The following is a 57,671-nucleotide window of genomic DNA, read 5'->3' as shown; positions in this document are numbered from 1 at the left end:
CTTGGGCTCTGACAACAGAACCGTATGTACCATCACCTGGGGCTGCAAACGCCGCAGAAGCAAAAGAAGTCGTTGCTAATAGAGTCAGTGCTACTTTTGTTAAAGTATTCATAAAACATCTCCTTTGTAGCGAGTTCCAACAGATTTATGACCTGCTTGAACTTTATATTGGACTAACCTGATTAAGTCAGCCCATTGATAAAAGAGTTGCATCTACTCAAAAAATCGATGCAACGGTCACGGATTCACGACAACTTAAGAGTTTTGGCTTTTCAGTTCATTAAGTTGTAGTTGTAGGTTTTCAGCTGCTGTGTTCAATAGTTTAGCTTGCGTATTAACGGTTTTCGCTGTGCTCAGATTCACACCAAGATTTGGCGTTGCACCTAACTGTTGAATTTCACTTTCTAGCTGTTGTACATCCGCTTGTGCTTTTACTTTAGAACCGTATGAAGCGTCTCCAGGTGCTGCCATCGCAACAGAAGAAATAGAGACCGCTGCAAACAATGCTAATGCGCTTTTAGTTACCAAATTCATATTTACCTCCTAAGGTATTCCGTATTTAAGAGGCGATAGTTTTTAAAAAGAACATCAAATAAATTTAAAAGATCGCCTGTTCATGTCATGTTTTAAATAATAACACTCATTTAAAAAAATAAAATAGAATCGCTTACAGTGTCTCTTTCTATTCATTTTTGAATAAAAAAACGCACCTTTAATTTAATTAAACACATATTATGCATAAAAGAAGAATCACCAGATAAACAACCAAATCAGGGCAAAATACTCCCCTTGTCCCCTTTAAAAAATCAAACAATATGAACGAGATGTTTATATTTGTTACTTCCCTGTGATATTAAGGAAATAACTCGAACGCAATCTTTCATAAACGATCTATACTCAGTCGCTAGATGTCTCAAAAATACATGGAGCCTGCATGAGGTTATTCACTATTACATTATTCGCGTTATTGATTAGTGCCTGTTCTAGCGATAATTGGCGCACTGCCAGCCGTGAACCAGCGGGTCTTGCCGCCGATCCCCAGAAAAACAGAGAAGCGATCATAGAGTTTTACGCCGCTGATGCATTCAGTTGGCGAGGTTGGTTTGCCGTTCATACCTGGATCGCGGTAAAAGAAGAAAATGCCCAAGAATATACCGTCTATGAGGTCGTAGGATGGCGGGTAAAGCGAGGGCTACCTGCCTTAGAGACGCACCAGACCACCACTCCTGACCGTTATTGGTTTGGCGCCAAGCCTGAGAAAATCTTATCTATTCAAGGAGAAAAAGCCCAACGCCTTATCCCGAAAATAACCGCTGCCGTCAAACGCTATCCTTGGGCCAATGAATACGTCGTCTTCCCTGGTCCAAACAGTAATACATTTCCTGCTTGGATAGGTTTACAGGTGCCCGAGCTTGAACTAGACATGCCATTTCGTGCCATTGGTAGTGGCTACGCCGATAAAGCAGAATAAATAGCCACCAGATCCCTAAAAAAATTAAGTCAGTATTTAGAAAGCCCCCATATTGACCCTTCCTATCCCTTTAGGCTACGTTTTCTGTTTGGAAAACGTAGAGCGCTGTTTTTTCGTGGAAGCGAACCCTCTCTCGCCAAACCTTTTAATTTAATTCATACAAATCTATTCTCGCCATTGTTACGAGCACGTCTTTATAAGGCACTAATATGGACATCACGTTTGAAGCACAAAAAACCCTGCAACGTTTATTGGCTGAACTCGATTTCAGCCAACTCACGCCGCAAAAAAAATCCATCCTTATTCAGCGTTTAACAAACGGGTTTCATCCCCTGTTCAACCAGCTTTTTCCACTCTATGGGCAGCGCTTTGACCTGCATTACCACTTAAAGGTATTACTGCAATCCGTTATCGATTTTCATAAAAAAAAGTGCCCTGCTCAAATCAAAAACAAATCCGCATTCTGGTTCGAGTCCAATCAAAATATTGGCATTGCCGTCTATGTGGATTTACTGGCGGATGATCTGAGTTCTCTGATCGAAAAGATCCCTTACTTTGAAGCTTTGGGGGTAAATTATCTGCATCTCATGCCGCTTTATTTATCACCAGAAGGAAACAGTGACGGTGGTTATGCCATTTCGGATTACCGTACGGTGTCCCCTAAGCTTGGCACGAACAAAGATTTAAAAGACCTAGCGTCAGCACTGCATAAAAAAGGCATTCGTATGGTGCTGGACTTTGTATTTAATCACACGTCAGACGAGCATAGCTGGGCACAAGCAGCAAAAGCAGGCGATCAAGAATACCAAGGCTATTACTATTTTATGGACGAACAAGACGCCATAGAATACAACCAAACCGTACGCGAAATATTCCCACAAATTCGACGCGGGAGTTTCACCTATTTACCAGAATTAGATCGCCACGTTTGGACAACCTTTAATTCATTTCAATGGGATCTTAACTATTCCAATCCTGCCGTTTTTGTCGCGGTCGTAGAAGAAATGCTGCACTTGATTCTTAACGGCTGCGATGTATTACGACTCGACGCTTTAGCCTTTGTCTGGAAAGAAAAAGGCACCGTATGTGAAAATCTCCCCAAAGCACATAACCTGATCAAAGCCTTTAAAGCCTGCTTAGACATTGCAGCACCGCATGTTGTGTTTAAATCGGAAGCCATCGTTCACCCTGATGAAGTAAACAAATACATTGCGACCGACGAGTGTACGCTGTCTTACAACCCACTTATGATGGCCTTGTTATGGGAAAGTTTAGCGACACGCCAAACGAATTTGTTATATCAATCCCTTGAGCGCAGTTTTCAGATTCCAGAGCACACCAGCTGGGTCAATTATATTCGTTGCCATGACGACATTGGCTGGTTATGGGATGACACCATTTCAGACCGTCTTGGCATTGATGGCATCGGTCATCGTCACTTTTTAAATCAATTCTATACAGGACAATTTGCCGGCTCTTTTGCTGCTGGAGTACCGTTTCAAGAAAATCCAGTCAATGGCGACTGTCGCGTGTGTGGCACATTGGCGTCTTTAGCAGGCGTTGAAAAAGCCATTGCGGCTGACGATCCACTGCTGCTTGATCACGCCATCAAGCGTATACGAGTGCTCAATGGCATCAACTTTGCCATGCCAGGCATTCCCTTGTTGTATCAAGGGGACGACCTTGGCGTGCTTAATAACAACGATTATCTGAACGACCCGACAAAAGCAGACGATAGCCGCTGGGTGCATCGTAAAAAACTCACCAGAGCCGATTTTGTATTAGCTGAAGACCTCACCACACCACAAGGAAAAGTCGCTCAGTTGATTCGCGAAATGATTCAGATTCGTAAGGCCAATGACATTTTTGCCGCGAAGGCATTCGAACTGATTTCCCTAGGCAGCGAACATCTCTTCGCCTTCAAACGACAAAGCGGTGATAAGGTTCTGTTGGTCATCGCCAATATTAGCGAACATCACGTACCGATTGCCTCCACACTCGGTGAACTTATCGGCAACCAAACCGCAATGAACTTGCTAGACAATGAACGGATTGATTTATCGTCTTTCAGTCTGATTGAACCATTGGATTTGCTGTGGTTAACCAAGGCTTAGTTTCTTCTCATCATTAACATTGAGATGAAAATCGCCACAAAAAAGCGTATCGACGTTATTTTATAGTCGATCCGCTTTTTTGTATTCTTGATTAATGCTTCGTCGAGCCAGGGTTTGGTATAAAGTTAATCACCATTTCATCCGCTTGTGGGGCGCTGCTATGGGGCGTATTTACACGAGTAGGAATCTCTGTTGGCTGTGCCTGTATTGAGGTGGATTGCTCATCCGTGTACCCACAAGCAATGCACTCACGATATTGCTTTTCTGCGTCATCATCGCGCCAAGCACGAATCTTATCCATTTCATTACAACGAGGACACACTGCCCCTGCGATAAAGCGTTTTACTGTCATAGCCCTAATACCTTTAAAAGTAACGTCTGCAAACGACGTTATAAAAAACAGCGTCTTGTGCTGACCATCGTCAAGCAAGGCGCTGTTTCCTTGCAGAACGAAAGTTTATGCCGCGATGCCGCTGTGTCTCAATAAGGCATCGGTACTTGGCTCACGACCACGGAATTCAGCAAATAACTCTGCAGCAGGGCGAGAACCACCATTAGCCAATATGGTATCACGGAAGCGTGCGCCAGTGTCTTGATTAAAGATGCCATCCTCTTCGAATTTCGAAAAGGCATCGGCCGATAAGACTTCTGCCCATTTATAGCTGTAGTAACCTGCAGCGTAACCACCAGCAAAAATATGCGAAAAACCATTTTGGAAGCGGTTAAAGTCCGGCGGCGTCGTTACTGCCACTTTGCTGCGCACATCGTCAATAACGGACTGAACCGAAATGCCTTTTTGATATTCCCTATGCAAGCGGAAGTCGAATAACGAGAACTCTAGCTGGCGCACCATCTGCATACCCGATTGGAAATTTTTCGCGGCCAACATTTTATCTAACAAGTCCTGCGGTAACGGCTCACCCGTTTCAAAATGACCCGCAATGTGCGCGAGCGCTTCGGGTTCATAACACCAGTTTTCCATAAATTGACTGGGCAACTCGACAGCATCCCACACCACACCGTTAATACCAGAAACAGATGACACATCTACTTGAGTCAACATATGGTGCAAGCCGTGACCAAACTCATGGAACAAAGTCGTGACTTCATCATGAGTTAATAGCGCAGGTTTATCGCCAATCGGTGGCGTAAAGTTACACACTAAATAGGCTACAGGAAGTTGCAAACGATTATCACTCAAACGACGACGCGTACGACAAGCATCCATCCAAGCGCCACCGCGTTTTGCTTCGCGAGCATAAGGATCTAAATAAAAGCGTGCAATGTCTTCACCATCCTTACTGATAGTAAATAGCTGTAAGTCTTTGTTATAACTATCAAATTCTTTTTTTTCACGAATATCGACGCCAAATAAGGTTTGTGCCACGTGAAACAATCCTGACAATACCTTATTTATTGGGAAGTAAGGACGCAGTGCCTCTTGAGATATACTGTACTGGTGCTGACGCAATTTTTCCCCATAGTACATCATGTCCCAAGCGTTCAACTCTTCTACGCCATTTTGATCTTTAGCAAAGGCTTTTAATTGCGCAAGATCTTGTTCTGCCGAGCTTTTTGATTTTTTGGCTAGATCTTCTAAGAAGTCGATAACCTGTTGCCCGTTATCAGCCATCTTGGTCGCAACTGACAATTCAGCGTAGTTATCAAACCCAAGAATGTGGGCCATCTCATGGCGCAACGCCAAAATCTCGTCAATTAAAGGAGCGTTATCGAACTTAATGTCGCCTCCTTGATCTGATGCTCGAGTCGCAAAAGCGCGATACATTTCCTCGCGCAAAGCGGCATTATCAGCGTAACTCATCACAGGCATGTAAGATGGGAAATCCAAAGTGAATAACCATCCGTCTTTTTCTTTGGCTTCAGCCATTTGTTTCGCTTGCGCTAGTGCCGACTCTGGTAGCCCCGCTAGCTCACTTTCATCCGTGATCAGTTTGCTCCACGCCTGCGTCGCATCTAAAACGTTTTCGCCAAACTGGCTGCTCAGCTCAGACAAGCGTTGACTGATCTCGCCATAACGTTTTTTGGCCTCACCCTCGAGAGCCACGCCAGACAACTCAAAGTCTCGGATGGTTTGCTTGAGCGCTTCACTCTGCGCTTGTGTTAACTCTTTTGCCGCATCACTTTCTGATAAGCGTTTATAGGCTTGGTAAAGATCCTTGTTTTGCCCTAAATCCGTATAAAACTGAGTCAACTTAGGCAAACAGGCATTATAGGCCTGACGTAACTCGGGCGTATTTTTCACTGAGTTTAAGTGGCTAATCGGAGACCAAAAATTATTTAAGTCGTCGTGAAGCTGGTCTAATGGCAGAACTAAGCTTTCCCAAGTTGGTTGGGCATTTTGACTGACGCAAGCTTCAATCGCAGCTGTGGTGTCTTTTAGTCTTTGCTCTAATTCCGACTCAATCGACGAAACATCAATCGTGGAAAAGATCGGTAAGCGGGTCGCATCCCATACGGACTGTGGCATATCGTGTTATCCTTCTACGCAAAATAGACAGGCAATCTGCCATATTACGGCACCTTGTCTGACTTCATGTAAGTGGATTAAGCAGAACTAAGACTGCCTAATGAAAAAGCTCATGTATGCCTATAAGATATGTGGTGTTTGTGTTTTTTCAATGCTGGAATCGCTATCATAGCGATAGTTCTTGTTTACTACACACTAATACCGAAATGATGAGAAGAGAGTCTGTATGGTGATGAAATCTTTCCGTGGTCACACACCACAACTAGGGGAACGCGTTTGGGTCGACGAGAGCGCTGTTATCATTGGCGATGTGGAAATTGGCGACGACAGCTCCGTTTGGCCTTTGGTGGCTATTCGTGGTGACATGCATCGTATTCGCATCGGTGCCAGAACCAGCATTCAAGACAACTCCTGTCTGCACATTACCCATGCCAGCTCCTATAAACCAGAAGGCCATCCTTTAACCATTGGCGATGATGTTACTGTGGGTCATATGTCGATGCTCCACGGCTGCGAAATCGGCAACAAGGTTTTAGTGGGAATGGGCACCACCATTTTGGATGGTGCGGTGATCGAAGAGGAAGTGATCATTGGTGCTGGCTCTTTGGTCCCCCCTGGTAAACGTTTGGTATCTGGCTTTTTGTATATGGGTTCGCCAGTCAAACAAGCTCGCCCATTAACAGCAAAAGAAATTGAATATTTCCAATACGCTGGCCTGAACTATGTCAAACTCAAAGATGAGTACTTAGCCGAGACCTCACCATTAGCATCAGGTCCTCAAGAATGAAACGGTCTAATCTCATCTGGCTAGGTTCTCTGTGTCTCGGTATCTTCATTATTTGGGGAATCAGCGCACATTATCAGTTTTATTCAGAAGAGCCACATTTATCCAAACCACAGCAAGCGGCCCTTGATATTACTTTGCTATCTAACCCACAAGCCTTGCCTTCTTTAGAGGGTAAGTCTGGTGCGAATATTGGCAGCTGGTTTGGCTTGCTACTGCAACCGACGATTTGTGATGCCATTTGCCAAGGTGAGTCCATGGCCTTCGAACAAAGTGGTCAGGTGGTAATTCGCCCTTCGTCTCCTTTGTATAAACAAATAGCCCTTATTATGGAAAAAGAAGGTTATCACGAGAGCCAAGGACTACTCTTATTGGTGAACCCCAAAGGTCAATTTGCTGGTAGCATTGCACCACCTTACAGCCAACAAAAAATTGAAGAAGCGTTTAAAGCCCTTAATAAATAAGGGCTTTTTCATTTAAAAAAAATATTCCTAAATTTTGTAAGAAAAACTCTGCTATTGACGTCTAAACTATGAAAAAACGACAAGCAGAGGCTTACATGACAAACGCTAGCACCTCACCTGGCCCATCTCCGTCGCCCAATATGGGCGTGTTTTTTGACGTCGAATTCACCCAAGAACTGCGTCAGCAAATGTTGAAATTCGCCCTTCTGCAAGTGCGCGACGAGCAACTTGCTGAAGACGCTGTACAAGAAGCCATGATCTCCGCCTATCAAAATATTGATCGCTTCGCACGCCAAGCGGCACTGAAGACCTGGGTTTTCTCTATCCTGAAAAACAAGGTGATCGACTTACTGCGCAAAGAAAAACGCCATACTGCCGCCAGCCAATTAGAAGAGGGCCCGAATATCAATGGCGAAGCGTTGATCGATGCACTATTTACTGAAAATGGCCATTGGCAGAAAAGTGAACGACCACGAAAATGGGATGACCCAGACCACGGCGTGGAAAACGAACATTTCTGGCGCGTGTTTGATGCCTGCCTAAACGCTTTGCCAGAAAAATATGGTCGATTGTTTATGATGCGTGAGTTTCTGGAAATGGAAACCAGCGAGATCTGCTATAACGAAGAACTCACCATCACTAACCTCAACGTCACCCTTTACCGCGCACGTTTGCGTTTACGTGAATGCTTAGAAGACAACTGGTACGCAGCGGAGCCAACATCATGAATTGCAAACAAGCCACACAACTACTTTCTGAAAAACTTGATCGTCCACTGAACGCCAAAGAAAAAGTATCCTTAGGTGTGCATACCACCATCTGTGTGTCATGCCGACGCTTCTCTCATCAAGTAGAAGAATTGCGAACAATTTCAAAGCGTTATGTTGAAGAATCAAAAAGCGAATAATTTTTTAAAATTTTTTCCTGTTTTTGTGTAAGAAATCCCTTCCTCACTTCGACAAAGGAATGTCACTACAAGGAAAGGCCATTGGCCCACCTTGTTTATACAATCCAATAACGAAAAAAGAGGATACACCCATGAAAAACACAAAAGCGACTCTAGCACTAGCCCTTGGTACTGCCGTTGCCCTATCTGCTGTTGCGATGCCAGCGCAAGCGGCTAGCAAAGAAAAATGCTTTGGTGTTGCTATGGCAGGCCAAAATGATTGTAAAGCAGGCCCAGGCACAACCTGCGCAGGAACATCAAAAGTGGACGATCAAGGCAATGCCTTCAAACTCGTTCCAGCTGGCACTTGCATGGACATGAAATCGTCTACCTCTCCCACTGGCCACGGCCAGTTAAAAGCCTTCTAAGCAGACATTTGGAGCCTTCTCATGTCTTGTTTAGCAAACAAAGCCGAAGGTGCGCTTAGCGCATCTTCGGGCTTTTTATCCCACACTGGTATCAGCCTAAAACCCGTGTATTATCAGACCATCTTGACCGATTTTCCTGAGATAGGTTTCTTTGAAATTCACGCTGAGAACTATCTGAGTAAAGGCGGCCCTGCGCCCTATTTTTTAGCGCAAATTCGTGAACATTACCCGATTACCGTACATGGTGTGGGATTATCCATTGGTGGAGAATCCCCTTTGGATGTAGACCATTTAGAACGCGTCGCAACACTGGTTGAGACGGTGCAACCAGAGGTGTTCTCCGAACATCTTGCGTGGTCGTCCCATTATTCGCACTATTTGAATGACTTACTTCCTGTACCGTACGATCAAACTGCACTGGATCGCGTTTGCCGGCACATAGATCAAGTTCAAGAGCGCTTACAGCGCCCTATGCTGTTGGAGAATCCTTCCACCTACTTTGAATTCGCTCGCAGTAATATGAGTGAAGTCGAGTTTTTGAGCACCATCGCTAAACGTACAGGCTGCGGCCTCTTGCTAGATGTGAATAACGTGGAAGTGTCTTGTTTTAATCGTAGAGGAAATCCTTACGAGTATTTGAACGCATTTCCGATGGACGCTGTGGGGCAAATTCACTTAGCGGGCCACACCATGGATACGAATCAAGAACTTCCGCTGAAAATCGACAGTCACGATGACACGGTGAGCCAAAATGTTTGGGGGCTTTATCAGCACACCCTGAGACTGGCAGGCGATGTTCCAACCTTGATTGAGCGCGACGGCAACTTGCCGTCCATTACCGAATTGTTGAAAGAAGCTCAGTTTGCAGATGAGATTCGACAAGCGGTGATTCAGGAGAGACATCATGAACTCGCACTTTAAATCCGCCCTTTTCTCCCAAGACGCACGCTTCTATAACGAGATTAAAGCAGGCTCTTTAGCAGAAAAAGAAACTCGTCTAAACGTCTATCGCAATAATGTATTTGTCTCTTTGATTGAAGCATTGAGCGACATTTTTCCGGTTACCCATTCTGTAGTAGGGGATGATTTTTTTCGTGCTATGGCTCGGGCTTACATTGTTGAGCATCCACCAAGTTCACCTATTTTGCGCGAGTACGGACAACACTTTTCAGACTTTATTCGTGGTTTTGAAGCCACTAACAGTCTGCCTTTTTTAGCCGACCTTGCGGCATTGGAGCGCAATTTGCTTACTCTGACTCATGAGAGAGAACACGACACACTGACCCGAGAAGACGTTGTTACAGTGTTTGCCAAAGTTGAAGAACCGAGCGCTTTGTATCTGAGCCTACCGCCTAATACGCAACTATTAGCCTCACCCTTTGCCATTGGCTCCTTGTATCAGGCCCATCAGAGCGATGGAAAATTACGCTTAGACGAGGTGGATATTTATGGAAGTGAGTATTTACTTTTATACAAGTCTTTTCTTTATGCACAACTGCATGTTATCCGCTTTAGCGAAGCCTGTTTTTTAAAGAACCTCTTACAACACAAATCACTGGAAGACGCCATTCCAGATGAAGCCGATTTTGATCTAGGCAGCATGCTGGCCAAATTGATGGAATGGCAGCTGATTAGCCGTATTTCGAACCAACCACCAGCCATTCACCAACAAGAAGAATAAGGAAAACACTATGGTGCGTTTCATACTATCTAGAAGTGAGAGTCTGTTTCATCTGATTCCGAAGTCCGTGATTTTGTTCATAGCCCGCTTTGGTATCGCTGCGGTATTTTGGAAATCCGGTCAGACTAAAATCGAAGGGTTCTCTCTAGACATTATAAGCGGACATATGCATCTAGGCTGGCCGCACCTGTCAGACACCGCGATTTATTTATTCGAGAACGATTACAAGCTGCCACTCCTCACCCCTGTGGTTGCCGCTGTGATGGCGGCCTTGGCGGAGCATATTTTATCGACCTTGATTTTATTTGGCTTATTTACGCGTTTAGCGGCATTTGGCTTAGCCTTTATGACCCTGGTGATTGAGATTTTCGTCTACCCGGATGCTTACCCAACCCATGCCACTTGGCTAGCTCTTACCCTACTGCTAATGCTAAAAGGGGCAGGCAAACTCTCTTTGGATCATTGGATTAACAAAGCTTAATGCTTTGACATCGGAAGGGTAAACATGGAATGAAGGTCGATTCTTGCGTTTGGCGATGAACAAACCGACTGAGATACTTTACATTTTCCAGCCTCATTTGAGCCGGCCTATTAGAAAATACGTCGCAATGTGGTTTTATAAAAATCAAAGGCGTCAACAGCACCTTTTAACACGTGATGGGATTGCTCATCAGTCAGTTCCAGAGCATCCAACTGCGCAACAAATTGACGCCAATGGAGCGCTCGTCCTTCCATGGGCGACGCTAAATGCCGTGCACCATGATCTTTATCATAGTAGAGTTTTTGCGTTTCTTTATACAAAAAAGCGGCTCCGATGTTCGAACCTTCGCTGCAATATAACCAACCAATGGCCTCGTATACATCATCCACTCTCGCCACCATACTGGCATCAACCTGCGGCGTTAACCCAAGATCCGCCAAATCCGCTTCAACTGCAGCCAAACGCGATAATGTACTAAGCCCTGGTAGCATGGCTTGCAATGGTTCATGGTGATACAAAGGGGCAACACTAAGATGAAAAAGATACTGCAGCGTTAGAAACTTCGCATAATTTTCTTGGCTGGCGAAGGGTTTAGAGGACATCACCATCTGGTCTACCCCATCGTGATCCTCCCGAGTAGACAGTTTTAAAAATTTAGCGAGGGAGTGTTGATCTTTTTCATCCAAGGTAACGGCCATTTTTTGTCTCATTCAGTATTTAATGTCATTAATGGTAGAAACAATACGAAATAACCGCCAAGCTAAACAGTCGCCTTTTTTACGGATTCGGGGCGAGACCATATCCATATATTGGCGCACAACATACACCCGATACACAACGCAATCAGTAAAGGATGCAAGGCACTTAGTAACAATAAAATAGCGCAGACCAGCATACTGATGGTGGCAGCGATTTTACTTTTTCGAGAGACGACACGTCCATGATGCCAGTTATATAACAGAGGGCCCGTAAAACGGTTTTCATGTAAAAATCGATAAATACGCGGCGATGCTTTAGAAGAAGACCAAGCACACAACAAAATAAACTCAGTGGCAGGAATCCCAGGCACCAAAATACCGACAAACGCCATAATCAAGCTCAAGACGGCGATGATCTGAAAAGCCAATCTTTTTGTACGCCCCATCTGCGGAGGTGTTACTGGGTCGACACAGACAGTGTCTTTTAGATCTTTCATTTTTTAACGCCATTTTTTTATCGATGAAAAAAGTATACCACTCGCTAACGCCGCCTAAACGGTAAACTATAAGTAATCAAAAACAACATGGCAGCGCACACCACCACACTGGGTCCGGTTGGGGTATCCCAATGATAAGACGCCCACAAGCCACCACATACGGACAAACAACCAATAAAACTAGCCATTACCGCCATTTGAATCGGCGTAGCAGACACCTTGCGAGCGGTCGCAGCGGGAATGATCATCAAAGAGGTAATCAGCAACACCCCAACGATTTTCATCGCCACCGCAATAACCAGCGCCACCAGCAACATCAAAAGCAGCCGGATCGATTCCACTGGATAGCCTTCCACTTTTGCTAACTCTTCGTTCACCGTCATGGCTAATAATGGCTTCCAAAAAGCCACCAGTAAAGCAATAACGAGCAAACCGCCACCATATACCCAATACAAATCGGTTTGACTAATCGCCAGCAAATCGCCAAATAAATACGCCATTAAATCGATGCGGATATTATCGAGAAAACTCACGGCCACCAAACCAAGAGAAAGAGAAGAGTGGGCGAGAATGCCCAACAAGGTATCCGTAGCGATAATATGCTTCTTTTGCAACGTCACCAAAACAGCGGCCAAGCCCACACACAAAACGATAATGGCAAGGTTCAAATTAACATTCAGCAAAAAGCCCAATGCCACCCCGAGCAAGGCCGAATGGGCAAGCGTGTCGCCAAAATACGCCATACGTCGCCATACAACAAAGGAGCCTAATGGCCCTGCTACCGCCGCGACGCCCAGCCCCCCGATTAAGGCTCTGATTAAAAAATCCATCATATTACAGAATACTCCAAACTGGCACGTAGAAAACGACACATAGATATAACGACATTAATGGTGGGAGCAATGGGTGTGATCGTGATGATCACCATCCTGCGGGGTATCAGCGTCGAGCACGTCGCCATGCTTATCATGAACATGATCGTGTTGATGGGCGTAAATGGCGATGGACTCATCTGCGCCAGGAATGCCAAATAAAGCCTGGTAAGCAGGGTGTCCAGTCACCTGCTGGGGGGTACCCGAGCAGCACACATGCTGATTAATGCACACTACCGTATCGGTTTTGGCCATGACTAAATGCAAATCGTGAGACACCATCAGCACCGCGCAATGCAACTCATTGCGAATATTTTCTATCAGATTATAGAGCGCCACCTGGCCATTCACGTCCACACCTTGTACTGGCTCATCCAGAACCAATAAATTCGGACGATTCAACAAAGCACGAGCTAACAATACCCGTTGCGTTTCTCCTCCTGACAACACATGCACTTGTGAATTCAACAGATGCCCAACGCCGACCTTTTCCAGTGTCGGTAAAATATCACGTTTATTGACGTTACGAACCAGCGCCAAAAAATGCTTCACCGTCAGCGGCAAGGTGGGATCAATGTGCAATTTCTGCGGCATATAACCAATGCGTAATGCTTTATTGCGTATTACTTTACCGGAGGTCGGTTCTTGCAGCCCCAACAAAGTACGAATCAAGGTACTTTTTCCACTACCATTTGGGCCGATCAGGGTGACAATCTCCCCCTCGTCTATGGTCATATCAATACTGGACAATAAAATACGACGGTCGAACGTAATGCCGATGTTTTCGAACGTGACTAAACGGGTGCTCACGACTTATCCTTAGCGGCTTTTTTGGCAGCTTCACCCGCACTTTTACAGGTGGCGCACAACCCCGTTAACTCGATGGTTTCCGCACGCAATTCAAAGCCTTGTTTTTTCGCTTTATCGATCAAAGAGGCATGAATGTCTTGATAATCGAACTCCATCACATTGTGGCATTCGTCGCAAATCAAAAAATACCCTTTATGGGCTCTGTCCGCATGGGCACACCCCAAATAGGCATTCATGGACTCCACCTTGTGGATTAAGCCAGCACCGAGTAAAAAGTCCAGTGCACGATAAACCGTCGGAGGAGCCGAATTAAATCCTTCTTCCGCCAATTTTGCCAATAATTGATACGCCCCTAGTGGACGGTGGCTTTCCCAGATCAATTCCAATGCCCGACGACGTACCTTGGTTAAACGCTGCCCTTGTTCCAGACACAATGCTTCCGCCGTCTGCAGCGCCGATTCAACACAATGGTCATGATCGTGATGCTCTTCATCCTTAGGATGATTGTGTTTTTCACTCATTAAAAAGGCCTTCCTGCATAGCTTGCGTACGTCCAAATCATGGAAATACTGATAATAATTAGAGCAATCGCTGCAAAATACCCAAAGCCAACGGATAGCCGTCTCTGCCAGACGCCTTGTGTACCTGTGATTGCAAAACTGCTGTCGCGTATCATAACACTAATGATCGCCAACCCTGCCACCGTGATGGCTGTCCCCAGAGACATCGCTGCTGTCGCCACGAGTCCCCAATGAAAAATACCGGCACTCATGGAAAACACCAAAACCAGCACGGCGCCAGTACAGGGACGGATCCCCACGGCTCCCACCATAGCCCAAATACTACGACGGTCCGCTTTTTGGTCATCCAACACAACCTGCTCGACAGACTTGACTTCACCCTGATGATGTTGGCAAACCGAGTGGTCACAATCTTTATGCTCACCACCATGATCATGGGTATGAGTGTGATAAGCCTCTATGTGCTTGTGATCATGGGAATGATCGTGCCCACAGCTGGACTTACCCCGTAATAAACGCACCAACATCCAGACACCAATTAAGCCCACGGCAGCAAAACTGGCGATCTCGAAAAATTGGCTGATGCGCATAGCCTTACCAACTAGGGAAAATATCTGCCCCAACACCACAATCAAGGCCACCGCCATCAAGCCTTGTACGGCCGCACACAAAAAAGACAGGCTAATGGCTCGGCGCAGTGGCGCGCGACTGGCTAACATATAAGAGGAAATGACGGCTTTACCATGGCCCGGCCCCGCCGCATGAAAAATCCCATAAATAAAGCTTCCTGAGACTAAAGACCACAGCAGCGCTGGGCTATCGTGACGACTTAGCTTTTGCACCGCCATCACCAACTGACGGTGTAAATCCACCTGCTCGTAGACCACCCAGTTAAGAAAGCGTGTATAACCAAAATCGCTCCAATCCCAAGCAGCATAGGCATCAATCGGCATCGACAGACATACACAGGACATCAATAAAAAAACGGCGTTCTTAGCCATCAACTTCTCACTTAGTCACCACAATCCCGTTATACTATAACAGGACGGAGACAAGAAGAAGTCGACGCACCAATACGCCGTTTCAAAAAATGACTTTTCGCTGTAAAACAGGCCATAGGAGGCACAATAATACTGACGATTAAGCCGGATGCAAAAAGCCCATCACACCACTCATTAAAATTTGCGATGCCATTGCCGCCAGAATCAAGCCCGTAATTTTAGACAAGACATTTAATCCTGTTCGCCCAAGCATCTTTTCGATTAACGAGCCAGAATACAAAATCACCGCCAAAGATAAGAGGGCGAGCAGCAACCCCATGATCCCCATGACTAATTGCCAACCATGGAGTTCAGCACCGTATACCAAAATAGTACCAATGGTCGCCGGACCAATAATAATAGGCACCGCCAAAGGAACGACTGATACATCGTCACGCTCTTCACTCGGCATGCCCACGGCGTGGTTACGTGTGCCATCTTTGACCAAGCTTAAGGCGGACAAAAACAGCAACACACCGGAGCCAATGCGGAATGCATCCAAAGTAATGCCTAGTACATTAAATAACGCCCCACCAAAAAATAGCAGCACAATAGCAATGACTAATGAGGCAATCAGTGCCTTATTAGCCACTTGTCGTCGTGAAGCCGCAGACTCACCTCGCGTTAACGCGAGAAACATAGACAGCACAAAAAAGGGAGCAAACAGGAAAAAGAATTTAATCCAAGTCGTAATTAATAAGCTCATTGAGAGAACTCTCTAAAAACACAGAGTAATAGCTCTATGTCAATTTATCCAAAGTTTCACATCAGCATAGTTGAAACTCACCGCATTCATCCAACTTTTGATTGAAGAATATTTGCTCGCATTGGGTTATAGCAAGCGCGGCGATTCTAGCAGAGAAAGACGCTTCTCAACGAGAGGTAAAGCGGTGAGAAAGGAAAAAAAGCAGCACCCTATTGCCAAAAAGTGCTGCTTTTTTATGTACTAGGAGGTTTTCTTATCTCGATGCACCATACCTAGTACCCAAACAAAGAAAATCGGCACAAATAACACACCCAGCAACGTCGCAGAAATCATCCCACCAACAACGCTCACCCCAAGGGAGTGCTGACTTGCCGCACCTGCTCCCGTGGCAATCGTTAACGGCACAACCCCTAATATAAATGCCATTGATGTCATGATAATTGGCCGGAAACGAAGTCGAGCAGCCTGAATAGCGGCGTCTTTCAGCGTATGCCCCTGTTGGTACAAGTCTTTAGCGAACTCCACGATCAAGATCGCATTTTTCGCAGAAAGCCCGATAATGGTGATTAACCCTACTTTGAAGTAAACATCATTGGACATACCCATAATGTAGACCGCCGCGACAGCTCCTAATGCGCCAATAGGAATAATCAAAATCACCGAAAACGGAATAGACCAGCTTTCATATAAAGCCACTAACAGAAGAAACACCACTAACACTGAAATCGTTAATAGCATCGGTGCTTGGGCACCCGCCGCTTTCTCTTGATAAGACAGCCCTGTCCACTCATAACCAATCCCCTTTGGTAAAGTCCTAATAATACGCTCAATTTCAGCCATCGCTTCACCAGAACTGTAACCGGGCATCGGGCTACCGGATATTTTATACGCAGGATAGCCGTTGTAACGAGACAACTGCACAGGGCCAATTTCCCATGCTGTTTTGGCGAACGCACTCATTGGCACCAGATTACCTTCGTCATTCAGCACATGCAGCTGCAATACCCTCTCAGGCGTCATTCGGTCTTTTACATCCGCCTGCACCACAACTCGTTGTAGGCGACCTGCGTTGGTAAAATCATTAACTGATGCCGAACCGTAAGCTGTTGAAACCGCGTTATTAATTGAGTCAAAACCGACCCCCAAAGCCGTGGCTTTTTTGCGGTCAATATCGATTCTTAATTGCGGCGCGTCTTCCAAACCTTCCATCATAGCATAAGCAATAATGGGAGATTTGTTGGCCTCAGCGAGCAAAATATTACGTGCATTCGTCAGGGCCTTGCGTCCCAAGTTACTCCGATCCTGAAGGCGTAATGAAAAACCACCAGAGTTTCCCATCCCTTCAATTGGCGGCGGCGGAACAGCGAAAGATTTCCCATCAGTCAAGGTCGAAGCAAATTGGTTATACGCCATGGCTTCTTGATTCGCAGACTCTTTTCGGTCTTTCCAGTCCACTAACGTCGGAAATACCAAGCCCGCATTTTGCCCCATACCGGAAAAACTAAAGCCCATTATCGATGTCACATTCTCAACCGGGGCACGTTGCCCTAAATAATGCTCTATTTTCTTCATAGTCGCATCGGTTCTTGAGAACGTCGCACCTGCGGGCAACTGAACATCAACAATCATATAACCTTGATCTTCATTTGGTACAAATGACTCTGGCAAACGCACATACGCAAAAGCTAAACCAATAATCAAAGCCAAATAAATCAACATAAAGCGTCCAGATCGATTGACCGTTTTGTTATTTAACTTGATATAACGATCTGAAAGTCCTGCAAAGCGCTTGTTAAACCAACCGAAAAAGCCACCTTTATTATGATGCGCGTCTTGATCGATGGGTTTTAACAAGGTGGAACACAGCGCCGGAGTGAAGGTCAACGCCAAGAAACCAGATAGCATAATAGATACGGCGAGCGACATAGAAAACTGCTGATAAATCACCCCAACAGAGCCACTCATAAAGGCCAACGGCACAAACACCGCAGACAAGACCAAGGTAATGCCCACAATCGCACCAGACACTTGCCCCATGGCTTTGATGGTTGCCTCTTTCGGCGATAAACCCTCTTCCATCATGATACGTTCCACGTTTTCTACGACCACTATGGCATCATCCACCAAGATACCAATGGCGAGCACCATACCGAACATGGTCATCATATTGATGGAGAATCCCATTAGATACATCACGGCAAAAGTTCCCATGATACAAACAGGCACCACTATAGTCGGGATTAAGGTGTAACGAATATTTTGCAAGAACAGCAGCATAACCAAGAAAACCAACACAATGGCTTCTAACAAGGTGTGTATGACTTTTTCTATGGCAGCACTCACAAACTTCGAGGTGTCATAAGGGAAAGAAACTTGCATGTCATCTGGAAAATTTTTCTCCAACTCTGCCATGCGGGCTTTTACCGCTTTAACGGTCTCGATGGCGTTGGCGCCGGGAGCTAATTGTATTGCCGCAGCGGCAGCTTTGTGGCCGTTTAGACGCGTTTCGAAGTTATAGTTTTCTTGCCCTATCTCAATACGAGCAACGTCCTTTAGATGCACGGCCGAGCCGTCCGTTTTACTACGCAAGACGATATTGCCGAATTCCTGTGGGTCCGTCATCATACCTTTCACAACGAGAGTAGCGGTCAGCTCTTGCTTGTTGTCTGCGGGTCGACTGCCAAAACTGCCAGCCGGAACTTGAACGTTTTGCTGACGAATAGCCTGATTCACATCATTCACGGACAAGTCGTAACTCAACAGTTTTTCCGGTGACAACCAGACTCGCATTGCCGCTTCCGTACCGAAATACTGCAACTTACCCACACCTTTCACACGACGAATATTGTTATTAATATTGCGTGCGGCGTAGTCCATTAAAGTAACCACTTTCTTATTGGTGTCATCCCCTTTAAATGTCAGCGCATAAAACATTAAGAAGCCGGAATTAGCCTGATCCACCTGAACACCCTGCGTGATGACACTACTAGGCAAACGCGCTTCCGCCTTTTTTAGTCGGTTCTGAACATCGACCTGAGCCAAGTCAGGATCCGTACCAGGCGCAAACGACGCGGTGATTTGGGCAATACCATTTGAGTTACTGGAAGAATCAAAATACAACAGACCTTTGGCACCGTTTAACTCTTCTTCGATCACACTGGTAACAGAGTCCCTCAGCACTTGTGCCGAAGCACCGGGATACGTTGCCGTGATCGTAATTTGGGGTGGTGCCACAACTGGATACTGGGCAATAGGTAAACTTGGTAAAGTCAATAAACCTGCCAGCAAAATAAAGATTGCAACCACCCAAGCGAAATTGGGTCGTGCAATAAAAAACTTAGACATGAATCAGCCTCTAGGAAGACATCCTAATAATGAAATGGAATGAATTAAATCAACTAGGCATTGGAGGCCAGCTTCTTCTCTGGCACAACTTTCTCTCCAACGCTAAAGGTCATAGCATTATCAATGATGACTTTATCGCCGGGCTGAAGGCCTTTTGTTATACGCCAAAACACACCATTCATTGCACCCGTATCCACCATACGTGATTCAACTTTGCCGCCATCATCCACCACATAAACAAATGCATGACCGTCTTCATTGCGCATGACAGCACGCTGTGGAATTAAAATGGCGTCCAAGGTACGCGATTGCGTCGCTGTCACCTGAACATACATACCCGGTAATAAGATCTTTTGTGGATTAGCAAACAAGCCTCTTAGTACGACATTACCTGTTTTTTCGTCTACCTTACTGGCTGAGAAGAGAAGTTTTCCGGGGAAATCTTTGTCATAACCATCCAACGCTACGGTCAATTTGGTTTCACTATTGGCAGGATCATGCTCCATTGCCGCACGATATTTCAGCGTGTCCGTTACTGGCTGATTAAAATCGACATATACTGGATCGAGCTGTTGAATGGTCGCCATCAAGGTTGCGCCATTTTGACCAACCAGCATACCTTCACTCACATCTGCACGACCAATACGTCCTGAAATGGGGGCTCGCACTGTTGCATAGCCTAGATTCAACTTGGCACTTTCCACATCCGCCTGTGCCGATTGGACGGAAGCTTGAGCTCTTTTGTAAGCCGCCAATGCCGCATCGTATTTTTGCTTGCTAACTGCTTGTGACTTTAATAGCGATGTATAACGATCCACTAAATTTTTCGCATCAAAACGTGTAGCTTCTGCCATTGCCAATTCACCTTTGGCATGTTCCAAGGCAATTTTTAGCGATGCTGGATCGATTTCGAACAATACATCTCCAGCTTTAACATCCGCGCCTTCGGTAAAGGTTTTGCGTAATACAATTCCCTCAACTCGAGCGCGAACTTCAGCAGAACGAATTGGCTCAACACGTCCAGGCAAGCTCACCGTATCTTCAAATTTGTGTAGCGTAATCGTCACTATATTGGCGGCTCTCACACTGGCTGCTTGGCTGGTTTGCGCTTTCGCTTTACCGGAATCGCAACCTGATAGTGTCAAAAGCGCTGCCGCAACCGACAGGAACACTATTCCATTTTTTAGGATTCTATCCATTTTAACCATACCTCAAATCATACGTTATGATGCAATAATGATCAGTATAGTATTTTATAAATTCAAATGAATCAACTATGATTCATTTGAATGCATAATGATTTTGTTTCATATCTAAAATATTACGAGTAAAATACCGACAACGAAGTCTATTTATTAAACAACCAACACGTCAGATCTATTTGGAAAAAACAATGGCAGAGAATGATACAAACAACACCTTGCTGAATGCCCTTGCACTCGCTCTTGTGGAACATCCAAGAGCATCTTTGCAGGAGTTGGCTGGCGCAGTTGGGGTGAGCAAAGCCACGTTATATCGTTTCTGCCCAACAAGAGAAAACCTGATTGAACGCCTGATTCAACGCAGTGCAGATGCCTATCAAGAAGCCATTAATGACGCAAATTTAGATACCATTCCGCCACGAGAAGGTATCCGTAAATTGTTAGAAAACTACTATAAAAACAAAGAACTCACTCTTTTCATTATGCAGTTTTGGCAGCCGAGCCTGATTGAAGATACGAACTGTTTAGAGTCTCAAAAAATTCTGGATAAGTTCTTTTTACGAGGTCAACAAGAAGGGTGTTTTCGGATTGATATCAGTTCCGTTGCCATGACAGAATGCTGCCATGGCTTATTTTCATCTTTGATTGATGCGGAGCTACGTGGTCGAGTCCCCAGAATGCGGGTAATCGACATTATTGAAAGCATCTTGCTCGAAGGCGTTTGTAGTTTAGCGTCCAAGCCTACGCAATAAAACTAGCGCTGACTCAAGGCAAGTTTCACACCAAAGCCCAACAGCAATACCCCCGTTAGACTATCCAAGGCTTGCGCCACTTTTGGTCGCGCCAGCCACACTCGCGCTCGATGAACCATAAGCGCGAGAAACGTTTGCCAAACCATCGCTATGATAAAGTGAAGGGAGGCCATAAAAAGCGATTGAACCAAGGCTGAATGAGCCGGGTCAATAAATTGCGGCAAAAATGCCATGTAAAAAATAATCGGTTTCGGATTCAATACATTCGACAGAATGCCTTGGCGAAAACATCCCCAGCGAGTCAGGGCTCTAGGGGATTTTACTTCCTTAAACGTCATGCCCTTTGGAGCCAACGCACTGCGGATGGCTTGTACCCCCAAGTACACAAGATAAGCTGCGCCAAGCAGTTTAAAGACGGTAAACAGCTCAGCCGACCCCAGAAGAATAACCGACAACCCCAATGCAGATACCGTCGCATGGGCAAACAATCCCATACAAATACCTAAGCTTGTCAAAAATCCTAAACGCCAACCGCCGGATGCGGCATTACGCATCACCAAAATCGTATCCACACCAGGACTTAAGGTCAGCAGTGTGATTGCGACCAGAAAAGGCAACCATTGGAAATGTTCTAACATCAAGACAAGCCCTTCAGACAACGTACAATAGGATGATCGTATAGAATGTTACTGCGACGGTTCACAGGTTAAATCCACCCAAGTCTCAATGCCTCGCTCTTTGCCATCGTGACTAATGGGCGTACAACTCTCTGCCAATTTGCCAGAAAGACGCAGTAATCCTTCTTCCAACGGTACCATGGCAAAGTAATATTCTGGATCACCAAAAGCGATACTCAAGGTGGACTGATTGAGATTCACTGGCGTCTTTAACGTCACTTTGAGATTCACCCAGAGCAGCTTATTCTTAAAACCAAAATCAGTAATCTTTACTTCTTTTGGCTTCACGTCTTTTTTGTTCACTTTGAGATGGACAAAATAGTCGTTTTTCTTAAGGTTCTGCAAGCCTTTTAATAACTCCTGGCGCTCCTCACCCGTTAACTGACCATCGCCATTCGTATCGTAGTTTTCCAGCAAACTAACAGAGGTAAACGCATCCATTGACCAAGTCGCGTTAAACGTTTGGATCGTTGGAGTATCCACCGTGATTTGATATTGAGAATCCACCCAGATATGGGGATGAGCCATTGCCTGACTCGCCCCTAACAGCGTCCCTAAAACAAGCACTATACCGCGCAACACCGACAATGAAGACAAGGTTACTACTCCATCAAGGCAGGTGCATAGCGCACTCGCGCCTCTAAAATACGTTGAAATTCACGCGGATCGTGTTGCTGAGCCAAACGTTCAGGATCATGCTTTGCCTTGTGCCAAGCTTCCAAACGAGATAACCAGAAACGCAATGCGGCAATGCGCAGCATATAAGGCCAAGCGGCAATCTCCTCAGCACTCGGCTCTCGCTCATGTATGTAAGCGTTCACTAATGAGCGATACTTTTCCATATCCAGCTCACCGGTAGCCATGTCAGAACACCAATCATTCACTACAATCGCAAAATCGTACATGGTCCAAGCATAGCAGGCATTATAAAAATCAATAATCGCGGATAACTGCCCATTCTCAAATAATGTGTTGTTGTAGAAAAGGTCGCCGTGAATGGTCGTCTTCGGTAAATGGTCATGCTGAGCAATAAACACGTCAAACTCCGCCACTTGCGCCATCAACAGCGTAGCTTGTTCAGGCTCTAACTCATGTTCAATGGCTTTGCTCGTTTCGCGCCACCAGTTGATACCACGATGGCTTTCACGATGCTCGGCAAAATCTTCTCCGGCCACATGCAGCTTGGCCAACGCCGCCCCCATCAAGCGGCACGAATCCACATCCGTTTCTTTTAATTCACTCCCGGGGAAGCAATCAACAATAATAGTGGGGCGCCCCTTCACCACACGCAAACGTTCCCCATGAATATCGATCAACGCCGCTGGTACGTTAAAGCCTTTATGCTTTAAATGCGCCACCACATTCAAGAAATACGGCACCTCTTCAAATTCGAACTCTTCAAACAAAGTCACCACATACTTTCCTGTGGTGGTTGTAAGAAAGTAATTGGTGTTTTCTACACCACCAGCAATTCCTTTAAAGGAAACCAGTTCACCTAAATAATAATCAGCCACAAGGCCGCGCATGTCAGAGTCCGAGAGGGAAGTGTAAACAGCCAAGTTTCTACCTATAAATCGTTAAAAAGAAGTCGAAGAACATCATAAAGAGACCTTTTTATCCTATTAGAGCCATGTCCGACCCGATGAATACGTTGCTCAAATCCATTGTTCGCCCCGTTTTTACCAACACGGTTACAGAGCAAAGGTCTCAACACGCCTATGCTCCACAATAAGCATCAAAAGGTCAATTTGTTCTATGTAATTCTGTCGTTTGCCTAAAAAATTTTTCTTATCTGAGCAATTTGTCGATTTGGCATCTAAACTTACTTTTCAGGTTTAGCGACTAAACGGGCTAGAGCGGCTTAGCCCAAACAAAATAGCAATTCCAATAGAACCTTCTTATACTAAAGAGACAACCTTATGAACAAAATCAAGAGGACGGCGTCAATAAAGACACCATAAAGAAGCAAAGCTAAAGGTTAACGCTCACTATAGATTAGGTTAAAACAGGAAGCAGAAGTGTCAATTAATCAAATCAGTCCATATAAACACGGTCTTTTTTATCCAATTCAATAAGCGACACTCGGAGTCACCCCTTGAGACTAAAAGCAGAGGAAAGCAAACTAGCCATCGCCGCTTTATATAGGGTTCTTGGAGCCTCCCTTGTGTGCTGTCTATTCTATAACGTTTTCTTTTTTTATTTTCCTTCTAAATACCTATTCGATACCATCGCTCCGCGGCTCATTATGTTGTCCTGCCTAGCGCTATTGATCTATTTTTATGTCAACCCTAGGGCACACTTCAAAAATACGGTTAGAGCCTTCATTGCCCTAGTGATAATGTCCTTTGTTCCACCGAGTCTTTATTTTATTGTCATGGCATGGCAAGGCAAATGGCTGTTAATAGAAAGGCTTCCCCCAACATCCGGCATTACCTTATCCTTGTTAATTCTAGGGTTAATGATGCTACCAAGAAAACAAAAAAAATACGTCGTGCTCTCATGGTCAGTGATCGCCATCCCGACGTTTCATTACCTTATTTACCATCCGGCTGAACTGCATACCGAACGGGGCTACGAACTCGTTTCATTGTTTGGCCCTGCCTGCTTGATACTCTATGTCATCTACCCTTATCAAAGTGGCATCCGTCATCATATGGATGAAATTACCTTTAATTTACGACGCTCGGAAGCAGAAGCCGATCGTGATTTTTTAACCGACGTATTCAACCGTCGCGGATTACAACATTGGCTGGAACAACTCACAAAAAACGATCAAATCTGTGTGATACTGATCGATGTGGATCATTTTAAAAGCATCAATGACCGCTACGGGCATACGACTGGCGACAAAGTTCTAATCGAAGTCGCGTCCAGAATGCGCTCCATCTATTTTGAAAAACACGCCATTGCTCGTTGGGGTGGAGAAGAGTTTATCGTCATCATGGTGAACCCAAAGAAGCAGTCTGCCTCCAATATTGGCTCCATGTTCCAGGTCGCCCTGAGTAACCTGCCCTATAAAACGGTCGGAAAATTAACCGTTAGTGTAGGTCAATCCGAAATTCACTCCTGTGAACACTTTATGGATTTACTTGAACAAGCCGATAAAGCCCTCTACTACGCCAAAAATAACGGTCGAAATCAGGCAGTTCTTTACAATAACACTCTCTCTTAGATTGCTCCTCACCCAAGACTCAGCCCAGTTGAAGCACTTAATTCCAGTTTGGACTGTAAAAATCATCTCAACCGCTTAGAATAGACGGTTCGTTCTATCTAGCCCCTATTCAGCCACGTCTTCTCACGCCATAACTCCCAACGCTGTCGTAGCTCATTACCTGCAATCGGAACGCTAATATCCAAACGCTCCATATGCCGAATCCTATCAACTCGAAAATGACGATACTGCTGACGCTTTTCACACCATGCGATTAATAAGCAATAGGCTTCGTCATAACCTAGGATAATGGGCCACACCACTCTTTCGGAGTCATTGCCATCTCGATCGAAATAGGTAATCCGTATCTTTTTGTTTGCTCTAATTGCCTCACGTAAATAACGAGTATCTTGTTTTTCTAGCTCTGACTCTCTGGGTTTTATGCGCACGCCCGCATCGCTAAGCGTGGAAATAAAACTGGGAGGAATAACGTCTCTAATTTTAGCAAAGACATCTTTGGCGGAATTGCCGATCGTTTTATCCGGAAGACTTTGCACAAGCTGGACACCTAAAACAAGTGCTTCCAGTTCATCTCGCGTGAGCATCAAAGGAGGCATACTGTAAAATGTGCTTAATGTATAACCTAACCCCACCTCCCCTTCGATTGGCACCCTTTGCCCAACCAAATCGGCAATGTCTCGATAAACCGTTCGCTTAGAAACCTCTAACTCCTCAGCCAACTTAGCCGCAGTCACAGGCCTATTTACCCGCCTCAATATCTGAATGAGCTGAAACAACCTATCGGCACGTCGCATTTTTTTCTCCTATTGCCACAACGCTGTCAGCATCAGGGTGACATACTCATTTTGCACTCTCTGATTCTCATTAAAAAGGTGAAGTATGAATCTATTGTCCACTCGGCTCATTGTTAACGACATCAAAAAGATGGTTAGCTTCTACGAATTTATTACCGAACGGGAAGCAGACTGGCTCGTTCCGGTATTTGCTGAACTAAAAACAGAAAAGGCTCATTTAGCATTCGGCAGTATTGAAACCGTTGCCCTGTTTAAAGAAGGTTGCGCTGAACCCTCTTCCAACCGCACGGCGATTCTCGAATTCTTAGTAGATGATGTAGATAAAAAATTTGAACGTCTGGAAAACAAGGTCGATCTGGTTCACCCTCCTAAAGACATGCCTTGGGGTAACCGAACATTTCAATTTAGAGACCCAGAAGGCAATCTAGTATCGTTTTTCACACCTAAAACCAGCGAGGCAAAAGATCGATTTAATCTAGGGAAGGTGTGAACAAGCCTAGTGTCTCAACTTCCACCTTCTATATTAGCCTAACGTTCGTTAGGCTAATAACAGGTTTTTATTGTTTGATGTCTCTTGTCAAACTCAAGTATTGCATAATGAAAGAAATCTTCCGCTCGGCAGGTCTGTTATGACAAGTGACCACCCTGCTTAAAACTTAATTCGCCATTTTGGCTGTAAAAACACGCTCAAACACATAGAATAGACCTCATATTTGCCGATTCATAAAGAGGTTCTATTTTGGCTACGGATTCTAAAACACACACACCACCTATGGTTTTGGTAGACGGTTCATCCTACCTTTATCGAGCATTCCACGCGATTCCACCGATGCATACCAGCGATGGTCATCCAACCAACGCCACCCGCGGTGTAATCAGCATGATCCGCAGCCTTATCAAAACCTACCCTGATTCCCCCATGGTGATCATCTTTGATGCCAAGGGCAAAACCTTCCGCGACGAGATCTACAGCGACTACAAAGCACACCGTCCACCCATGCCTGACGACCTTCGTCCACAAATTGAGCCCATTCACCGTATGGTGGAAGCCATGGGCTTGCCACTCGTCATTATTGATGGCGTCGAAGCCGACGACGTTATCGGCACCATTGCCAAGCAAGTGGGCGAGCAAGGCCGTGAAGTCGTTGTTTCCACTGGTGATAAAGACATGGCCCAGCTGGTCACTGAAAAAGTCACCCTAGTAAACACTATGAACAATACCGTCATGGACATCCAAGGCGTCAAAGACAAATTCGGCATTCCACCTGAACTGATCATCGATTACCTCGCACTGATGGGCGACAAAGTCGATAACATACCCGGCGTGCCAGGGGTTGGTGAAAAAACCGCCCTTGCCTTGTTGCAAGGACTGGGCAGCATCAAAGACATCTACACCCGCTTAGACGAAATCGCTGCGTTGGGTTTCCGTGGTTCCAAAACCATGAAGCAAAAAATGGAAGACAACAAAGAAATGGCGGAGTTGTCTTACACCTTGGCCACCATCAAATGCGACGTAGAACTGCCCTTCGATCCTCAAGAATTGAAAAACGGCGAAGCGGACAAAGAAAAACTGCGCGAGTGGTTCACCAAACTCGAATTCAAAACCTGGTTGTCTGACCTAGATAAAGCGCCAAGCGTCGAAACCGCCAGTGACACTGTGGGCAATGATGGCCAAGTCGAAACACCGGTTAAATCCAATATTGAAGCCAATTACGACACCATCTTAGACAAAGACAGCTTCAACAAATGGCTAGAAAAAATCCAAGCCGCTGAGCTGGTTGCTTTCGATACCGAAACCACCTCGCTGAATTACATGGCCGCCGAACTGGTTGGCTTGTCCTTCTCGGTAGAAGCCGGCGAAGCCGCTTACGTTCCTGTCGCCCATGACTACGAAGGTGCGCCTGAACAACTGGACCGCGACTGGGTGCTAGAACAGCTCAAACCTTGGTTAGAAGACGACAGCAAAGCCAAAGTCGGCCAACACCTAAAATACGACGCCAACGTGCTAAACAACTACGACATCACCTTGCGTGGCATCGCTTACGACACAATGTTGGAATCTTATGTGTACAATTCCGTGAGTTCCCGTCATGACATGGACACCTTGGCGAGCAAATTCCTTGGTCACACCAACGTGAGCTTTGAAGACATTGCTGGCAAAGGCGCGAAACAAAAAACCTTCAATCAAATCGAACTCGACGTGGCCGCGTTTTATGCCGCTGAAGACGCCGACATCACCTTGCGTTTGCATCAAGCCATTTGGCCAAAAATCGAAACCACACCCGAATTGGTCAGTATTTTTAAAGACATCGAATGCCCATTGATTCCCGTCTTGGCGAAAATGGAACAAACTGGTGCCTTGATCGATCCAGAGCTTTTGCACATCCAAAGTGGTGAAATCGCCGGCAAACTGCAAGAGATCGAGATCAAAGCCCACGAAGAAGCGGGCGAAAGCTTTAACCTTAGCTCACCGAAACAGCTACAAGTGATCCTGTTCGAAAAACAAGGCTTGCCCGTTATCAAGAAAACCCCCAAAGGCCAGCCATCCACGGCGGAGCCGATCTTGCAAGAACTGGCACAAGACTACGAACTGCCGCGTTTGATCATGGAACACCGCAGTCTGTCTAAGTTGAAATCCACTTATACCGACAAATTGCCAGAGATGATCCAGAAAACCGGACGCATTCATACCTCTTACCACCAAGCCGTCACAGCGACAGGCCGTTTGTCATCGACCGATCCGAACCTGCAGAACATCCCCATTCGTACCACCGAAGGTCGCCGAATTCGCCAAGCCTTTGTGGCACCGAAAGGTTACAAACTGGTCGCCGCCGATTACTCGCAAATCGAATTGCGCATCATGGCCCACTTGTCGCAAGATAAAGGGCTATTAGATGCCTTCGCCAAAGACGCCGACGTGCACAAAGCTACCGCCTCGGAAGTCTTCGACGTTAGCTTAGACGACGTCACCACTGAACAACGTCGTCGCGCTAAAGCCATCAATTTCGGCTTGATCTATGGCATGTCCGCCTTTGGTCTAGCGAAACAACTGGGCATTGGTCGCCCAGAAGCAGGCAAATACATCAAACGATACTTCGAACGTTACCCAGGCGTACAGCAATACATGGAAAACACCCGCGAAGGCGCAAAAGAAAAAGGCTTTGTCGAAACCATCTACGGCCGCCGTTTATACCTGCCAGACATCAAAGCGAAAAACGCCATGATGCGCCAAGCCGCCGAACGCACCGCCATCAACGCCCCGATGCAAGGCTCCGCCGCCGACATCATCAAACGCGCCATGATCAAGATGCACGACTGGCTCGCCGATACCGACCTAGACGTGAAAATGATCATGCAAGTACACGACGAACTCATCTTCGAAGTGGCTGAAAAAGACCTAGACGCCGCCAAAGAGAAAATCGTCGACATTATGCAGAACAGCAGCAAAATCGACGTGCCATTGTTGGTTGAGGCAGGGATTGGGAACAACTGGGATGAGGCGCATTAAGGCTCTAACTCTAAAATAACAAATGAATACGAGCAAGGCTCAAGGAAGAGCCTGCTTTAAACTTAAGGGATTAAATGGAAACAACCATTCTACATAGCGACCTTTCAGTCGAATGGATGTCGCACAAACGGAGTAAAAACGCCTTTGTTACGACAACGAACGGCTAACTTTCATTTGGCACCTTTCCTAAAAACAACGCTCACTGGCCAGAACTAGAGATTAGATTGAAAGTCGGCTTTGCAGGCTTTGGAAGAACAAGATCTGGGGCATTTGGTGTTAGACATATCTATGAAAAACATAGCAAAGAAATTGGCATTACCTGCCCAAGTCAAGTATCGGGTTATATACAATCCATCATAACTGACGGAGCAACCGTCATTGTTGACACGGTGAAAGACGAAAACGCCGCGCTGGTTATAGAGTCCAAGACTGGGCTGGTCATTTTAAGACTATCCAAAGACAAAACCTATTACGACATTATCAGCGCCTACGATAGAAAATCCCACCCAGGGACAGTCATCGCAATGATATAGAACAGACATAAAAAAAGAGCATGACAAATGCTCTTTTTTGAAATGAAAAATGATAGTTCGTGGCAGCCCTTTAGCTCTTTGGGGTCAGGGTGACTAAACAATGTTTAGTCTAACCATCAACAACGATGTCACTGGCGAATCATTGGTAGCGTGAGAACATATGGACAATCCAGTAATGAGTCATATGTTAAGCCCTTCTACATGATTAATTTTAGTACTGACACCAACTTATTGCAACCGACAACAAACAGTCAATGATAAAGAACCTTCCGGTAGACTGTAAAACACCCAAGATAGTCTGCTCGAAAGCTTTTTTACCTGCCGCCCCTAGCGGCTACTGACTTTCTTTGAGTACAAAAAACTCCTAAGCAAATCCGCTACATAAAGTAGCCTAAGCAGATCCATCACAAGCAATGTACTGAAAGGGGCCAGATGACAAATCATCCTGAAGATAAACCATATAGTAACGCTTACTTACACACTGCCTGTAATTTTTTTCTGGAAGAAATGGCAATTTGTAACAAAAATCTTAGCTCCGTAAACATTTTCTTAGACTAAATTGCAGTTAGGCATATCCAACACCAAGGAACAATGCCTAGAATGTAACTATTATCTTAGCGAATGAAGCAGATATAACTAAAATCTTAGTTTTGTAAAAATTTTTTGGTGCTGAATATGACAAATACATCCGTAGGCTACGCATACTTACTGGAGCGCACAGATATCACCGCACTGCCGTTGCAAGTATCTGCCCGTGTTATGCCAGTAACTAAGGTACAGCTAATTGACAATACATTAGCGACGCCTGCTTCATTAAAGCCTTCTGATAAGATACTCGATCACATTCTGTTTGCACTGAAATACGAAGACCTTAATTTACAAATACTTTCCCAAGCACTGCTCAAAGTTAGCTCAGAGGAACTCTTAGAATGTTATGAATCCGCTCCTATGGGGAGATATATCCGTATTGCCTGCCTACTTTGGGAACACTTTCATCAGCAACTGCTACCACGCATCACCGATCTGACACGCGGTAACTATATATCCTTGCTAGATCCAGAACGGTTCATAACAGCAAATAATCAAACCAATAAACGCTGGCGTGTCCATATCAATTTGATCGGCTCATTAGATTACAGCATTACCGTCAAACGTACTGACCGATTAGAAAAGGCTTTAGCACTCAATACTCTACAAAAGGCCAAAGAGTTCACAGATGGGCTAGATGACGCCATGCTTAATCGCGCTTTATCTTGGGTGTATCTCAGTGAAACCAAAGATTCCTTTGCCATTGAGAAAGAGCAACCCGATACCAATAAAATCCAGCGTTACACCAATCTACTGAGGCAAGCACACATTCCCCGTGCAATTGATGAAGATTATTTAATAGAATTACAAAAGGCCACGATCAATAATCCCTACGAATGGGCTGTCTCGTATCGCAACGAGCAAAACTACTTAAGTAATGGCCCGGGCGCAATCGGTGTCACTTACGTCCCCCCCTCACCCAATTTGTGCCGCGAACTCATGCAAGAATGGAAGCATCTTACCAACCAATTACCAGATCAAGTAGATCCTATTGTGCTTGGCGCAGTCATCTCATTTGGTTTTGTGTTTCTACATCCTTTTATGGATGGGAATGGACGCTTATCACGCTTTATGTTTCATCACGTACTATGCCGCAGTGGCCAGCTCACGAATGGCCTATTACTGCCTGTCTCGGCTGTTTTGCATAACAAAGAGCGAGAGTATCTTGCGGCATTAAGCGCCTACTCCTCCGAAACCAGAACCTTCTGGCAAGTAGACTACCTAGACACAGAAAACTATGCTTTTAAGTTCAAAGGTCATGAATCTATCTATCGCCATTGGGATGGCACCGCCTGTTCCGAACTCATGGCAGAAGCTTGTGACGAAGCCATGGAACATTATATAAAACAGGAAGTCGCCTACCTAAACCAATACGACGCCCTAAAACGCCATATCAATAAACAGTTCGATATTAATGACAAAACACTTTCAAAATTGGTAGTCTTCTGTTTAGAGCAAAACGGTAAGATATCTAAAAGGCGTAGAGATCAGTTTCAGTATGAAGTGCCCACCGACGCCTTTGATGCTTTAGAAGAAGCTTACTCAAAAATCATCTAGATAATACGTCATGATAAACATGCACGATTGAATACAAAGCACTGACCTAGACGTAAAAATGATCATGCAAGTACACGATGAACTTATCTTCGAAGTGGCTGAAAAAGACCTAGACGCCGCCAAAGAGAAAATCGTCGACATCATGCAAAACAGCAGCCAGATTGACGTACCATTGTTGGTTGAAGCGGGTGTTAGTAATAACTGGGACGAGGCGCATTGAGTGCCTTTTTCTACTATACCAAGAAGTAGAAATGAAATTGGATCCCAAGTGTTTTATCTTTAACAAAAGATTATCAAATGACAAATGCAGAAAAATATTGGTTTATTCTCGTAATAAGAAAAACATTACTTTAGAATGCAAAAATCATGAAAATACATAAAATTTTTATATTTCGCTTGTATTTGGTGACCAGAAATAGCAGGGATATTCAAAATACAACATAGGAATCAAGAGATGTCATATCTAGCTATTAGATAAAGAACCGTCTAGAATCCACAAAATAAAGACTGTCGACATTATGTAGAATAACAGTCAGATTAGTACCTCCTGTTAGTAGAAGCCAAAATTGGATATAACTAGGACGAGGACATATTAAGTCTCCATTAGGCTTTTTTCGAATAGGACTTTATTTTTAGGGATATATTATGAAAAACAAATTAATACTTAGTTTACTTACGCCTAGAAAAAAAAACCGGAAAATATTATCTGTAGAGCATAATATTATAAATTATTTTGTTTCATCTAATCCAGCTCAACTTGAAAGAGATATTGATGAAATAATTTCTCACAAAAAACTTCAACATTTCTTCAGGCCATTAAAAGTAAAAGATTTAAAAAATGATTCAAAAATACAAAAATTTGGAAACCTTTTAACTCTTGAAAAGATTTTCATATACTACTATAGTATTTTTAAATCCAACGAGGAAACAATTGAGTCTCACAAAAGTTTCACATCAGATATCGATCTAGATATATTAATGGGTAACTTCAACTCTGCCTCCCATAAAATCGATATATACATAGATAAATTTGGTGAAAATTTTTGGGCAGTGAGAACAAAAATGTTTCTTTATTCCTCAGAAGTTAATAGCAAAAAACTTACTAGTTACTATAACGAAAAAATCTCTGAAATAGATAATGTCATATACAAGCATATGATTAGTAAATGCTTTTGGCTTCAGCAAGCTAATGATACTAAAATAACCTTAGAAAAGGCTGTATTGAGCGACATAAAAGATTTTGAGGTTGATTTAAAACCTTTTGGAGATTTAATTTCCCTTGCCTTCATACCTCCAGAATTACAAAGAATAAGTTTCAAAGAATCCCTAACTTATATGGAGGAGTTTCCTTTATTAGATATATATGAGCTATTATCCCTTTACGTTTTCCATTTAGATGAAAATGACATTCGAGAAAAAAACTTAAAAAACCTATTTTCCTTTTTAAGGAAAATAGAAGAAAAACATCCGATAAAAATCTCTTAGAATTACCTGAAGAAATAAAAAACACAGAAATTTTCAAGAACACAAACACAGCAATAGAAGATATAATAACAAACATAGCAAAACTCTCGAGCAATTTGGAAATTGAATTTATAACAAAAAAATCCCCCATATACCAAATGCTAAACAAATCAATAAGAATAATAAAACAAAAAGAAAACATAACTCAAGAAATAAGAGATCTAGAAGGATTAATAATAAGGCTTTACAAAAACCCAAACTCCTATCATTTTTTAAAACTTTTAGACCAGTTATTACCTAACCATATAGAAAAAAGCTCTGAAATAAAAAGAAAAATATCAAATTATTTTCAAAAAAAGAACAAATCAATTGATGTATCAATAACAAAAAAGGATAAAATTGAAGAGACTATAAAAAAACTATTAGCTAATAAAGAATATCATTTAGCAATAGATTTCTGTGCCAAAAGGCTTCTTGAAAATGAATCTCTTTATATAAGCCTCCCCCTTAAAGATCTTTCATCCTTTATAAAGAAAAACAATGTTTTATCTATTGATGCCATGATAATATTATCATTCTCATCGAGGCTAATATCTCCAGATTACGACCAAGTTCTAAATGAAATATTCGAAGATTATTTAGAAAATAAAAATATAGATAGCCCCATAGATTTACTTGATGAAAACTATTTCCTTTCTGAAAAAAGAATATATTTTCTTGAGCAAATATGTATTCCAAATCATTTGGATTGCTTGTCTAAATTTGAAAGCAGTGAGGAATTATTTTTAGAAAGGGTTATAATACTTTTTCATCTTGAAGAAAGAACAAAAAAGAAAAAATATATAGCTGAATGTGAGGAAATATTTAAAACAATCATTGCAAAAAGAAACTCTTCAAAAATTGAGAATAATAAAATATCTATAAATTATAATTCAATAAAGTCTAATAAACTTGATGCAATCACTCCTTTAATAGAGGTTTTTTTATCTTCTAAAGATGAAGAAGACACTCAGAGTTTTATAACCTTAAAATCAGAAGTCTTAGACAACAAGAAAGAAAATCCGTCTAATATTCAGGAAGAAAACAGTACTGTAATTCTAACTGGGAGTAAGGATTCAATACTTATAAAACTAGTCAGCCAAATTTCAAACTCATACTTATATGATGAAGACTATGGTTTAGATAATTGTCTTAGTGCGGAGATACGACATGGTTTCCTAGGAAATAAAATGAGATCAAGAGCTGAAAATCTTAACATATTAATAGAAACTGATTTAGATGAAACATTCTGGACATTACACTATAATCATTTAGATAATGAATATTCGGAACTAGCAAATGCACTATTGAAAGAATTTTCAATAAATTTTAACAAAACAATTTCAAAAATTGAAGAAAAAATAAAGATATCACAAGATGGAAAACACATCGATAGATTTTTTGATTATGCCTTTCAGATAAATGATATTGATAGGATTCGAGATTATATAAAAATCGAAACTTCAAATTCTGAGATATTTGATGAAGTAGTTCGTATATTGGACGAAAAAACCTCAGACAACCTTGAAAAGACAAGAGAATATATTAATACGATATTCCGACAGGAAATATACAAATGTATAGAGAAACTGGAGCTATCTCTTAATAAAGCATCAACACACCATTTCAATGAAATAGTTAGAAACATCTCTTCTCTTAAACATGGAATAGGAGAAGATATTAATGAAATTTCTGAATGGTTTCATTTAGGAAAAAAAGATACTCTAGATACCCTATCTCTAACAGATTTATTGCACACTGCGGATGAATACTTTAAAAAAATAAGAAAATCCAAATTCACAAATATAATAAAGTCCAACTCAAACAGAAAGCTTAATGGTATAGAAAGTAAAGAGCTTATTTTTGTTCTAATAAATTTAATGAATAATTCGAGAGATCATGGAAGGAAGAACAGTGAGATACAAATAGAAGCAAAAGAAGAAGAAAATCAAACAATAATTAAAATCTCAAATAAAATAGATGACAAAAAAATAGATATAAATAAAATAAAAGAGCGAGTAATAAATAAAGAAGAACCAAATTATAAAAACAAGGAAGGCGGAACCGGTCTTCATCGATCGTACTGGACTTTGAAAGATCTAAATAGCCAATACAATTTAGATTTTTTTATTGATAAAAGTGAATTCACAGTGGAGATAAGTTTACATCATGAAAGTACTCATTGTTGAAGACAATACTCATAAACTACATAGAATAACAACTTTTCTTCATAAGGAAATCATAAACATTGAAATAGAAACAGCAGCCTCATTCACATCTGGAAAGAAAAAAGCAATAGAAAACAGTTATGATTTTGTAATACTTGATATGAGTCTTCCTACTTACGAAAAAAAAGTCGGAGAAAGTGGTGGTAGATTCAGGACATTTGGTGGTGAAGAAATTGCTAGAAAAATAGTAAAAAAGACAGAAAGCAAATTCTTATTTCTAACACAATATAAAGACTTTAGCGATAGCACTAAAACACTAGATTTTCAATCATTAAAAGAAGAGCTACTTAGCCAGTTTCGAGAAAGGTGCCTAGGTTTCATCTACTATGATAGTACTGATTCAGCATGGAAAAATGAAATCAAGGAAATAATAAAGAATGTTTAATGTACTAATAATTGATGACAATATAAAAAGAGCTAAAAAAGCTGAACTAGAACTAAAAAATAAGACAAAAAGCTTTGTAACAATAAACACACAATTTTCAGAAAATACTAATGACGCAGAAAGAAAGCTAAAAAACTCAAAATATGATTTATTAATAGTAGACATAAAACTACCCAAAAAAAAAGGAGACAGCCCTACTGAAATAAACACTTACAAACTCATTGAAAAAATAAGCAATGGCAAATTAAACTCTTCGGAAACACTCATCGGAATAACTTCTGAAATTAGCGAAATAAAAAATTACAAAGAAGAATTTGAAAAAATATGTTCTATTGTATTAGATGCCCATTCATTTAATACACAATGGATAGACAGAATAGCGAACCTTATAAAACAAAAAAACAATTTTATAAAAATAAAGGGAAGTCAAATTAAAAAAGGAATAATTACTATTCATGGTATAAGATCTTATGGAGAATGGCAAAAAAAACTCCATGAAAACCTATCATGTACGGGAATTGATGAGAAAAAAAGATTTGATTATGAAATAGTAAACAGCCTATCAATATTCTCAAACAAAGTGGCAAAAAAAAATATAAAAAAACTAGAAATGCTGATTAAAAGTGTAGCCGAAGAAAAAGATAAAATATATCTATTCTCCCACAGTTTTGGAACGTACATCACACTAAAGGCAGTAATTAACATAATAGATGAAGGGGGAAAAACAAAACACAATATTTCTACAATAATCATCTCAGGCAGCGTTGTTGACCAATCATTTAACTTTGATAAAATCACGAATAGTGGAATAAAAATTGTTAATGACTGCGCCACAAGCGATTACACTTTGTATCTAAGTAAAGTCTTTATCCCTAGACTTGGAATGATTGGAAAAACTGGAATAAACTCCTTTTCTAACCGAATAACTAATAGATTTATAACCGGAGGTCATTCTGCTTTTTTTGATGATGATTATATTGAGAACTTCTGGGTGCCGATTGTAGTAAATGATGAAATAAAAGATATTGATTCAAGAAAAGCAAATATCTTTATAAATGGCTACTTAGAAAAAATTATTAGCTTTATTGGGAACATAAAAAACATCTTCTTTAAACCATAACAATTGGGTTCAGATTAAACAATTGGGGTCAGATGCTGAGGTATCCCCCCAAAATTTCAATATAGTTCAGAATGTTTGAGCAAGAAGGGAACGTTCATAGCTCTTGGCGATCAATAATTTCGCCAAAAACAACTCACCACCAGAGCCATGAACGCGACCACTATACTGAACAAAATCCTGCCGATTGTCAGCCCCAATATGCATAAAGCTCGACGTAAAGCGCTATCAGCTTGTGTACTTAGCTTAGCACAAGGAAGTCTTTGTACCGTGACCAGTATTGGTCGAGGGATTCAATCAAACGCTTATGAAAAGCACCGTATTAAACGTTCGGATCGCCTGCTTTCCAATCCAAATCGGAGCAATTGGGGTCACCCATAAGTCAGCCGGTGTCAATGGTGCGATAAAGTTCGGATCGCTTTTATACGAACATAGTTTGTTATGTTCTCTATGGTGTGCTCCGCGAACAATTGGGGTCAGATGAAAATTTAATCCATCTGCATTGGTTTTCTACCGCGTTTTCTTGGCGTCACTCGCCTACCCGTTAACTTCTCAATCTCTTCTTTGAATCTGTCATTCCCCAGTGCCATATCTGAATGCGTAGCGGATCGAATCCGTCCGAGTTCTTCTTCTGGGATGTGGTATTTGAATAATGCTTGGTAACGCTTCGCTCGAATTCTTTGCTGATGACCAAGTTTGAGATAGAGCTCGTGAGGTTGCCAAAGCTCACTTTGTCTAAAAGGGGTCAGGTCCCTTAAACGGACCCCTTTTTATATTACATCGTGCAAAGGTCTGTATAATAGCAAAGAGGGTATAGCTATTTGTTCCTATTAGACTTTTTAATTTTAGATAAAAAATAATAAGGTAGTAATAGAAATAAAAAAGTAATTCCAACACCAATTAACCCAGCAGTGAGAGAGGCAGGAATACCGAATATACCATCACTAGAATAGACATAAGCAATAATAATTAAAATAGAGCCAAATATAAGATAAACAGTATCAATCGCTTCAAAAAATAATTTAATCAAGAATGATTTCATTTTTAACTCCTTGACTTGTTCATTATATCTATCAATATTGGTTTTACCTAATACCCCGGTCCACGTTCTTCAGCGTGGCGCTTCTCGCGAACTTTTTTTCTTCAAGGATGGGGGAGTCCGAGCTCAGCCCAAAAATCATTCACGGGAACGTTGTAGATAAATCACATACAGCCCACTGGCAATAACAATGCCTGCTCCCACAATGGTCCATCTGTCTGGCAGTTCTCTAAACACTAAGAAGCCAATAATGGTGGCAAACACTAATAAGCTGTAATTGAAAGGTTGTAGTATCGAGGCGGGGGCATACTCTAGGGCTTTCACTAATAGAAGCTGTGCGGCGACACTCATAATAGAGATCACCGCCAATAGAATCCATTCTTGCATGCTCGGCTCACGCCATACCGTCACCCCAAAAACCGTTGCACACACACAACCGACTAAGGCCATATAAAGTATGTTGGTATTAAAACCATCCCCAGCGGAACTCACCTGACGGGTCACCACATGATAACCAGCAAAACACAAGGCCGCAGTTAACGGTATCAGCGACTCAGGTTTAAAGACTTCCAGCCCGGGTCGTAAAATAATCAGTGTTCCGATAAAACCGACGCACACCGCCAACCAACATTTCAGACTTACCCGTTCCCCTAAGATGGGTGCCGCCAAGGCAATTGCCATTAATGGAAACACCGCCATCAGGGAATGCGCTTCTGCTAAACCAAGATAACGCAGTGCCAGATTGAAAATCGCAATCTCAGCAATGGACAATAAGGAACGTAACACCTGCAACTTAGGGCGCACCGAACGTAATGCATGACGAACCGTACTGTGACGTGACACCCAAATGATCGCAAACAATGCAAACACCCAATAGCGCACGAGTACCACTTGCGCCACCGACATCTCCTGCACGAGGATTTTCGTCACGGCATCTTGTGAGGCGAATACCAACATCGCGGCTAGGCATAACAACACACCTTTTCCCACTAGGGTACGCTCCGCTTCCATGTCTAATGGGGTCATGTGGTTATTCGCCTTTTATCGTTGGTTTAATAATGAGGATGTTCGGATTGTAGTGCATCTCAATAGCGTTGAGAATCTCGATTGTCGGCTTGATTCTCAACCCTACAGCGGACTGGGTTGTTGGGAGCATTTTATCGAGTACTATGGATATCTGACCGATTCACCTTAAACGACCTATTTTGGTGCAAATCTGACGTGTTTTGTCCGTCTGTTTTAGAACGAAGTCGGTAGAATCAAGTTTTACTATGATCGTAAGCGTAGGGAGGGCACATGGAATTCAATATCAAGCTTATTTTTAGTGGCATCGCCATTGTATTAGCGATCATTGGATTTGTACCTTACATTGTGTTGATCTTACGAGGCCTAGTGAAGCCCCATGTGTTTTCATGGATGATTTGGGGCATAACCACCACCATTATCTTCTTTGCTCAGCTGGAAGCCGAGGGCGGCATGGGAGCATGGCCCATTGGATTATCAGGGTTTATTACGATTTTTATTGCCATACTAGCGTATATCAAGCGCGGCGATGCCACTATCACTAAATTGGATTGGGCCTTCTTAATCGTTGCCTTGGCGTCGTTGCCCTTGTGGTACATTACCAGTAACCCATTGTGGACAGTAGTGATTCTGACCACTGTCGATATGATCGGCTTTGGGCCTACCTTGCGCAAGGCTTACCACCATCCCTTTGAAGAAAGCCGTCTTTTTTTCATGCTTATAATTTTGCGCAATATGTGTTCTGTTGTGGCACTCGAAGCCTACTCCGTTACCACGGTGCTGTTTCCAGCCTGCTTGGCGGTAGGGGCTTTGGCTTTATTGGCTATCCTACAACTCCGCCGCAGTGCGCTGACCCAACAAGCGGCTTAATCTCATCGACGCTAAGTTAGGGGGTCATTGGCCTCAGGTGTCAATGACCCCCTATTTCAGAGAGTTACCTCCCTTGCGGTCATTACTGACGACTACAACAGCTGGAAAGTACTGCGAATGCCAGCTTCACGAAGCGGCGCTAATGCTTGATAGGCGTCGCTGTTGTACCAGTTTCTAGCACTTTCTTTATCGGGGAATTCGATAATGGCTTTTTTACTATGCTCGGATTCCCCATGCAGTATTTCTGCTTCCCCCTTGGCGATAAATCGGCCGCCATAGGGCTCTATAGTGGCCTTTGCTTGAGCGCTGTACTCTGCCAATTTATCTTGATCAATTACCGTTGAATCGACAATCACAAAGCTAGTCATGTTTCTGTCTCCTTAAGACAAGTGAGTAGGTTGACTTAGCTTAAGGTTGTGTTGTTTATTTAACAATATCGATATAATTAACATAGTGTTTATATAAATGAACAATATAAAGCTCGCCCCTTTGCTTCTCACCTTTGCGGAAGTCGCCTCCAAGCGTTCCTATACTGCCGCCGCCAAAAAGCTAGGCATTAGCAAGTCGGCCATCAGTCAACAAATCAAACGTTTAGAGGAGGCCATTGGTCAGCAACTTCTAATACGCAGCACACGAGGCGTCTTACTAACCGCAGCGGGGGAAACCTTGCTCGCTCGCAGTGAGTTATTAGATGAGCAGCTTAATATGGCCTTCACGGAATTAAACCAAATTAAGGAGCAACCTAGCGGGCTCTTTAAAGTGTCCGTTCCGCCTTTTTCCGAAAAAGAAGTTGTGATGCCTGCCATCCGGCAATTGTGTCTCGAGTTTCCGCTGATCACCCCTGAGATTGTGGTGACCGCCAAATGGCAAGATCTGATAGAACATCAACTCGACGCCGCCATTTTTGGTGGGGATATTAAAGACTGTGACTATCGCGCTTTATCGGTCAGCACCGTATCAGAGATATTCTGTGCCTCACCGCGCTACACGGCCCAATACGGCTTCCCCAAAAACTTAGAAGAACTCGCACAACACAAATTCATAGCGACGGCATGGCATAGACCCAAAATCGAGGTGTTTGATAACCACCTCGATAATAAACAAATGATCTCTCTCGACCACTGTGTCAAAATAAATAGCCTAGCCACAGGGCTTGAAGCGACATTACTGGACATGGGAATAGCCCTGCTGCCCGAATTTTTAGTGCAAAAGCATTTGCAAGATGGCGGTTTACAAAGGGTACTTCCCGAATGTCGCGGCAAGGATTGGCACTTTTATTTTTTACATCAATATAAGGGGGAGAAACCACTGCATGTCTCACGTTTCTATCAGCTGTATCGTCATTATTTTTTAAAAACGTGCGCTACGAATAAGGCGTAGATTGGGTTAATTGATAAGCGGCAATAGGGGAAAGTTAATTTCGATATAAAAAGTTAGCCCACTCTATCCGTATTGTTTTTTGTGATCAGCATAAGCCTTCGCATGTTGATGGATAATGTCTAATGTGGATTCTGGAGCACCAGAGCGCACAAGTAAGGTTTCAATAAGAGAAACGGGATCTAGCCATTTATATGGGGTGCCTTTTAAGCAACCAAAGTAGAAGTTGTAACCATCGATGTAGACCCTCGTTCTCATGTTTTCAGTCCAATTGCTTGGATATAATAATGATTGGCGTGTCTCGTATCAAAAGTATGAGAAGAAAGGCTGTAAGGACTTTCCATATCCATTATTTAACGTCTTTTTTAAGGCTATAAAATTGAAAAAACCGGCACTAGGCCGGCTTAATCGTCCAACTCCAGGGGTCTGTATGTCGCCACGCGTGGAAGAAGGATAAGTTGTGCTCATATTGTAGACAAGTAAAGTTTACATTGCACTATTTTTTTCAGTATTTCTCAATCACTTAGGCTACTAAATTAATCCTCTATAATTCGTTCGCCTCTTTGTTTATTAAGCCTCTGCCTTTACTAAACAATGGTTTCCTGAAGCTGTGTTGAGAGGGCTTTTGCTTCTAGGGTTCGTTCATTGAGGTGTTGTAATCGTTCGTTCACTTCCACCGCCAATTTGCCAATATTGATTTGCTTAGTGGAATTTTCGTTAACCAGTCGGTTAATTTCATTCACTTCGGTGCAGATTTCGGCCAGAGACTCACCCGCTTTGTTGGTTAGCTCAACGGTATCGTGCACGGAGTGAACGCTACCATCAATGTTGTTCACGGCTTCTGAGACACCCTTTTGCAGGCTTTCTATCATGACTTGAATGTCGTGAGTGGATTGTTGGGTTTTGCTGGCAAGGTTACGCACTTCATCGGCAACCACAGCAAAGCCTCGACCTTGTTCACCCGCACGGGCGGCTTCAATGGCAGCATTAAGAGCTAACAAGTTGGTTTGGTCGGCAATACTACGAATGACGTCCAGCACAGAAGAAATTTGTTCCGAGTTGTTAGAAAGCAGATTGATTACATCGGCTGTAGAGGACACTTGCTGAGTCAGTTCTTTCAAGACACCTTCCGCCAATTGCAAATTGTGCTGTCCTTGATTGGCATCGCTCACCAAGACACCAACCTTTTGCGTGATAATTTCAGTATTGGCTGCCACCCCTTGAATAAGCGGCGCGCTATGCTGGCGGTGTTTGAGAATATCAGACAAATCTTGTTCTTGTTTATTAACAATCTGAAGTAGCGAGTCAAGTTTACTCTGTAGTGCTGTATTCGCTGTTGTGACATGCCGTTCTTCCTGTTTCGGTTGCGTCAGTTCCTGAATAGCTTGGTCGACCCAAAGTAGGAAATCGTCGACCTTCGCAGGCAAGGTAAATTGAGGGTGATCAGGCATATGTTTCGCCAGCCTGTCAGCAATCAACAACAGAGTCTGGTGTTGTTGGCGCCCTTTTTTTAGGGCGTTAAACGTGGAAAACATAGCAATGGCGGTGAGTAGCCAAACCAATATTAGGCTGGCAAGCGTTGGCATACTATCGGTCAGAGTGAGCGGCATTGTCAAAGCAATGGCAATGAGTATTTCAGCAGTCATCAACCCAGTAAACCACACGTTCTGTCTAGCATTCATGATGTATTCCTATTTTTATTATTGTGAATCATGTTTTGATAAGAACACATAATAGATGATATGCACAATTATTTATATGCTAACCAATTTGGATTTTGAGATAGCCATTGAGTCTATCGCCAAGAAGAGCAACACATTAAAGATAGCCCTGTGATGTTATTAAGCAAACGTAGGCAACCAAGTAAACGTCTTATGCCATACATCTGGATTGGGACTTAGCCAGTACCCCAAAGCACAGCATAGAACGAGCAAAAGCGATGTCCAAGGTTCGCTCCAGTCCGTGAGTTTCAGCGCGCTACCAAAGGAGCGCTTAACGCGCATTCCAGACAATTCAATGCTGTATAGTTCGTCGAGAATGAGGTGTATGGTCGCCCCTAAGAAGATAAATACTCCTACGCCCCATGCGGTTTTCGCGTTCAGATCGAAGACATGAAACGAGATTGCGACCGAGATCACGGTAAACATCTGGTTGGCTAGCAAGCTGTGTAGTGTTCCTCGGTGAATGGTGAGTTGTTCAAACCCCCACTGTATCGGGAAGCGTACCACTAGGTAGCCGACTAGCGCTAAAACCAGCACTTGCCAATGGGGCAACTGGTTCACACATAGAACAACGGTAAGTCCTGCGACCAAGGCGCCAAGCAAGCGAAAGACGATCCGAATGGCAATGGACTCATCGGAATCGATATCAGGCAACATCCCGCCAAGTGTTCCAGCTAAGGCATACAGAATAGCGTCACTCATAGTCGCAAATCCCATAATAAAGGCGCTTGCGGCGAGTGGTGCACTGAGTATGGCAGCCACAGTCACATGAGTTTTGAAGTCAGCCATTTTGATGGTTCCTTATTACGCTGATGTAAGGCGGGATATTGGTTTAAAGACGATATATCGTTAGTGAGCGCATACTACAGGAATCAGACTTCAGAATTAAAGACGACAAAATGTAAAGGAATCATAAACATCTAAGCTGCCAGTTTGCCGCTTGTCGCTTTCGTTGAGCGCCCTCTTAGCAAAATGACAGGAGATGGATAACTTTTTTGTTTATACTCTTGCTCAACATGGGCCTCATCCAAGCTGATAAGAGACAATGAATGGCAAAGCGTAAACGTAGTATTTTAGGTAAAGTATGGTTTGTTGTATGGCGTTTTTATCTGGTTCTGCTTCTCGTTTTATTGGTCTTTCGGTTTGTGCCGCCACCGACCACATCCTTTATGCTACAAAGCCCTTATCCAGTGACTCAACAGTGGATAAATATCGATAAGCTGCCACCCTACGTGCCGCTCGCTTTCGTTGCCTCAGAAGATCAACGGTTTCCATATCATTTTGGCATTGATTTTACCGCCATTGGTCATGCCATCAGCCAATATGACGATGGTGACGGTCTGCGTGGCGCCAGTACCATCACCCAGCAAACGGCAAAGAACCTTTTCTTATGGCCTGCGCGCAGTTTTATTCGTAAAGGCCTCGGAGCCATATTAGCCGTCAGTCTTGAGGCCATTTGGGGCAGAAAGCGTATCTTAGAGGTGTACTTAAACATAGCGGAATTTGGTAAAGGCATTTATGGTATTGAAGCAGCTAGCCAGCACTATTTTGGCAAGTCTGCAAGCAAGCTAACCAGAGATGAAGCCGCACGGTTGGCGGTGCTCTTACCGGACCCTCGTGAACGCAATCCTAACCATTTAACGCCGTATCTTCGCGACAGGGTCAATTGGGTGGAGCAACAAATGCAGCAGCTCGGTGCGGGCTATCTTAAATCTATTTTAGGGCGCTAGACGCCCACCGTATCAAGGAGCCGTTATATAGAAGCATCTCTATAACAGCTCCTTATTAGCTCGTCTCCTATTACTTTCCACCTTAACTCCATAGTCTTGACTCTGATTGTTCTATACTCAAAGGAAGCCAAAAACTAAAAGGAGGCTTGTTATGTATGAACATATCGCTGTACCTGTGGACTTAGCCCACGCAGACAAATTAGAAAAAGCGCTAAAAGTCACTGGAGATCTTGCCAAACTGTATTCGTCCAAGGTGTTTCTACTTGCCGTGTCAACGTCTGCAGCAAATGAAGTTTCCCATGATCCTGAGGAGTTCAAAAGTAGGTTGGACGCTTTTGCTGAAATGAAAAAACAGGAGTTTGGCGTTGAGTTTGTTGGCGTGGTGGTTCCTTGCACCGACCCTGCCGCCGATATGGATCACGTGTTAAATCACTGGCTACATGACAATCCTATCGATTTGATCGTCATGGCCTCCCATGTTCCCAGTTTTAAAGACCACTTTTTCCATCCCCACGGCAGCTATTTAACGTCCCATACGGACAAATCTATTATGCTCGTTCGTTAATTTCTGAGTGACTAGGGGTAAGGGAATGCCCCCTAATCACTCTGACTACCCCTCTATCCTCTCTCTACCTACCCTAGCCACCAGCCAATGTATAGAACCTGAACCGAGTACATAAACGCAACAAATCTCATCTATTCAAACAACATGACACACACATTTAACTAAAAATCATAACACTTATGAAATTAATTTATACATGCTTCCTTGTTATATTCCTTGATACAGAACGTTTGCACGGACCTTACGTTACCAACTGATCCTGTGTGAAGGAAAGTCTTATGCTACTGAGCAAAAAACATAAACAAAAAATTGATGATACCATTCAGTCCATTATGAACGTACTTCCAGAAACAAAAATAGACTTGGAAGACCGTTTTGATGTCATATCCCATATATCCAAAATTGTAACCGATAAGCTACAAGCCGCCTATAGCACCGAGCAAACCCTAAGAAAAGAACTCGAATCAGTTAACCAACAGCTCATCTCCTTTGAAGAAGCCATCAACAATTATGAGCAACGGTTTAATTTAATGTGTGAAGCGACGGCAGATGGCCTTTGGGATCTTACGTTTATTCCTGGAAGAGAGTTTGATGAGAATTACCCATTTTGGTGGTCACAGGCGTTCCGCAATATGCTGGGTTACCATGATGAGAATGATTTTCCAAATATTGCTAGGAGCTGGTCAGACAGATTGCATCCTGACGATAAAAGCGCGACATTCGATGCTTTTACAGCACATCTAAACGACAAATCAGGTCGCACAGGTTATGACATTGAATACCGTCTCAAATTAAAAAGCGGTGAGTATCGTTGGTTCCGCGCTCGAGGAGCAACCCTTAGAGACAGTCAAGGTAACCCATTACGCGTGGCCGGTGCGCTTACGGACGTACATGAAGAGAAGCTAGGACAAAAAGAAAGACGTAAGTTTATTGATCGTTTTGAACTGGCCAATAAAATGCTTTCTGACGGGTTATGGGACATGGAAGTTATCGCTGGCGACCCTGTGAACCCTGATAACCCATTCTGGTGGTCAGACCAGTTCCGTCGCCTTTTAGGTTTTGAAAATGAAAACGACTTTCCCAACGTGCTTGATAGCTGGGCTTCTCGTTTACATCCAGATGAAAGCAAAGACGTTGTGGATGCTTTTTCCAAACACCTCAAGGATCGTACGGGCAAAACCCCTTACGAGATTAATTACCGACTCAAGATGAAGTCAGGGGAATACCGTTGGTTCAACGCGAGAGGGGAGACAAAACGAGATGCACAGGGCAATCCACTACGTGTTGTCGGAGCCTTAACCGATATTGACGCCCAAATTCATCAAGAAAATATACAAGAAACAGAAATGGAATATCAAAATAAGATGAAGGAGAATTTCGTAAAAATTGGAGAAATTGTAGAAATAATTAGCGATATTGCCAAGCAAACGAACCTACTCGCCCTTAATGCCGCCATCGAAGCCGCTCGGGCCGGAGAGCAAGGCCGAGGATTTGCTGTCGTAGCTGATGAAGTTAGAAACCTTGCTTCGCGCACACAAAGCGCCACGGAACAAGCGGCTAAGTTAGTCGCCAGTAACGAATTATCTGACTAACATCAAGCCAGTTTACGTATGCTAAGGGCCATAATTCAAAACAATAAAAAGAGATTTGGTTTAGCAAATCTCTTTTTGTTTTTTCATTTTACGCTTGCTTAGTCCTGGCTAGCTTGATCAATCGCTTGCTGCAACGTTTGCTCGTCCACTGCGCCGCCAATCACGATGGTATTTTTCACTGAGGCACCACTAGCGGGTGTAATAATAAACCCTGGTGTGCCTTGGAAGCCAATCTGACGAGATAGTTGATCGTTGACCATGATAGTTTTCTTATACTCTTCGTCAGAGACTTTCTTCAAAGGCGCTTTGAGAGCTGCTTTTGCAACTTTTTGAATATCGGCATTGGTCAATTTGCCTTCATCATGATTCGTTGCGAAAATGCCATTATGGTAGTTAAGATAGGCTTTAGCTCCTTTTTGATGCCAAATTTCTAGACCTGCAAACGCGGCTGTTGCAGAGGTTTCCCAACGTGATGCAAAAATCGGCCAATCACGGAAAATAAACTTCACTTTAGGATTGGCTTTCATGAGCTGTTCCACTTCGGGAGCCATTTTGTGACAGTAGAAGCATTGATAGTCAAAAAACTCTGTCACAGTCACTTTGGCATCTTTCGGGCCAATGTGCGGAATACCGTCCAACTTCATTAAGTCGGCATGGGCTTTCACCGCCGATATCGTCAGGTCTGACTGCTCTGCTTCCTGCTGTTTCTTTTGGAGCTCTTGGCTCACTTGAACCAAAATTTCAGGGTGTTTTATTAAGTAGTCTGCGGCAATTTTGCCAATCTGTTCTTGCTGATCTGTTGAAAAAGAGCTGCTGTCACTGGCATACGCCATTGTCGCGGTTGCCATAATGGCTGTTGAGGATAAAACGGCTAATAGTTGTTTTTTCATACTGATATCCAATCATATTTACAAACATAAAGACCCATTGACTACCATATCGACGCAATAGCAGCAAAGCAACGCGCAATTGTGGAGAGATTGGGGTTCACTATGGGAGTATTTCTCGCCCCCCAGCGAATTAATAAGACTTTTATTCAGGCCATTTGCTAAAATCCACCTCATTCCTATTAGGTTTTACTTTAAAGGCAAGCTATGACCGTTCTTTTGATGACCCCACCCATGACCCAGTTAAATACTCCGTATCCAGCGACGGCCTATCTAACTGGTTTTTTGCGCTCTCGGGGCTATGAGGCGGTGCAGCGAGACCCTGCCATCGAATTGTTTCTTGAGATGATGACTGCCCCCGCGCTGGATATTATCCGCCAGCATGTGGAGGCCAATTTTGAGTCTTTTGAGGATGATGAGCTACCTGATGTGATCTTTACCTTTTTGGCCGAGTTTGATCGTTATCGTACTTGTGTCGAGCCGGTTATTCGCTTTTTACAAGGCAAAGATTCCAGCCTTGCCTTGCGCATTATCTCACGTCGCTTTTTACCAGAAGGCCCAGCCTTCAATGTGATCGCACAGATGGAAGCCGTCTCGGGGGACATACTCAAAACCGCTTTTGGTGATCTTGGTGTCCAAGATAAGGCCAAGTATCTGGCAACCTTGTTTATCAACGATTTGTCTACCGTGATTACTCAAGGAGTTGATCCCTATTTTGAGGTCAGCCGTTATGGTGAGCGGTTGGCAGCAGCCAATCCAAGCTTTGACGATCTATACAACACGTTAATGGATGAGCCGAGTTTTAGTTCTGAGATTCTAGAACAACTCGTTGAGCAATATCTAGAAGAAGCTCAACCCAGCGTCGTCGCGCTCACCGTGCCTTTCCCTGGCAATATGCTGGGAGCACTGCGCATTGCGCAAACCTGTAAAGACATTAACCCTGACCTGCCTGTGGTACTAGGCGGCGGTTTTGTGAACACTGAGCTTCGCGCACTGAAAGACCCACGGGTATTCGAATTTGTCGATTTTATCTGTGTTGACGATGGCGAGCGGCCTTTTATGACTTTGCTGGAATTCTTTGATGGCAAGCGCGAAATTGATGAGTTGGTGCGTACTTACTTTCTTGCAGAAAACGAAAACGGCGAGCCCTACGTGCACTATAACGAAAACGCCGAGTTGCACGATATTCCTCAAACCGATGTCGGCACGCCGATATACGATGGCTTGCCGTTAACAGAATACTTGTCCCTGTGTGAAATGCTCAACCCCATGCACCGCATCTGGAGCGATGGTCGCTGGAATAAGTTGACCATTGCCCACGGTTGTTATTGGCGCAAGTGCAGCTTCTGTGATGTGACACTGGATTACATTGACCGCTACGATGCCGCTGGCGCCGATATTCTGGTGGATCGTATTGAAGAGTTGATAGAAGAAACAGGACAAACAGGTTTCCATTTTGTCGATGAAGCGGCTCCACCAAAAGCCTTATTTGCTCTGGCAAAGCGTTTGATCGAACGGGGTGTAGTAATCAGTTGGTGGGGCAATATTCGCTTTGAGAAAACCTTCACCCCTGAACGCTGCCAATTACTGGCGGATTCTGGCTGCATCGCCGTGAGCGGCGGCTTGGAAGTGGCGTCCGACCGATTGCTTAAACTGATGAAAAAAGGCGTGAGTGTCGAGCAAGTAGCCCGAGTGACCAAAGCATTCAGTGATACTGGTATTCTGGTGCATGCTTATTTGATGTATGGCTTCCCAACGCAGACCGAGCAAGAAACCATTGATGCACTAGAAATGGTGCGACAAATGATGGGGCAAGGCTGTTTTCAGTCTGCTTTTTGGCACCGCTTTGCCGCCACTGCCCATAGCCCTATCGGCATCAATCCCGATGCGTATGGCATTACCCTTGCCGAACGACCCAATATTTTGTTTGCCGAAAACGACGTAGATTTCACCGACCCAACGGGCACCGACCATGAGATGTTGGGGGATGGACTGCGCAAAGCGCTCTATAATTATATGCATGGCATTGGCTTTGATCAGCCGATGAGTTTTTGGTTTGACCAACCCGTTGCCCATACTAAGGTAAAAAAAGATCTGATTTCTAGCGCGATAAACAATTTGATTGTCAGTAGTTAACGCGGCTGTGCGAACTGAGACCCCCTTACAGCATTTGGAAGAGGATCTAAGTATTAAGCTGGATTAATTGTTGAGTTAGAGCACCTGCCAAACACGAATAATCACAGCAGGATCTTTATCATAATCCTTTGCTCTGTCTACTGTTCCTAAGAAAATGGCTTTATTCATCCATTCGTAAGGACTGCCGATGGGAGCTTCAAAGCTTAACACGCTTTTGGCATAACGATTTTTAGGGTTTTCTTTGGTTGGTTTTGGGCTAATAATCGCCTTATTCTGTACTAAAATAATATAGCCATCATCGGTTTTAAGAGCATATTTTGCATCTAATTCTTTACTACCGTCTGGACGGCCAAGTTGCCAATCACCGCCACCAGAAAGTACCTTTCCTTTTAACGATGGGCCTTTAAACTCTCCCCCTGTGATCCAAACAATGCCTCGTTCTCCATATTTACTCTGGCCAACGGTTACTCTTGCTTTATCTATCGTCACACGAGCTTCATAAACGAATTTTGTTGTAAAGCGGTCATCTCTATTGGGGTTGTCACTAGCGGCTAACGCACTGACACTAATAAGAAGGGATATCGAGCAGAGTGTAATAGCATTGATGATTTTTAGCATATTGATTCTCCATTTTTGTTTTTATTGTTATCCATTTTTGCTTCTTTGAGGCCTTTGCACGATGTCACGAGCGACGCCAAGACGCGGCAAAAGCAGACGAGAAAGCGGAGTTTATACCTATAAATGAGCATTTTGAGTCTGTTTTTAACAAAGTATTGGCAAGTGCAGTAGTCGTGCAAAAGTCTCTCTCTAATTTAAAAACTCCTTTTTGAGAAAAAGCATTTTAACAATAGATGGTGAATGTTGATTTTAGCAATTGTTTAATCAATCAATGTTTTATGGTTTTTGCGATAACCGATGAAATCGAATTTGCATGTGGCAGATTCGACACCACTTGTGGAGGCATTGTTGTCCCGACAAGCCCTAGCACTGGTGCGTTTATGAGCATTAACGACTAACGACATATGCGCTAAAGAATGTCATGCTCTGTCATGGTCAGAACCCATCGACCCATATCGACAAACCATCACCTTATTTTTTCCACGATACTCGTTTTCTACTTGTTGTAAAAAATAGTTTAATATCATATTGTTTAATATATAAACAATACAGTTTGCCTTACCGATTAAAAAACCCCAGATGTCATGTCTGGATTGCTCATCAAATAACAACAATAAGGTGGAAATGATCATGAAAATTTTGGCCGCTATCGCACGTGAAACGGGAAAACCTTTCAGTGTCGAACACATTGATATTGAAGAACCAAGACAAGACGAAATCCTTGTTAAAGTCGTCGCTACGGGGGTTTGTCATACAGACCTTGTGGTTCGTGACGGCATGCTGCCCACACCACTGCCCGCAGTATTAGGCCACGAAGGTGCGGGGATTGTTGAAAAAGTGGGAGCTGGTATCAGCAAAGTCAAACCTGGTGATCATGTGGTGATGACATTCAACTCATGCGGTACTTGCCCAAGTTGTAAAAATCACGATATCAGCTATTGCCATGAATTCTTTCCACGCAATTTTGAAGGAACACGCAGCGACGGTTCCAGTGCTTTGAGCCAAGATGGCACCCCCATTACAAGTAACTTCTTTGGGCAATCATCCTTTGCTAGCTATGCCATTTGTAACGAGCTGAATGTAGTGAAAGTCCCCACCGACATTAAACTTGAGCTATTAGGCCCCCTAGCCTGCGGTATTCAAACTGGCGCGGGATCCGTCCTAAATGCTTTGCAAGTCTCTCAAGGCGATAGTTTTGTGGTATTCGGTACAGGTTCAGTAGGGTTATCTGCTGTCATGGCGGCAAATGCCGTTTCTGCGACCACGATTATCGCGGTGGATATGAACGATGATCGCTTAGCACTTGCGAAAAGTTTAGGAGCCACCCACACCATCAACCCCGGCAAAGTAAACAGTACCGAAGAAATCCTCAAAATCACTGGTTATGGGGCGAAATTTGCCCTCGACACCACAGGGATTCCTGCTGTCATAAAAGGGGCAGTAGAAAGCCTTGCACCAAAAGGCACCTGTGGCATTCTCGGTGCCTCTGGACCAGACACGGAAATATCGTTCAATGAAACACATTTTATGAGCGGCGGTCGACGCTTAATGGGAATCGTGGAAGGGGAATCGAATCCTGATGTCTTTATTCCTGAACTGATTCGACTCTATCAAGCTGGCAAGTTTCCCTTTGATAAATTGATCAAGATGTACGATTTTCAAGACATCAACCAAGCCGTTGAAGACTCGGAATCAGGCGTGACCATTAAGCCTGTTGTAACCATGCCAGCCGCCTAGTCACAATCAGACGGCTCAAATCAGCAGAACACCGCTAACAGAAATGAAAAAGCGCCAACTCAATCAGAGCTGGCGCTTTTTATTAAGAAACGGTATTCCAAGGCAGTTGTCCCGGTGCGGCATCAACAAAGTTGAAGTACTGCTCTAACTGATCAATAAGATCTCGAATCACTTCATCTTTGCTACAGCCATAAAGCTCGTAACCCAATGCCCCATTACGAATGTACACATCCGCTTGCCAATGGGTGTCATAGTTTGATTTGTCACTATGGGCTTCGGGGATTTGGTGTTCCGTCGCCAACACTTGATAGAAAAAGTCCAGTTTATCGTCATGCTCAAGTTGGAAGGTAACACCATTCTCTTGCGTGGTAATGTTGGCTTTCCAGTCATGGATCGCCAGTTCTTTTTGCACTTCTTCCATCGCTGGCACGACCACTTCTTTAATAAAGTGGCTCACCTTGGCCTGTCCAGGAAACTTAAACAATGTACTAAGACGTTTGCGCCAGTTGCCCTCATTACTAAACGCACGCCCAGGAGCCGCAGCCGCTTCTACGGCGGCTTCACGATGGCCTTCAATAACCAGTGCTCGCCATAACCCAAGCGCCGCCAACAGCATAATCATAGCAAAGGGCAATGCGGCTAGAATACTCATGGTTTGTAATGCACTTAAACCGCCGGCTAACAACAAGGTGGCAGCAATGACACCCTCAAGAGAAGCCCAGAAGACACGCTGCCAAATGGGAGTTTCTAGTGCGCCACCAGACGCCAATGAGTCAACGACTAAGGATCCAGAATCCGATGAGGTAACAAAGAAAGTGATGATCAAGAAAACGGTGACGACGGATAAAAAAGTAGACCAAGGTAACAAATCATAGAACTGAAATAAGGCCACTGAATGGTCTGCCTGTACTTCACCAATCAACACATCTTTACCCTGCTCCATAATCAAATACAAGGCAGTGTCGCCAAAGATAGAAAACCATAGGAAAGTAAATATGGTCGGCACAGCAAGCACACCAAAGATAAACTGGCGGATGGTACGACCACGGCTAATTTTGGCAATAAATAAGCCAACAAACGGGGCCCAGGCAATGGTCCATGCGAAGATAAACAGTGTCCAGTTACCAATCCAATCACTTTGCGTGTACGCCTGTAGATTAAAGGTACGCTCTACAATGTTGCTCAAATACGCCCCGGTGTTTTGCACGAAGGCATCGAGAATATGAATGCTAGGACCGACAAAAAAGACAATGACCATAATGAATACGGCTAATCCCATATTCAAAATCGATAGGTTTTTCACCCCTTTATCCATACCAGCAACCACAGAACCAATCGCCGCTAAGGTAATCAAACCAATCGCAATCACTTGTACTGTCGTGCTAATAGGAATGCCTTCCCAAAGGTAATGTAAGCCAGCATTAATCTGTGTAACCGATAACCCAAGCGTCGTCGCTAAACCAAACAAAGTACCGAGAATGGCAAATACATCAACAGTATGACCAATAGGGCCATAAATACGATCACCAATCAGCGGATAAAGTGCCGAGCGGACGGACAATGGTAAACCATGACGAAACGCAAAATAGGCAAGTACCAGCCCCATCAGACCGTATATGCCCCAAATATGTAACCCCCAGTGGAAGTAAGCAATTTGCATCGCTTCACGAGCCGCCCCAATGGTTTCAGCGGTGGCATTAGGTGGTTGAGAGAAATGTAATACCGGCTCAGCAACACCAAAAAACAACAGAGCGATACCGTAGCCAGCGGAAAAAAGCATCGCAAACCAAGCAGGAAAGCTGTATTCCGGATCAGCGTGATCTGGCCCTAAGCGAATATTGCCCCAGCTACTGAAGCCAATACAAACCATAAACACGAGAAAAATCGCGGTGGCCAACATATAAAACCAGCCAAAGGTTTCTGTTATCCATGACAACGCACTTTTGAATGCCTCGCCAGCAAGCTCTGGGTTACTAAGTGTTCCGACGATGAGTAATAGAGTGATAATAACGGTGGGAATAAATACCGGCAGCAATACGGCCCCCGATAACGTTTTCTGCGAGTTGGTCATAAAGTGATCTCCTATCCATATGCCCTGACAGGCTTATATGGATAGTAACGTACATAACCTTATGGATCCCCCAAACTGAGCCTCTTGTTACGATAAGATACAAAAAAACCAGTGCTAACATAATCAGTTAGCACTGGTTTGGTATCATTCGTCATCGCCTTTTAGACTTGGGGATTACCTTTCCTTAATCTTGAGCTGCCGTTTTTTGCAGAGCTTTCATTTCATCATGGCACTCTTGCATTTTAACTTTAATACGACGCAACGTGACCTCACAGTCTTGAGGTTGGTTTCTCTCTAGAGCATGGTCGAGTTCTTCTAGCTGATCAATATAAGTAAAGGCAGTGGAATTGCTAGCAACGTTAGCTAACAACGTAGAGTTGGGTGTTCAAACAAAAGGCAATGTGAGAAGCACATTGCCTTTATAGAGCAGAGTCAGTCAAGCTTTGAGCATAGCTAGAGTTTGAAGCGGAGCGTTAAGTCTTGCAGCGTCTGACTTAATCGAGATAACTCTTCACTGGCTTGTGATGTCTCTCGTGCACCACTTGCAGTTTGTTGCGAGATATCACGAATGGTCACCACGCTTTTACTAATTTCCTCAGCCGCCACATTTTGCTGTGTGGTCGCAGAGGCAATTTGCGTATTCATATCGGATAAATAGGTAATAGAGCTGGTAATTTGTTGCAAGGCATCGTTTGCTTGCTCGCTTCTTGCCACCGTTTCTTCAGCCGTTTTCTCGTTTTTTTGCATTGCCTGAACAGCAACAGATGCTTTTTGTTGCAAGCCTTCTATGAGTGTGGCAATTTCTTCCGTTGCAGTTTGAGTTCGCTGAGACAAATTACGAACTTCGTCAGCGACAACAGAGAACCCTCTACCTTGCTCGCCTGCTCTAGCTGCCTCGATAGCGGCATTCAGCGCCAGTAAATTCGTTTGCTCGGCAATACTTTGAATCACATTGATCACAGTAACGGCATTTTTCGACTCATCACTCAGCGCCTCAATTTGAATGGCGGACTTGGCGATCTCCTGAGCCAATCCAGCAACCGCTTCTTTACTGGATATAACAATCGCACTGCCTTTTTCAGATAACTCACTCACTTCTCTGGCAGAGTTAGAGGCATTTTCTGCATTTTTGGCGACGTCATTTATGGTTAACGACATTTCTTCCAGTGCAGATGCCATTTGATCGACCTCTTCCCGCTGACTCTCAACACCCGCAGCGGTTTGCCCTGTCACCACAGAAAGTTCTTCCGATGAAGAAGCCACTTGATCAGCACTTGAACCAAGCTGAGACACAATATCACGAAGTCCCGCAATCATTTGCGCTAAAGAAGCCATCAGATGGCCTACTTCATCACCCGAGCTTCTTCCTTCTATGGTAACGGTTAAATCACCATTTGCGACTCTCTCCGCCATTTCTTTCGCTCTTTGCAATGGTGGCACAATTAAATGACTAATGAGCCAAGCAGCAAGCACTGAAATCACAATGGCAATGGCACTAATAATAAGCGATAAAGTCGAAATGTTTTTCTGCAAAACAATCATTTCTTGTTTTTGCTTCGCACGGCTGTCTTCAGCAAGAGAAATGGCAGCTTGTGCCGCATTTATCATATCCTCTCGTCCAGCCGACTTCTTATTATTAATGTCTTCATAAGTATTCAGCGCTTTCTCATACTGATCCACTTGCTGAATCGCAATGACTAATTGTGACTTCCCTTCGGGTGTATCAAGCATCTCTTTTAATTTAGAAGCAATACTTTTAATTTTCTCAAGTTCCTTTTTAGCGAGAGCAATATTCGACGGGTCACTGGTCAGAATAAAGTTCTTCTCATGTATACGAGTTTTTAGTATATCGAGTGCCAATTCTCCTTGAAGTTTCACGGCATCGGTAGCTTGACTGGCACTAGATGTATTCTCCTGATCCATTTGTGCTATCTGATTAACTGCATCACCAGCTTCATTTCTCATGTCCAACATCGCTTGTTGGCTTTGCTTATCAAGCTGAACAAAGTCAGAGAAATTGTTCCGATAAACCGATATTTGCTGGATAATTTGATCCATTACTTTGTAATGTTCTGTTCCCTTAAATATAGGTTTTAGGAATTGGGCCTCACGAACCGCCTCATCTAATGCCTTATTGAGCTTATCGACGTATTCATCTTGTGCTCTGGCATCATAGTTTTTTTCCTGAATACGGGCCGTTTGTAACCGTTTTACAATACGGTTAACCGTATCTGCCGCTGTTACCTTTTGCTGAACGACCGTATTTCCATAATTATTAAGGGCTGTTAAGATTATAATACTAACAACAACAAGACCAAAACCAAGCATTAGTTTATATCTAACGGAAAGATTGATTATTCTAAGATAACCAAGTAGATTTTTCATATACCACCTTTTATTCGCTTGAATCCATTTAAAATTTGACCTTTATCTTTCACTTAAAACTGAAAATCCATTTCTTTCCATTTAGTTAACACGGCCGTTATTGAATAAAATAGCACAACAAAAAATCAAGACAAGAACATATTATTACTCAATTCTAAAAAAATGCAATAATAATGTAAAAAAACAAAAAAACCATATACCTTTGATTTAAATGGAAAAATAAAAAAACAGATAAAAATAAGACTGATTTACAAAAAGAAAAAAATAAAAAATAATAATTTACACCATAAGAAAAAAACAATATATTACAAAATAAAACAAAAAATTACCTATATTTAAAACACGTCATACCTTCTAATCTAGCCATCAATTTAATCAAAAGATAACAATGGTAATAAAAAACATTTTGTTAATACCTTTATAAAGGCATTACACCTAATTTTTTTATTATATAAATAATTAAATAGAATTTTTTTCATCATTTTTTACACACTTAACCATTACGAAAAAGTAGCAACCACCGAGTCAGATACCATCAAAAACAGCCATTCTCTTTAGGTAAAGAATACTGTGATGCAAATATTTTGGACTACTGGACAAGCTTTTTTGTTGTTTGCT

55 protein-coding genes (1 of these 55 cut by a window edge) are annotated in these 57,671 nt (G+C 43.4%); 28 read left to right on the top strand and 27 right to left on the bottom strand.

Features of this window, described 5'->3' with window-relative positions; translation table 11 throughout:
- Together AC0VYI_RS01595 and AC0VYI_RS01590 are read right to left on the bottom strand one after the other, a co-directional pair.
- Nucleotides 1-112 carry the 5' end (the start) of a hypothetical protein gene (locus tag AC0VYI_RS01595; RefSeq protein ID WP_475446856.1) on the bottom strand. 167 nt of this gene lie to the left of the window's left edge, so 112 of the gene's 279 nt are visible here — the first part of the coding sequence; the start codon lies at nt 110-112; the stop codon falls past the left edge of the window.
- 143 nt (nt 113-255) lie between these two features.
- Nucleotides 256-534, bottom strand: a complete 279-nt coding sequence (locus tag AC0VYI_RS01590) for a hypothetical protein (protein WP_199475475.1) — start codon at nt 532-534, stop codon at nt 256-258.
- A gap of 400 nt (nt 535-934) precedes the next feature.
- On the opposite strand from AC0VYI_RS01590, the gene AC0VYI_RS01585 reads away from it, so the two are divergent.
- Together AC0VYI_RS01585 and AC0VYI_RS01580 are read left to right on the top strand one after the other, a co-directional pair.
- Nucleotides 935-1,471, top strand: coding sequence for a DUF3750 domain-containing protein (locus AC0VYI_RS01585; RefSeq protein WP_475446854.1), 537 nt, complete (start codon nt 935-937; stop codon nt 1,469-1,471).
- A 209-nt stretch (nt 1,472-1,680) separates the two neighbouring features.
- Nucleotides 1,681-3,585 (top strand): alpha-amylase family protein, encoded by a 1,905-nt coding sequence (locus tag AC0VYI_RS01580; RefSeq protein WP_475446852.1) that lies wholly within the window; start codon nt 1,681-1,683, stop codon nt 3,583-3,585.
- A gap of 91 nt (nt 3,586-3,676) precedes the next feature.
- Here the strand turns inward: AC0VYI_RS01580 and AC0VYI_RS01575 are convergent, their stop codons facing one another.
- Both AC0VYI_RS01575 and prlC read right to left on the bottom strand, forming a co-directional pair.
- A complete protein-coding gene (locus AC0VYI_RS01575) occupies nt 3,677-3,937 on the bottom strand; it encodes a YheV family putative zinc ribbon protein (protein ID WP_199475478.1) in 261 nt (86 codons plus the stop codon).
- A 105-nt stretch (nt 3,938-4,042) separates the two neighbouring features.
- The gene (gene prlC / locus AC0VYI_RS01570) at nt 4,043-6,073 is read right to left on the bottom strand and encodes an oligopeptidase A (protein ID WP_475446850.1); all 2,031 of its coding nucleotides are present in this window, start codon (nt 6,071-6,073) and stop codon (nt 4,043-4,045) included.
- A 226-nt stretch (nt 6,074-6,299) separates the two neighbouring features.
- Here prlC and AC0VYI_RS01565 point away from each other — a divergent pair, with 226 nt between their 5' ends.
- From AC0VYI_RS01565 to AC0VYI_RS01530, 8 genes are all read left to right on the top strand, one after another.
- Nucleotides 6,300-6,860 (top strand): gamma carbonic anhydrase family protein, encoded by a 561-nt coding sequence (locus tag AC0VYI_RS01565; protein WP_475446848.1) that lies wholly within the window; start codon nt 6,300-6,302, stop codon nt 6,858-6,860.
- The gene (locus AC0VYI_RS01560; RefSeq protein WP_199475481.1) at nt 6,857-7,321 is read left to right on the top strand and encodes a hypothetical protein; all 465 of its coding nucleotides are present in this window, start codon (nt 6,857-6,859) and stop codon (nt 7,319-7,321) included. The genes AC0VYI_RS01565 and AC0VYI_RS01560 overlap by 4 nt, the downstream gene beginning before the upstream one ends.
- 95 nt (nt 7,322-7,416) lie before the next feature.
- Nucleotides 7,417-8,049: an RNA polymerase factor sigma-70 gene (locus AC0VYI_RS01555; RefSeq protein WP_475446846.1), complete on the top strand. Its 633-nt coding sequence runs from the start codon at nt 7,417-7,419 to the stop codon at nt 8,047-8,049.
- Nucleotides 8,046-8,228: a zf-HC2 domain-containing protein gene (locus AC0VYI_RS01550; protein WP_233407604.1), complete on the top strand. Its 183-nt coding sequence runs from the start codon at nt 8,046-8,048 to the stop codon at nt 8,226-8,228. The genes AC0VYI_RS01555 and AC0VYI_RS01550 overlap by 4 nt, the downstream gene beginning before the upstream one ends.
- A 131-nt stretch (nt 8,229-8,359) precedes the next feature.
- Nucleotides 8,360-8,635 carry a BufA1 family periplasmic bufferin-type metallophore gene (locus AC0VYI_RS01545; protein WP_199475483.1) on the top strand — a complete coding sequence of 92 codons (276 nt, stop codon included), beginning with the start codon at nt 8,360-8,362 and terminating at the stop codon, nt 8,633-8,635.
- Between the two features lie 21 nt (nt 8,636-8,656).
- Nucleotides 8,657-9,556 carry an MNIO family bufferin maturase gene (bufB, locus tag AC0VYI_RS01540; RefSeq protein ID WP_475446845.1) on the top strand — a complete coding sequence of 300 codons (900 nt, stop codon included), beginning with the start codon at nt 8,657-8,659 and terminating at the stop codon, nt 9,554-9,556.
- Nucleotides 9,540-10,316: an HvfC/BufC family peptide modification chaperone gene (locus AC0VYI_RS01535; protein ID WP_475446843.1), complete on the top strand. Its 777-nt coding sequence runs from the start codon at nt 9,540-9,542 to the stop codon at nt 10,314-10,316. The genes bufB and AC0VYI_RS01535 overlap by 17 nt, the downstream gene beginning before the upstream one ends.
- A 10-nt stretch (nt 10,317-10,326) precedes the next feature.
- Entirely contained in the window at nt 10,327-10,797 is a 471-nt protein-coding gene (locus tag AC0VYI_RS01530; RefSeq protein ID WP_475446841.1) for a DoxX family protein, read from the top strand.
- A 110-nt stretch (nt 10,798-10,907) separates the two neighbouring features.
- Here the strand turns inward: AC0VYI_RS01530 and AC0VYI_RS01525 are convergent, their stop codons facing one another.
- The 9 genes from AC0VYI_RS01525 to AC0VYI_RS01485 all read right to left on the bottom strand — a co-directional run bounded on the left by AC0VYI_RS01525 (nt 10,908) and on the right by AC0VYI_RS01485 (nt 20,485).
- Nucleotides 10,908-11,495, bottom strand: coding sequence for a biliverdin-producing heme oxygenase (locus AC0VYI_RS01525; RefSeq protein ID WP_475446839.1), 588 nt, complete (start codon nt 11,493-11,495; stop codon nt 10,908-10,910).
- A gap of 62 nt (nt 11,496-11,557) precedes the next feature.
- Nucleotides 11,558-11,992 (bottom strand): YbaN family protein, encoded by a 435-nt coding sequence (locus AC0VYI_RS01520; RefSeq protein WP_475446837.1) that lies wholly within the window; start codon nt 11,990-11,992, stop codon nt 11,558-11,560.
- Between the two features lie 44 nt (nt 11,993-12,036).
- A complete protein-coding gene (znuB, locus tag AC0VYI_RS01515) occupies nt 12,037-12,825 on the bottom strand; it encodes a zinc ABC transporter permease subunit ZnuB (RefSeq protein WP_199475489.1) in 789 nt (262 codons plus the stop codon).
- 54 nt (nt 12,826-12,879) lie between these two features.
- Nucleotides 12,880-13,674, bottom strand: coding sequence for a zinc ABC transporter ATP-binding protein ZnuC (gene znuC, locus AC0VYI_RS01510; RefSeq protein WP_475446836.1), 795 nt, complete (start codon nt 13,672-13,674; stop codon nt 12,880-12,882).
- The gene (locus tag AC0VYI_RS01505) at nt 13,671-14,195 is read right to left on the bottom strand and encodes a Fur family transcriptional regulator (RefSeq protein ID WP_199475491.1); all 525 of its coding nucleotides are present in this window, start codon (nt 14,193-14,195) and stop codon (nt 13,671-13,673) included. The genes znuC and AC0VYI_RS01505 overlap by 4 nt, the downstream gene beginning before the upstream one ends.
- A complete protein-coding gene (locus AC0VYI_RS01500; RefSeq protein ID WP_475446834.1) occupies nt 14,195-15,196 on the bottom strand; it encodes a nickel/cobalt transporter in 1,002 nt (333 codons plus the stop codon). The genes AC0VYI_RS01505 and AC0VYI_RS01500 overlap by 1 nt, the downstream gene beginning before the upstream one ends.
- A 139-nt stretch (nt 15,197-15,335) precedes the next feature.
- Nucleotides 15,336-15,941 (bottom strand): MarC family protein, encoded by a 606-nt coding sequence (locus AC0VYI_RS01495; protein ID WP_475446832.1) that lies wholly within the window; start codon nt 15,939-15,941, stop codon nt 15,336-15,338.
- 240 nt (nt 15,942-16,181) lie between these two features.
- Nucleotides 16,182-19,286, bottom strand: a complete 3,105-nt coding sequence (locus AC0VYI_RS01490) for a multidrug efflux RND transporter permease subunit (RefSeq protein ID WP_475446830.1) — start codon at nt 19,284-19,286, stop codon at nt 16,182-16,184.
- 53 nt (nt 19,287-19,339) lie between these two features.
- Nucleotides 19,340-20,485 (bottom strand): efflux RND transporter periplasmic adaptor subunit, encoded by a 1,146-nt coding sequence (locus AC0VYI_RS01485; protein WP_475446828.1) that lies wholly within the window; start codon nt 20,483-20,485, stop codon nt 19,340-19,342.
- Nucleotides 20,486-20,679: 194 nt separating this feature from the next.
- On the opposite strand from AC0VYI_RS01485, the gene AC0VYI_RS01480 reads away from it, so the two are divergent.
- Complete coding sequence (locus AC0VYI_RS01480) at nt 20,680-21,240, top strand: TetR/AcrR family transcriptional regulator (RefSeq protein WP_475446825.1); 561 nt, start codon at nt 20,680-20,682, stop codon at nt 21,238-21,240.
- Nucleotides 21,241-21,242: 2 nt separating this feature from the next.
- Here the strand turns inward: AC0VYI_RS01480 and AC0VYI_RS01475 are convergent, their stop codons facing one another.
- Genes AC0VYI_RS01475 through AC0VYI_RS01465 form a run of 3 tightly spaced genes read right to left on the bottom strand, consistent with a single transcriptional unit; the run spans nt 21,243 to nt 23,476 of the window.
- On the bottom strand, nt 21,243-21,878 hold the full coding sequence (locus AC0VYI_RS01475) for a LysE family translocator (RefSeq protein WP_475449855.1): 636 nt from the start codon (nt 21,876-21,878) through the stop codon (nt 21,243-21,245).
- Nucleotides 21,879-21,926: 48 nt separating this feature from the next.
- Nucleotides 21,927-22,514 (bottom strand): DUF1007 family protein, encoded by a 588-nt coding sequence (locus tag AC0VYI_RS01470; protein WP_475446823.1) that lies wholly within the window; start codon nt 22,512-22,514, stop codon nt 21,927-21,929.
- Nucleotides 22,515-22,519: 5 nt separating this feature from the next.
- Nucleotides 22,520-23,476, bottom strand: a complete 957-nt coding sequence (locus tag AC0VYI_RS01465) for a homoserine kinase (protein WP_199475495.1) — start codon at nt 23,474-23,476, stop codon at nt 22,520-22,522.
- Nucleotides 23,477-24,012: 536 nt separating this feature from the next.
- Between AC0VYI_RS01465 and AC0VYI_RS01460 the strand changes: the two genes are divergently transcribed.
- Nucleotides 24,013-25,089, top strand: a complete 1,077-nt coding sequence (locus AC0VYI_RS01460; protein WP_475446821.1) for a GGDEF domain-containing protein — start codon at nt 24,013-24,015, stop codon at nt 25,087-25,089.
- 98 nt (nt 25,090-25,187) lie between these two features.
- Here the strand turns inward: AC0VYI_RS01460 and AC0VYI_RS01455 are convergent, their stop codons facing one another.
- Nucleotides 25,188-25,883 (bottom strand): helix-turn-helix transcriptional regulator, encoded by a 696-nt coding sequence (locus AC0VYI_RS01455; RefSeq protein WP_475446819.1) that lies wholly within the window; start codon nt 25,881-25,883, stop codon nt 25,188-25,190.
- Nucleotides 25,884-25,968: 85 nt separating this feature from the next.
- Here AC0VYI_RS01455 and AC0VYI_RS01450 point away from each other — a divergent pair, with 85 nt between their 5' ends.
- The 9 genes from AC0VYI_RS01450 (at nt 25,969) to AC0VYI_RS01410 (ending at nt 37,305) form a co-directional block, all read left to right on the top strand.
- Entirely contained in the window at nt 25,969-26,373 is a 405-nt protein-coding gene (locus tag AC0VYI_RS01450) for a VOC family protein (protein ID WP_475446817.1), read from the top strand.
- A 282-nt stretch (nt 26,374-26,655) separates the two neighbouring features.
- On the top strand, nt 26,656-29,391 hold the full coding sequence (gene polA, locus AC0VYI_RS01445) for a DNA polymerase I (RefSeq protein ID WP_475449854.1): 2,736 nt from the start codon (nt 26,656-26,658) through the stop codon (nt 29,389-29,391).
- 224 nt (nt 29,392-29,615) lie between these two features.
- On the top strand, nt 29,616-29,924 hold the full coding sequence (locus tag AC0VYI_RS01440) for a hypothetical protein (RefSeq protein WP_475446816.1): 309 nt from the start codon (nt 29,616-29,618) through the stop codon (nt 29,922-29,924).
- A gap of 675 nt (nt 29,925-30,599) precedes the next feature.
- Nucleotides 30,600-32,069 carry a Fic family protein gene (locus AC0VYI_RS01435; RefSeq protein WP_475446814.1) on the top strand — a complete coding sequence of 490 codons (1,470 nt, stop codon included), beginning with the start codon at nt 30,600-30,602 and terminating at the stop codon, nt 32,067-32,069.
- 31 nt (nt 32,070-32,100) lie between these two features.
- Nucleotides 32,101-32,289 carry a DNA polymerase gene (locus tag AC0VYI_RS01430; protein ID WP_475449853.1) on the top strand — a complete coding sequence of 63 codons (189 nt, stop codon included), beginning with the start codon at nt 32,101-32,103 and terminating at the stop codon, nt 32,287-32,289.
- A 425-nt stretch (nt 32,290-32,714) separates the two neighbouring features.
- Nucleotides 32,715-33,554, top strand: a complete 840-nt coding sequence (locus AC0VYI_RS01425; RefSeq protein WP_475446812.1) for a hypothetical protein — start codon at nt 32,715-32,717, stop codon at nt 33,552-33,554.
- A gap of 95 nt (nt 33,555-33,649) precedes the next feature.
- Nucleotides 33,650-35,761 (top strand): hypothetical protein, encoded by a 2,112-nt coding sequence (locus AC0VYI_RS01420; RefSeq protein ID WP_475446810.1) that lies wholly within the window; start codon nt 33,650-33,652, stop codon nt 35,759-35,761.
- The gene (locus tag AC0VYI_RS01415) at nt 35,742-36,185 is read left to right on the top strand and encodes a hypothetical protein (RefSeq protein WP_475446809.1); all 444 of its coding nucleotides are present in this window, start codon (nt 35,742-35,744) and stop codon (nt 36,183-36,185) included. Before AC0VYI_RS01420 ends, AC0VYI_RS01415 begins: the two co-directional genes overlap by 20 nt.
- Nucleotides 36,178-37,305, top strand: coding sequence for an alpha/beta hydrolase (locus AC0VYI_RS01410; RefSeq protein ID WP_475446807.1), 1,128 nt, complete (start codon nt 36,178-36,180; stop codon nt 37,303-37,305). Before AC0VYI_RS01415 ends, AC0VYI_RS01410 begins: the two co-directional genes overlap by 8 nt.
- 814 nt (nt 37,306-38,119) lie before the next feature.
- Here the strand turns inward: AC0VYI_RS01410 and AC0VYI_RS01405 are convergent.
- Both AC0VYI_RS01405 and AC0VYI_RS01400 read right to left on the bottom strand, forming a co-directional pair.
- Entirely contained in the window at nt 38,120-38,344 is a 225-nt protein-coding gene (locus AC0VYI_RS01405; protein ID WP_475446806.1) for a hypothetical protein, read from the bottom strand.
- A 135-nt stretch (nt 38,345-38,479) separates the two neighbouring features.
- The gene (locus tag AC0VYI_RS01400) at nt 38,480-39,367 is read right to left on the bottom strand and encodes a DMT family transporter (RefSeq protein WP_475446804.1); all 888 of its coding nucleotides are present in this window, start codon (nt 39,365-39,367) and stop codon (nt 38,480-38,482) included.
- A 270-nt stretch (nt 39,368-39,637) separates the two neighbouring features.
- Between AC0VYI_RS01400 and AC0VYI_RS01395 the strand changes: the two genes are divergently transcribed.
- The gene (locus AC0VYI_RS01395; protein WP_475446802.1) at nt 39,638-40,234 is read left to right on the top strand and encodes a hypothetical protein; all 597 of its coding nucleotides are present in this window, start codon (nt 39,638-39,640) and stop codon (nt 40,232-40,234) included.
- Nucleotides 40,235-40,326: 92 nt separating this feature from the next.
- Here AC0VYI_RS01395 and AC0VYI_RS01390 read toward each other — a convergent pair whose 3' ends face one another.
- Nucleotides 40,327-40,602, bottom strand: a complete 276-nt coding sequence (locus AC0VYI_RS01390) for a DUF1330 domain-containing protein (RefSeq protein ID WP_199475505.1) — start codon at nt 40,600-40,602, stop codon at nt 40,327-40,329.
- 97 nt (nt 40,603-40,699) lie between these two features.
- Here AC0VYI_RS01390 and AC0VYI_RS01385 point away from each other — a divergent pair, with 97 nt between their 5' ends.
- On the top strand, nt 40,700-41,614 hold the full coding sequence (locus tag AC0VYI_RS01385) for a LysR family transcriptional regulator (protein WP_475446800.1): 915 nt from the start codon (nt 40,700-40,702) through the stop codon (nt 41,612-41,614).
- Nucleotides 41,615-41,677: 63 nt separating this feature from the next.
- Here AC0VYI_RS01385 and AC0VYI_RS01380 read toward each other — a convergent pair whose 3' ends face one another.
- The 3 genes from AC0VYI_RS01380 to AC0VYI_RS01370 form a co-directional block, all read right to left on the bottom strand.
- Nucleotides 41,678-41,869: a PIN domain-containing protein gene (locus tag AC0VYI_RS01380; protein WP_475446798.1), complete on the bottom strand. Its 192-nt coding sequence runs from the start codon at nt 41,867-41,869 to the stop codon at nt 41,678-41,680.
- A 329-nt stretch (nt 41,870-42,198) separates the two neighbouring features.
- Nucleotides 42,199-43,293: a methyl-accepting chemotaxis protein gene (locus AC0VYI_RS01375; protein WP_475446796.1), complete on the bottom strand. Its 1,095-nt coding sequence runs from the start codon at nt 43,291-43,293 to the stop codon at nt 42,199-42,201.
- A gap of 159 nt (nt 43,294-43,452) precedes the next feature.
- The gene (locus AC0VYI_RS01370) at nt 43,453-44,121 is read right to left on the bottom strand and encodes a metal-dependent hydrolase (RefSeq protein WP_475446794.1); all 669 of its coding nucleotides are present in this window, start codon (nt 44,119-44,121) and stop codon (nt 43,453-43,455) included.
- 260 nt (nt 44,122-44,381) lie between these two features.
- Between AC0VYI_RS01370 and mtgA the strand changes: the two genes are divergently transcribed.
- From mtgA to AC0VYI_RS01355, 3 genes are all read left to right on the top strand, one after another.
- Nucleotides 44,382-45,062: a monofunctional biosynthetic peptidoglycan transglycosylase gene (gene mtgA, locus AC0VYI_RS01365; protein WP_475446792.1), complete on the top strand. Its 681-nt coding sequence runs from the start codon at nt 44,382-44,384 to the stop codon at nt 45,060-45,062.
- A 151-nt stretch (nt 45,063-45,213) separates the two neighbouring features.
- Nucleotides 45,214-45,627: a universal stress protein gene (locus tag AC0VYI_RS01360; RefSeq protein ID WP_475446791.1), complete on the top strand. Its 414-nt coding sequence runs from the start codon at nt 45,214-45,216 to the stop codon at nt 45,625-45,627.
- A 278-nt stretch (nt 45,628-45,905) separates the two neighbouring features.
- Complete coding sequence (locus AC0VYI_RS01355; RefSeq protein ID WP_475446789.1) at nt 45,906-47,219, top strand: methyl-accepting chemotaxis protein; 1,314 nt, start codon at nt 45,906-45,908, stop codon at nt 47,217-47,219.
- Between the two features lie 98 nt (nt 47,220-47,317).
- On the opposite strand, the gene AC0VYI_RS01350 is transcribed toward AC0VYI_RS01355, so the two are convergent.
- On the bottom strand, nt 47,318-48,109 hold the full coding sequence (locus AC0VYI_RS01350; RefSeq protein WP_475446787.1) for a DsbA family protein: 792 nt from the start codon (nt 48,107-48,109) through the stop codon (nt 47,318-47,320).
- A 231-nt stretch (nt 48,110-48,340) separates the two neighbouring features.
- Between AC0VYI_RS01350 and AC0VYI_RS01345 the strand changes: the two genes are divergently transcribed.
- A complete protein-coding gene (locus AC0VYI_RS01345) occupies nt 48,341-50,242 on the top strand; it encodes a B12-binding domain-containing radical SAM protein (protein ID WP_475446785.1) in 1,902 nt (633 codons plus the stop codon).
- A gap of 75 nt (nt 50,243-50,317) precedes the next feature.
- Here AC0VYI_RS01345 and AC0VYI_RS01340 read toward each other — a convergent pair whose 3' ends face one another.
- Nucleotides 50,318-50,860, bottom strand: coding sequence for a DUF3237 domain-containing protein (locus AC0VYI_RS01340; protein ID WP_475446783.1), 543 nt, complete (start codon nt 50,858-50,860; stop codon nt 50,318-50,320).
- 630 nt (nt 50,861-51,490) lie between these two features.
- On the opposite strand from AC0VYI_RS01340, the gene AC0VYI_RS01335 reads away from it, so the two are divergent.
- The gene (locus AC0VYI_RS01335) at nt 51,491-52,597 is read left to right on the top strand and encodes an NAD(P)-dependent alcohol dehydrogenase (RefSeq protein WP_199475514.1); all 1,107 of its coding nucleotides are present in this window, start codon (nt 51,491-51,493) and stop codon (nt 52,595-52,597) included.
- 82 nt (nt 52,598-52,679) lie between these two features.
- Here the strand turns inward: AC0VYI_RS01335 and AC0VYI_RS01330 are convergent, their stop codons facing one another.
- Both AC0VYI_RS01330 and AC0VYI_RS01325 read right to left on the bottom strand, forming a co-directional pair.
- Nucleotides 52,680-54,668 (bottom strand): BCCT family transporter, encoded by a 1,989-nt coding sequence (locus AC0VYI_RS01330; protein WP_199475518.1) that lies wholly within the window; start codon nt 54,666-54,668, stop codon nt 52,680-52,682.
- 453 nt (nt 54,669-55,121) lie between these two features.
- Nucleotides 55,122-57,053 carry a methyl-accepting chemotaxis protein gene (locus AC0VYI_RS01325; protein WP_475446781.1) on the bottom strand — a complete coding sequence of 644 codons (1,932 nt, stop codon included), beginning with the start codon at nt 57,051-57,053 and terminating at the stop codon, nt 55,122-55,124.
- Nucleotides 57,054-57,671: the final 618 nt, after the last annotated feature.

This window comes from Marinomonas sp. 63XJN7_9_ISO-PGPR-S23-217, assembly GCF_056173515.1.
This window is presented reverse-complemented; position numbering and strand designations above follow the sequence as displayed.

Excerpts from the sequence above, each read along its gene's own strand:
- AC0VYI_RS01590 (WP_199475475.1), bottom strand. The coding sequence starts at position 534 with ATGAATTTGGTAACTAAAAGCGCATTAGCATTGTTTGCAGCGGTCTCT.
- AC0VYI_RS01585 (WP_475446854.1), top strand. The coding sequence starts at position 935 with ATGAGGTTATTCACTATTACATTATTCGCGTTATTGATTAGTGCCTGT.
- AC0VYI_RS01580 (WP_475446852.1), top strand. The coding sequence starts at position 1,681 with ATGGACATCACGTTTGAAGCACAAAAAACCCTGCAACGTTTATTGGCT.
- AC0VYI_RS01575 (WP_199475478.1), bottom strand. The coding sequence starts at position 3,937 with ATGACAGTAAAACGCTTTATCGCAGGGGCAGTGTGTCCTCGTTGTAAT.
- prlC (WP_475446850.1), bottom strand. The coding sequence starts at position 6,073 with ATGCCACAGTCCGTATGGGATGCGACCCGCTTACCGATCTTTTCCACG.
- AC0VYI_RS01565 (WP_475446848.1), top strand. The coding sequence starts at position 6,300 with ATGGTGATGAAATCTTTCCGTGGTCACACACCACAACTAGGGGAACGC.
- AC0VYI_RS01560 (WP_199475481.1), top strand. The coding sequence starts at position 6,857 with ATGAAACGGTCTAATCTCATCTGGCTAGGTTCTCTGTGTCTCGGTATC.
- AC0VYI_RS01555 (WP_475446846.1), top strand. The coding sequence starts at position 7,417 with ATGACAAACGCTAGCACCTCACCTGGCCCATCTCCGTCGCCCAATATG.
- AC0VYI_RS01550 (WP_233407604.1), top strand. The coding sequence starts at position 8,046 with ATGAATTGCAAACAAGCCACACAACTACTTTCTGAAAAACTTGATCGT.
- AC0VYI_RS01545 (WP_199475483.1), top strand. The coding sequence starts at position 8,360 with ATGAAAAACACAAAAGCGACTCTAGCACTAGCCCTTGGTACTGCCGTT.
- bufB (WP_475446845.1), top strand. The coding sequence starts at position 8,657 with ATGTCTTGTTTAGCAAACAAAGCCGAAGGTGCGCTTAGCGCATCTTCG.
- AC0VYI_RS01535 (WP_475446843.1), top strand. The coding sequence starts at position 9,540 with ATGAACTCGCACTTTAAATCCGCCCTTTTCTCCCAAGACGCACGCTTC.
- AC0VYI_RS01530 (WP_475446841.1), top strand. The coding sequence starts at position 10,327 with ATGGTGCGTTTCATACTATCTAGAAGTGAGAGTCTGTTTCATCTGATT.
- AC0VYI_RS01525 (WP_475446839.1), bottom strand. The coding sequence starts at position 11,495 with ATGGCCGTTACCTTGGATGAAAAAGATCAACACTCCCTCGCTAAATTT.
- AC0VYI_RS01520 (WP_475446837.1), bottom strand. The coding sequence starts at position 11,992 with ATGAAAGATCTAAAAGACACTGTCTGTGTCGACCCAGTAACACCTCCG.
- znuB (WP_199475489.1), bottom strand. The coding sequence starts at position 12,825 with ATGATGGATTTTTTAATCAGAGCCTTAATCGGGGGGCTGGGCGTCGCG.
- AC0VYI_RS01505 (WP_199475491.1), bottom strand. The coding sequence starts at position 14,195 with ATGAGTGAAAAACACAATCATCCTAAGGATGAAGAGCATCACGATCAT.
- AC0VYI_RS01500 (WP_475446834.1), bottom strand. The coding sequence starts at position 15,196 with ATGGCTAAGAACGCCGTTTTTTTATTGATGTCCTGTGTATGTCTGTCG.
- AC0VYI_RS01495 (WP_475446832.1), bottom strand. The coding sequence starts at position 15,941 with ATGAGCTTATTAATTACGACTTGGATTAAATTCTTTTTCCTGTTTGCT.
- AC0VYI_RS01490 (WP_475446830.1), bottom strand. The coding sequence starts at position 19,286 with ATGTCTAAGTTTTTTATTGCACGACCCAATTTCGCTTGGGTGGTTGCA.
- AC0VYI_RS01485 (WP_475446828.1), bottom strand. The coding sequence starts at position 20,485 with ATGGATAGAATCCTAAAAAATGGAATAGTGTTCCTGTCGGTTGCGGCA.
- AC0VYI_RS01480 (WP_475446825.1), top strand. The coding sequence starts at position 20,680 with ATGGCAGAGAATGATACAAACAACACCTTGCTGAATGCCCTTGCACTC.
- AC0VYI_RS01475 (WP_475449855.1), bottom strand. The coding sequence starts at position 21,878 with ATGTTAGAACATTTCCAATGGTTGCCTTTTCTGGTCGCAATCACACTG.
- AC0VYI_RS01455 (WP_475446819.1), bottom strand. The coding sequence starts at position 25,883 with ATGCGACGTGCCGATAGGTTGTTTCAGCTCATTCAGATATTGAGGCGG.
- AC0VYI_RS01450 (WP_475446817.1), top strand. The coding sequence starts at position 25,969 with ATGAATCTATTGTCCACTCGGCTCATTGTTAACGACATCAAAAAGATG.
- polA (WP_475449854.1), top strand. The coding sequence starts at position 26,656 with ATGGTTTTGGTAGACGGTTCATCCTACCTTTATCGAGCATTCCACGCG.
- AC0VYI_RS01435 (WP_475446814.1), top strand. The coding sequence starts at position 30,600 with ATGACAAATACATCCGTAGGCTACGCATACTTACTGGAGCGCACAGAT.
- AC0VYI_RS01425 (WP_475446812.1), top strand. The coding sequence starts at position 32,715 with ATGAAAAACAAATTAATACTTAGTTTACTTACGCCTAGAAAAAAAAAC.
- AC0VYI_RS01415 (WP_475446809.1), top strand. The coding sequence starts at position 35,742 with ATGAAAGTACTCATTGTTGAAGACAATACTCATAAACTACATAGAATA.
- AC0VYI_RS01410 (WP_475446807.1), top strand. The coding sequence starts at position 36,178 with ATGTTTAATGTACTAATAATTGATGACAATATAAAAAGAGCTAAAAAA.
- AC0VYI_RS01405 (WP_475446806.1), bottom strand. The coding sequence starts at position 38,344 with ATGAAATCATTCTTGATTAAATTATTTTTTGAAGCGATTGATACTGTT.
- AC0VYI_RS01400 (WP_475446804.1), bottom strand. The coding sequence starts at position 39,367 with ATGACCCCATTAGACATGGAAGCGGAGCGTACCCTAGTGGGAAAAGGT.
- AC0VYI_RS01395 (WP_475446802.1), top strand. The coding sequence starts at position 39,638 with ATGGAATTCAATATCAAGCTTATTTTTAGTGGCATCGCCATTGTATTA.
- AC0VYI_RS01390 (WP_199475505.1), bottom strand. The coding sequence starts at position 40,602 with ATGACTAGCTTTGTGATTGTCGATTCAACGGTAATTGATCAAGATAAA.
- AC0VYI_RS01385 (WP_475446800.1), top strand. The coding sequence starts at position 40,700 with ATGAACAATATAAAGCTCGCCCCTTTGCTTCTCACCTTTGCGGAAGTC.
- AC0VYI_RS01380 (WP_475446798.1), bottom strand. The coding sequence starts at position 41,869 with ATGAGAACGAGGGTCTACATCGATGGTTACAACTTCTACTTTGGTTGC.
- AC0VYI_RS01375 (WP_475446796.1), bottom strand. The coding sequence starts at position 43,293 with ATGAATGCTAGACAGAACGTGTGGTTTACTGGGTTGATGACTGCTGAA.
- AC0VYI_RS01370 (WP_475446794.1), bottom strand. The coding sequence starts at position 44,121 with ATGGCTGACTTCAAAACTCATGTGACTGTGGCTGCCATACTCAGTGCA.
- mtgA (WP_475446792.1), top strand. The coding sequence starts at position 44,382 with ATGGCAAAGCGTAAACGTAGTATTTTAGGTAAAGTATGGTTTGTTGTA.
- AC0VYI_RS01360 (WP_475446791.1), top strand. The coding sequence starts at position 45,214 with ATGTATGAACATATCGCTGTACCTGTGGACTTAGCCCACGCAGACAAA.
- AC0VYI_RS01355 (WP_475446789.1), top strand. The coding sequence starts at position 45,906 with ATGCTACTGAGCAAAAAACATAAACAAAAAATTGATGATACCATTCAG.
- AC0VYI_RS01350 (WP_475446787.1), bottom strand. The coding sequence starts at position 48,109 with ATGAAAAAACAACTATTAGCCGTTTTATCCTCAACAGCCATTATGGCA.
- AC0VYI_RS01345 (WP_475446785.1), top strand. The coding sequence starts at position 48,341 with ATGACCCAGTTAAATACTCCGTATCCAGCGACGGCCTATCTAACTGGT.
- AC0VYI_RS01340 (WP_475446783.1), bottom strand. The coding sequence starts at position 50,860 with ATGCTAAAAATCATCAATGCTATTACACTCTGCTCGATATCCCTTCTT.
- AC0VYI_RS01335 (WP_199475514.1), top strand. The coding sequence starts at position 51,491 with ATGAAAATTTTGGCCGCTATCGCACGTGAAACGGGAAAACCTTTCAGT.
- AC0VYI_RS01330 (WP_199475518.1), bottom strand. The coding sequence starts at position 54,668 with ATGACCAACTCGCAGAAAACGTTATCGGGGGCCGTATTGCTGCCGGTA.
- AC0VYI_RS01325 (WP_475446781.1), bottom strand. The coding sequence starts at position 57,053 with ATGAAAAATCTACTTGGTTATCTTAGAATAATCAATCTTTCCGTTAGA.